This is a genomic window from Micromonospora sp. NPDC048868, from assembly GCF_043198195.1.
GTDB classification, from domain to species: domain Bacteria; phylum Actinomycetota; class Actinomycetes; order Mycobacteriales; family Micromonosporaceae; genus Micromonospora; species Micromonospora reichwaldensis.
The window spans coordinates 114,763-171,729 of record NZ_JBICUN010000016.1 but is presented as its reverse complement, the minus strand read 5'-3'; the positions used below and the strand labels follow the sequence as shown (position 1 = coordinate 171,729).

Below are 56,967 nucleotides of genomic sequence, written 5' to 3'. Positions count from 1 at the left end.
GGGGGGGGGGGGGGGCGGGGGGGGGGGGGGGGGGGGGGGGGGGGGGGGGGGGGGGGGGGGGGGGGGGGGGGGGGGGGGGCCCCCCGGGGGGGGGGGGGGGGGGCGGCCCCCCCCCCCCCCCCCCGCCCTCGTGCTGCTGCTTTCGGTCCTACTCGTCCGCGCCTGCGGCGGCGGTGCCACCGAGGTCGGCCGGGACGGCGTCCGGCACGGTCGCCGGCCGGTCCGCGCCCGTGAAGATGAGCTTGGACTTGTCGATGTCCTCCGGATCGCCCTCGCAGTCCACCACCACGATCTGACCCGGGATCAGCTCGTTGAAGAGGATCCGCTCGGACAGGTTGTCCTCGATGTCGCGCTGGATCGTGCGACGCAGCGGACGCGCACCGAGCACCGGGTCGAAGCCCTTCTTCGCCAGGTACTTCTTGGCGTTGTCGGTCAGCTCCAGACCCATGTCCTTGTTCCGCAGCTGGCCCTCGATGCGCTGGATCATGATGTCGACGATCGACAGGATCTCCAGCTGGCGCAGCTGGTGGAAGACGATGGTGTCGTCGATCCGGTTGAGGAACTCAGGCCGGAAGTGCTGCTTGAGCTCGTCGTTGACCTTCTGCTTCATCCGGTCGTAGTTGGACTCGGAGTCCTCCGACGCCTGGAAACCGAGCGAGACCGCCTTGGCGACGTCGCGGGTGCCCAGGTTGGTGGTCAGGATGATGACCGTGTTCTTGAAGTCCACGATCCGGCCCTGACCGTCGGTGAGCCGACCGTCCTCCAGGATCTGGAGCAGCGTGTTGAACACGTCCGGGTGGGCCTTCTCGATCTCGTCGAAGAGGACCACCGAGAACGGCCGACGCCGCACCTTCTCGGTCAGCTGGCCGCCCTCGTCGTAGCCGACGTAGCCGGGAGGGGCACCCACCAGCCGGGAGACCGTGTAGCGGTCGTGGAACTCGGACATGTCCAGCTGGATGAGGGCGTCCTCGCTGCCGAACAGGAACTCGGCGAGCGCCTTGGAGAGCTCGGTCTTACCGACACCGGACGGGCCGGCGAAGATGAACGAGCCCGACGGACGCTTCGGGTCCTTCAGGCCGGCCCGGGTGCGCCGGATCGCCTTCGAGACCGCCTTGACCGCGTCCTCCTGGCCGATGACGCGCTTGTGCAGCTCGTCCTCCATGCGCAGCAGGCGCGAGGTCTCCTCCTCGGTCAGCTTGTAGACCGGGATGCCGGTCCAGTTGCCGAGCACCTCGGCGATCTGCTCGTCGTCGACCTCGCTGACGACGTCCAGGTCACCGGCCTTCCACTCCTTCTCCCGCTGGGCCTTCTGGCCGAGGAGCTGCTTCTCCTTGTCGCGCAGCTGGGCGGCGCGCTCGAAGTCCTGCGCGTCGATCGCGGACTCCTTGTCGCGACGCACCTGGGCGATGCGCTCGTCGAAGTCGCGCAGGTCCGGCGGCGCGGTCATCCGGCGGATCCGCATCCGGGCGCCGGCCTCGTCGATCAGGTCGATCGCCTTGTCCGGCAGGAAGCGGTCGGAGATGTACCGGTCGGCCAGCGTCGCGGCGGCCACGAGGGCGGCGTCGGTGATGCTGACCCGGTGGTGCGCCTCGTAGCGGTCGCGCAGGCCCTTGAGGATCTCGATGGTGTGGGCCAGCGACGGCTCACCCACCTGGATCGGCTGGAAGCGGCGCTCGAGGGCGGCGTCCTTCTCCAGGTGCTTGCGGTATTCGTCGAGCGTGGTCGCGCCGATGGTCTGCAGCTCGCCACGGGCCAGCATCGGCTTGAGGATGCTCGCCGCGTCGATCGCGCCCTCGGCGGCACCCGCGCCGACCAGGGTGTGGATCTCGTCGATGAAGAGGATGATGTCGCCGCGGGTGCGGATCTCCTTGAGCACCTTCTTGAGGCGCTCCTCGAAGTCACCGCGGTAGCGGGAACCGGCGACCAGCGCACCGAGGTCGAGCGTGTAGAGCTGCTTGTCCTTCAGCGTCTCGGGCACCTCGCCCTTGATGATCTTCTGGGACAGCCCCTCCACCACGGCGGTCTTGCCGACGCCGGGCTCACCGATCAGGACCGGGTTGTTCTTGGTGCGGCGGGAGAGCACCTGCATGACCCGCTCGATTTCCTTCTCGCGCCCGATGACCGGGTCGAGCTTGCCCTCGCGGGCGGCCTGGGTCAGGTTGCGGCCGAACTGGTCCAGCACGAGGCTGGTGGACGGCGCGGCCTCGCCCGGCGTGGCGCCCGCCGCGGCCGGCTCCTTGCCCTGGTAGCCGGAGAGCAGCTGGATCACCTGCTGGCGGACCCGGTTGAGGTCGGCGCCGAGCTTGACCAGCACCTGGGCGGCGACGCCCTCGCCCTCGCGGATCAGGCCGAGCAGGATGTGCTCCGTGCCGATGTAGTTGTGGCCGAGCTGCAGCGCCTCGCGCAGCGACAGCTCCAGCACCTTCTTGGCCCGCGGCGTGAACGGGATGTGCCCGCTCGGCGCCTGCTGGCCCTGGCCGATGATCTCCTCGACCTGCTGCCGCACACCCTCCAGGGAGATGCCGAGGCTCTCCAGAGCCTTGGCGGCGACGCCCTCACCCTCGTGGATCAGGCCCAGCAGGATGTGTTCCGTACCGATGTAGTTGTGGTTGAGCATCCGGGCCTCTTCTTGGGCCAGGACGACAACCCGTCGCGCTCGGTCGGTGAACCGCTCGAACATGCCCTCGTGCTCCTCACGTGCCGTGCGCACTCGATCTTGATGGTCAAGAAGTCGTGGCGGGGCCGGTGCGCGGACGACCGGGACGGGCGTCCGTGCCTCCTTACTCTATCGCCGCGGACCGACTCCGCTGAGGTCGTGTGTCCCCGTCGGAAGCCGTGTACGCGTCGTTTTGCACAACCGTCCGCGCTCAGGGGGTGTTCCGGTACCCCTGCCTGTACGCGCAGAGCGAAATTCGACCCCGGTCGTGGACCCGTCGTGCGGGTCACGCCGGTGCCGACGCGGCCCGGATCCGGGCCGTCCGGGAGTCGTCCACAGGCTGTGGACAGACTCTCCACCGGCTGTGGACAACGACCGTCGGGACGGAATTCTTCCCGCTCGGACGCCCCCGCGGGCGGATACGGCGACGCCGGCCCGGAGCCACCCCGCGGATACGGCGACGCCGGCCCGGAGTCGTGCTCCGGCCCGGCGTCGGTGTCGCCCGTCGGCGGTCCCGGTCAGTGACCGGCCTTCGCGTGGTACTCGTCGACGATCTCCTGGGGGATCCGGCCCCGGTCGGAGATGTCCTTGCCGGCCTTCTTGGCCCAGGCGCGGATCGCCTTGTTCTGCTCCCGGTCGGCGGTGGCGCCACCCCGGCCGCGCGCGGCCCGGCCGCCGACGACGACGCCACCCCTGCCCACCTTGGTGCCGTGGGCGATGTACGAGGCGAATACGTCGCGCAATTTCTCGGCGTTGGAGCTAGACAGGTCGATCTCGTACTGAACGCCGTCGAGCGCGAACTTGACCGTCTCGTCAGCGTCCCCGCCGTCCAGGTCATCGACCAGCTTATGAATGATCTGCTTGGCCACGTCCCACATTCCTTTCGAGCAGGGTGCTCCTGCAAACTGTAAGCACAATAACCCGCGCGGCGCTTGCCGCGTCAATAGGATGCGGTAACGACCCGGTGGAGATGCGCGGCTACTCCGGGCGAACCAGGGGGAAGAGGATGGTTTCCCGAATTCCCAGGCCGGTGAGCGCCATCAAGAGCCGGTCGATTCCCATTCCCATACCCCCGGCCGGCGGCATTCCGTACTCCATCGCCCGGAGAAAGTCCTCGTCCAGCCGCATGGCCTCGTCGTCGCCGCGGGCGCCGAGCTGGGCCTGGGCCACCAGCCGCTCCCGCTGCACCACCGGGTCCACCAGCTCGGAGTACGCGGTCCCCAGCTCGAAACCGAGCACGTAGAGGTCCCACTTCTCGGCCAGCCCGGGCTCGCTGCGGTGCGCCCGGGTCAGCGGGCTCGTCTCCTCCGGGTAGTCGCGGACGAAGGTGGGCGCCTGGAGGCTCGGCACCACCAACTCCTCGAACAGTTCCTCCGCGAGCTTGCCCGGCCCCCACTTCGGGTCGACCGCCAAACCCACCTTGTCGGCGTACTCCACCAGCCGGGCGCGCTCGGTGCGCACCGTGACCTCCTCGCCGAGGGCCTCGGAAAGCACCCCGAAGAGGGTCACCGAGCGCCACTCGCCGCCGAGATCGAACTCCCGGCCGTCGGCGTGCGTCACGACGGTCGAGCCGCTGACGGCGATCGCCGCCTGCTGCACGAGATTCCGGGTCAGCTCGGCCATGGTGTCGTAGTCGCCGTACGCCTCGTATGCCTCGAGCATCGCGAACTCGGGCGAGTGCGAAGAGTCGACACCCTCATTACGGAAGTTGCGGTTGATCTCGAAGACCCGGTCGACGCCGCCGACGACGGCCCGCTTGAGAAACAGTTCCGGCGCGATTCGCAGATACAGATCGGTGCTGAGTGCATTGCTGTGGGTCACGAATGGCCGGGCCGCCGCGCCGCCGTGCAGCAGCTGGAGCATCGGGGTCTCCACCTCGATGAAGTCCCGGCCATGCAGCGAGTCGCGCAGGCTGCGCACGGTCGTGGCCCGGGTACGCACCATCTGGCGGGCCTGCGGCCGGACGATCAGGTCCACGTAGCGCTGCCGGACCCGGGCCTCCTCGCTGAGCGGCTTGTGCGCCACCGGCAGCGGGCGGAGCGCCTTCGCCGTCACCGCCCACTGCTCGACCAGCACGGACAGCTCCCCGCGCCGGCTGGTGATCACCTCGCCGGTCACCCCGACGAGGTCACCGAGGTCGACCAGGCGCTTCCAGTCGTTGAGCCGGTCGGGGCCGACCCGGTCGAGGGAGAGCATGGCCTGCAACTCCGTGCCGTCGCCGTCCCGGAGGGTGGCGAAGCAGAGCTTGCCCGTGTTGCGCACGAAGATCACCCGGCCGGTGACCGAGACCTGGTCCCCCGTGGCGGTGTCGGTGGGCAGCTCGGCGTACTTCTCGCGGATCTCGGCCAGCGTGCTGGTCCGGGGGAATCCGATGGGGTACGGCTCGACGCCCTCGGCGAGCATCCGGTCCCGCTTCTCCCGGCGGACCTTCATCTGCTCGGGAAGGTCGTCGGCGGGATCGACTGGCACGGGGTTCTGCTCGGTCACGGCACGCTTCCTCAGAAGGAGATTTCGGGCGGGGTCAGGCCCCGAGCGTACTCAAGGCCCCAGCGAGGCGTTACGGGATAACCCGCCCGCATGACCGGCCCCACTCGCGCCCTCCCCGGCGGCCGGGTTCAGACGTTGCGCTCGTAGACCATCCGCAGGCCGATCAGGGTGATCATCGGCTCGTGGTGGGTGATCGTGCGGCACTCGTTGATCACGAGCGAGGCCAGCCCGCCCGTGGCGATCACGGCGCTCACCTCGCCGATCTCCTCGATCATCCGCTCGACGATCCGGTCCACCTGCCCGGCGAAGCCGAAGTAGAGGCCGGACTGGAGGCACTCGACGGTGTTCTTGCCGATCACCGATCGGGGCTTTGTCGCCTCCACCTTGCGCAGCTGGGCGGCCCGGGCGGCGAGCGCGTCGAAGGAGATCTCGATGCCCGGGGCGAAGGCGCCGCCGAGGAACTCGCCCCGGCCGCTGATCACGTCGAAGTTGGTGGTGGTGCCGAAGTCCACCACGATCGACGGCCCGCCGTAGAGGGTGTACGCGGCCAGGGTGTTGACCACCCGGTCGGCGCCCACCTCCTTCGGGTTGTCGATGGCGAGCTGCACCCCGGTGCGCACCCCCGGCTCGACGATCACGCTCGGCAGGTCCGCGTAGTAGCGGGCGAGCATGTTGCGCAGCGAGCGCAGCGCGGCCGGGACCGTGGAGCAGGCCGCGACGCCGGTGATCTCGACGGCGTCGGCGGCGAGCAGGCCCCGGAACTTCAGGCCCAGCTCGTCGGCCGTCGCCCGCGCATCGGTCTTGATCCGCCAGGAGTGCACCAGCTTGTCGCCGTCGAAGGTCGCCAGCACGGTGTTGGTGTTTCCGATGTCGATGCAGAGCAGCACGCTCGCAGCCTAGACAACGCCCGGCCGCTGGTTCACGCGGTGCGCAGGTCCATGGCGATGTCGAGGATCGGCGAGGAGTGCGTCAGGGCCCCGACCGACAGGAAGTCGACGCCGGTCGCCGCGTACCGCGCCGCCACGTCGAGGGTCAGCCCGCCGGTCGCCTCCAGCTCCGCCCGGTCCCCCACCAGGGCGGCCACCTCGGTGAGCATCTCCGGGGTCATGTTGTCCAGCAGCAGGAAGTCCGCGCCGGCCTCGACCGCCTCCACCGCCTCGGCGACCGTGTCCACCTCGACCTGCACCGGCACGTCCGGGAAGGTCTCCCGGACCCGCCGGAAGGCCGCCGTGATGCCGCCGGCCGCGAACTTGTGGTTGTCCTTGATCATCGCGACGTCGTGCAGGCCCATCCGCTTGTTCGTGCCGCCGCCCGCGCGGACCGCGTACTTCTCCAGGGCGCGCAGGCCCGGGGTCGTCTTGCGGGTGTCCAGCACCATCGCCTTGGTGCCGGCCAGGGCGTCCGCCCAGGCCCGGGTGTGGGTGGCGACCCCGGACATCCGGCAGAGCAGGTTGAGCGCCGTGCGCTCGGCGGTGAGCAGCAGCCGGGTCGGGCCGGTCACCGTGGCCAGCACGTCGCCGCGCGCCACCCGCTCGCCGTCGCGGGCCACCACCGACACCTCGACCGTACGACCGGCGCCGGTCGCCTCGCCGACCAGCTCGAACACGGCAGCCGCCACGGCCAGCCCGGCCACCACGCCGTCGGCGCGGGCCACCAGGTCGGCCGTGTCGGTCTGCCCGGCCGGGATGGTGGCGACGCTGGTGACGTCCAGCAGGTCCGGGCCCAGGTCCTCGGCGAGCGCGGCCTCGACCGTCCGCCGCACCTGTGCCGGATCCAGGCCGGCGTCCCGCAGTGCCCGTTCCGTCGACTCCGTCATCGGGTTCCCTCCCACGCTTGCGTCAGCCGGCCCTGCGCCCCGACCGCGGCGACCAGGTGGCCGTGCCACCGCTCGTCGGCCGTCGGGAAGTCCTCCCGCCAGTGGCAGCCCCGGGTCTCCCGGCGGGCGTACGCGGCGGCGACCAGCGCCGACGCCACGGTGATCAGGTTCGTCGCCTCCCAGTCGGCCGTCCGGGGCCGGCCCCGGCCCTCGCCGAGCCCGGTCAGCACGCCGGCGGTCGCCGCGAGGGTCTCCGCCGAGCGGAGCACGCCCGCGCCCCGGGTCATCGCCCGTTGCAGCGTCGGCGTCGCCTCGGCCGGCACCACCCAGCCCTCGCCGCCCACCCAGGCGCCCGTCGCCGCCGGCTGGGCCTGCTCGGGCAGCCCGGCCGCGACGTCCTCGGCGATCCGCCGGGAGAAGACCAGCCCCTCCAGCAGCGAGTTGCTGGCCAGCCGGTTGGCGCCGTGCACGCCGGTGCAGGCGACCTCGCCGCACGCGTACAGCCCGGGGATGGAGGTGCGGCCGCGCAGGTCCGTGCGGACGCCGCCGGAGGCGTAGTGCGCGGCCGGAGCGACCGGGATCAGATCGGTCCCCGGGTCGACCCCGATGGCCAGGCAGGACGCGACGATGGTCGGGAAGCGCCGGGCCAGGAAGTCACCGCCCAGGTGCCGGGCGTCGAGGAACACGTGGTCCGCCCCGGTGGCCAGCAGGACCCGGTGGATGCCCTTGGCCACCACGTCCCGGGGCGCCAGCTCGGCCAGCTCGTGCTGCCCGACCATGAACCGCTTGCCGTCGCCGTCGACCAGGTGGGCGCCCTCGCCGCGCAACGCCTCGGAGACCAGCGGCTGCTGGGCGTGCCCGGCGCCGGGCACGCCGGCGCCGGCCGGGGTGATCAGCGCGGTCGGGTGGAACTGGACGAACTCCACGTCGGTCACCGCCGCGCCGGCCCGCATCGCGAGGGCCACCCCGTCCCCGGTCGACACGGCCGGGTTGGTGGTGGCCGCGTAGATCTGGCCCATCCCGCCGGTGGCCAGGACGACCGCCCGGGCCAGGATGGCGCCCACGCCGTCCTCGCTGCCCTCGCCGAGCACGTGCAGGGTGATGCCGCAGGCCGGGCCGAGCCCGTCGGGGCCGTCACCGGGGGCGCGCAGCAGGTCCAGCACCAGGGCGTGCTCCACCAGCCGGATCCAGGGGTCGCGGCGCACGGCGGCGTGCAGGGCGCGCTGCACCTCGGCCCCGGTGGCATCGCCGCCGGCGTGCACGATCCGGTCGGCCCGGTGCCCGCCCTCGCGCGTCAGCATCAGCGAGCCGTCCGGATTGCGGTCGAACTCCGCCCCGATCCGCATCAGCTCGCGCAGCCGGGTGGGGCCCTCCTCGACCAGCACCCGCACCGCCGCCGGGTCGCAGAGCCCGACGCCGGCGATCTCGGTGTCCGAGGCGTGCGCGGTCGGGGTGTCCTGCGGGTCGAGCACGGCGGCGATGCCGCCCTGCGCCCAGCGGGTCGACCCCTCGTCGATGTCGACCTTGGTGACCACGGTGACGTGCAGCCCCGCCTCGCGCAGGTGCAGCGCGGCGGTCAGGCCCGCCACCCCGGAACCGACCACGATCACGTCGGTGGTCTCCACCCAGCCGGGCGCGGGGGCGGCCAGCAGTCTGGGCAGCGCCGGCAGGTCGACGGTCGGAAGGTCCATACCCACAGTCAACCCGAAGGGTCCTCGCGGGGGGCGGCGGGGGCGGGACGAGTGGTTTGGGCCATGGGGTCCCGAGCCGGGCGGGCCGGCCGGCGGCGCCACGCGTGGGCCCGCCCTGCGTGGGCCGGCGCGCGCTACCGCGTCCGGACCGGGAGGGCCGCCGGGCCCGCGCCCCGCAGCGAGCCGGTCACCGTACGGTCGTCGAGCCAGAGGTAGCAGCGGACGCCCCGGTCGCCGACGCGCCACCGGCCCTGCCCCGGCGGACGGACCACCACCCCGCTGCGGAAGCGCAGGTCGGCGTCGTCGGGCACCCCCACGTAGCGGCCGAGCACCGAGCGGCAGCCGGCGTACAGCGGGGCCCAGTCGGCGGCCCGGGTCGGGTACGGGCGGTCGGGCGCCCGCCACACCCCGACGAACTCGGCGTCGTGCCGGGTGGCGCAGTCGACCGGGAGCAGCGTCCGCACCGACCCGCCCCGGGAGCGGGCCTGCTGGCAGCCCAGGCGGAGCGGGGACGGCCCGCGCAGCGCGTCCCGGAGGCTGCCGGTGCGGACCACCACCGTGCCGGCGGCCTCGACGGTGCTCACCTCGGTCAGGTCGCACCGGTACCAGCGGGCGCCCGTCGTCCAGCCCGCCCAGGACGGCACCGCCACCGCCAGCCGCAGCCGCCCCGCACGCCAGTCGGCGCCCACGTGACCGGTCGCCCGGGCGTCGCAGTCGGCGAAGGCGCCCCGCAGCTCGGCCGAGCCGCCCGGCGGCGGGGCGGGCCGCCCGGCCGGGAAGGTGCCCACGTGCACGGTCTCGACCCGGTGCGGCACGGCGCAGTCCACCGGCGCGTACGCCGCCAGGGTCACCACGTCGACGAAGTCGGCGACCTGGCACACCCCGGTGGCCGGGGTGAAGGGCCCGGCGGCGGGTGGGGCCGCCCAGTCGTCGACCAGGTCACCGTCCAGCCCGCCGGCATCGGCGCAGCCGGCCAGGAGCGCGGCCGTGGCGACGGCAGCGAGCAGGGTGGTCATCGCACGGCGCACAGCGGCCTCCCCCAGCCACCCGCGTCTATCGACGGGCAACCAGACTACCCAGGGATGACCTTCCGGTGACAGACCGCACGCACGCCCGCTTCCCGCCCCTCCAGGGTCCTGCGGTCACGAAGGGTACGAAAGCCCGCAGAATGCCGCCGGAGGGGGCGGGCGGAAGGCGGAAACGGTCGGGTCAGACGGCGGCGGCGAGGGGATTGGGGATCGGGGCGCCGGCGGTGCCGGGTGCGGCGGTCGTCGGGTCGGCGTTCAGCTCGACGACCCGGTTGTCGGCGTCGACGTGCACGACCCGCGGCCGGTAGGCGCGGGCCTCGGCGTCGTCCATCTGCCCGTACGAGATGAGGATGACCAGGTCTCCCGGGTGCACCAGGTGGGCGGCGGCGCCGTTGATGCCGATCACGCCGCTGCCCCGCTCGCCCGGGATCACGTACGTCTCCAGCCGCGCCCCGTTGGTGATGTCCACGATCGCCACCTGCTCGCCGGGGATCAGGTCGGCGGCGTCGAGCAGGTCCTCGTCGACGGTCACCGAGCCGACGTAGTGCAGGTCGGCCTGGGTCACCGTGGCCCGGTGGATCTTCGACTTGAGCATGGTGCGCAGCATCGGGATGCCTTTCGCGGAAGGTGGCGGGGGCGGGGTTCAGGAGCGGGGGGCGAGCCGGATCGCCGCGTTGTCGATCAACCGGGTGGCGCCCACCCAGGCGGCCACGAGCAGCCGCGCCGGTCCGGACACCGGCCCCGGTTCCAGGTCCGGGTCGGTGAGCACCAGGTAGTCGAGGCGCGCGCCGGGCGTACCGGCGCCGAAGGCCGCGTGCGCGGCGGCGAGCACCGCCCCCGCGTCACCGCCCCCGTCGGCGGCCGCGGCCCCGGCCCGCAGCGCCGCGGACAGGCTCAGCGCGGCCTCCCGCTCGGCCGGGGACAGGTAGCGGTTGCGGCTGGACAGGGCCAGCCCGTCCGGCTCCCGTACGGTCGGCACGCCGACCACCTCGACCGGCACGTCGAGGTCCCGGGCCATCCGCCGCACCAGGGTCAGCTGCTGGTAGTCCTTCTCGCCGAAGAACGTCAGGTCGGGGCGGGTGAGCTGGAGCAGCTTCAGCACCACGGTGAGCACACCGTGGAAGAACCCGGGGCGGCTCTGCCCCTCCAGGTCCTCCCCCAGCGGGCCCGGGTTCACCCGCACCCGGGGCTGGCCGTCCGGGTACATGTCGGCCACCGAGGGGGCGAAGACCACGTCCGCGCCCGCCCGCCGGCAGATCTCCAGGTCGGCGTCGAGGGTGCGCGGGTAGCGGTCGAAGTCCTCGTTCGGGCCGAACTGCAACGGGTTGACGAAGATCGTGACGAGCACGTGGTCGGCCTGCTCCCGGGCCGCCCGCAGCAGCGTCTCGTGCCCGGAGTGCAGCGCGCCCATGGTCATCACGACGCCGACGGTGCCCTTGAGCCCGTCGCGCGCCGCCGCCAGCTCGGCGCGGGTGTGCACCAGTTCCGTCACCTGTCCCCCTCCGTCCGCCGTCGGCCCGGTCATGCCGCCACCTCGCGCCGGTCGCCGGCGAGCACGCCGAGCAGCGACTCCGCGTCGACCGGCCGCAACCGGCCCGCGGCGATCGCCCGGTCGGCCGTACGCCGGGCCAGGGCCAGGTAGGGCGCCATCGACTCGGGGGCGGTCGCGGCGAGCCGGGCCAGGTGCCGCTCGACCGTGCCGGCGTCGCCCCGGGACACCGGCCCGGTCAGCGCGTCGTCGCCGAGGCGCAGCGCGTTCTCCAGGGCGGCCCGCAGCAGCGGGGCGAGCACCTTCTCCGGCTGGGCCACCCCGGCGTCGCGCAGCCGGTCGGCCGCCTCGTTGACCAGGGTCACCAGGTGGTTGGCGCCGTGCGCCAGCGCCGCGTGGTAGAGCGGCCGGTCCGCCTCGCCGACCCACTCCGGCACCCCGCCGAGGTCGGCGACCAGCCGGGCGGCCAGGGGGCGCAGCTCCGCCGGGGCGGTCACCCCGTACGAGATGCCGGCCAGCCGGGCCAGGTCGTCCGGCGTACCGGTGAAGGTCATCGCGGGGTGCAGGGCGAGCGGTCGGGCGCCCGCCGCGGCGGCGGGGGCGAGCACGGCCAGCCCGTGCGCGCCGGAGGTGTGCGCGACCACCTGGCCGGGGCGCAGCGCGCCGCCGTCGGCCAGGGCGGCGACCACCCCGGCGAGCGCGTCGTCGGGCACGGCGAGCAGCAGCAGGTCGGTGGCCGCCCGCGCCACGGCGGCGGCGGAGCGGCGGGGCGCGTCGGGAAGCAGCAGCGCGGCCCGGGCCCGGGAGGCGCCGGACCCGGCCGTGACGGCGACGACCCGGTGGCCGGCGGCGGCGAGTGCGGCGCCCAGCACGGTGCCGACCCGGCCGGAGCCGACGACGCCGACGGTGAGGAGACGGGGGGTTGCGGCCGGCGGTACGGCGGCCCCGTGGGGGGCGGCCGGGCGCGGGCGCGGGGGTGCACTCATGGGCGACGATCCAGTCCTCGAGAAGGGGTACCGGTCGATGGCAAGTATGCGCCGGGGTCACGGAACCGGGACAAGGATGTGTGAAAACGTTCACCGGCGGTACCGGCGGCACGCCCGGGGATGGCACGTCCGCTCCGGCCGGCTGACCGTAGGGTCGGGCCGGTGACGCACGCCGTACGGCCGGCCGGTGGCGGGCAGGACAGGCAGCTCGGGAGGAACGAACTGATGCCGGAGCGCTGGCGGGACGCGATGGAACGGTCCCTCTACGGGCCGGGCGGCTTCTTCGTCTCCGGGTCGGGCCCCGCCTGCCACTTCCGCACCAGCGTGCACGCCTCCCCTGCCTTCGCCGACGCGCTGCTGCGACTCGTCGAGCAGGTCGACGCCGCCCTCGGCCACCCCGCCGACCTCCGCGTGGTCGACGTGGGCGCGGGCCGGGGCGAACTGCTGCGCGCGCTCTCCGCCGCGCTGGGGGTTGCCGGGGAGCCCGCCCGCTCCGGGCGGTCAGGCTTGATCCCTCCGCGGACGGGCTCCCCGGCAACCCCGACTCCCCCGGCCGCCGCCCGGCCCTCGGCCTCGGCCGACCCGTCGGCCGCCGGTTCCGCGCCCTCCGCGTCGGTTCCACTCGCCTCCCGGGTACGACTCACCGCGGTCGAGAAGGCCCCCCGACCGGCCGACCTGCCCGACGGGATCGACTGGCTCGACGAGATCCCCGACGGGATCACCGGGCTGCTGGTGGCCACCGAGTGGCTGGACAACGTGCCGCTCGACGTGACGGTGCACACCGCCGAGGGCTGGCGTTACCTGCTGGTCGACCCGGCCACCGGCGCGGAGACCGTCGGTGACCCGGTCGACCCCGCCGACGCGGACTGGCTGGCCCGATGGTGGCCGGTGCCGGCAGCCGGAAGCGACGGGACCGATCCGACCGGGTCGGGCTGCCCGGAACCCCTGACAGCAGTCAGAGCCGAGATCGGCCGGACGCGCGACGAGGCATGGGCGGACGCCGTGAGCCACGTCGACCGGGGGCTGGCGTTGGCCGTGGACTACGGGCACCTGCGGGACGGCCGGCCCGTGGACGGGACGTTGACCGGGTACCGGGGCGGGCGGCAGGTGCCCCCGGTGCCGGACGGGAGCCGCGACGTCACCGCGCACGTCGCCGTCGACTCGGTCGCCTCCGCCGGCGCCCGGGTCGCGCGGTGCGCGTACGACCTGGGGTCGCAGCGGGAGGCGCTGCGGGCGCTCGGGGCCGACGGCGGCCGCCCTCCGCTCAGCCTGGCCGCCAGCGACCCGGCCGGGTACGTGCGGGCGCTCGCCGCCGCGTCGGCGGTGGCCGAGCTGACCGACCCGGCCGGGTTGGGCGGGCACTGGTGGCTGCGGCAACCGGTCGGCGTCGACCCCGCGCGGTTCATGGCACGATGACGTCCATGACCACGGACGCCGGCGACCTCCGCGAGCTGACCGTCGGCACCGGGGCCGGCGGCGATCAGCTCGGCACCGACATGGTGCTCAACATCGGGCCGCAGCACCCCTCCACGCACGGCGTGCTCCGGCTCAGGCTGGTGCTCGACGGCGAGCGGGTGGTGGCCTGCGAGCCGATCGTCGGCTACATGCACCGGGGCGCCGAGAAGCTCTTCGAGGTCCGCGACTACCGGCAGATCATCGTGCTGGCCAACCGGCACGACTGGCTCTCGGCCTTCTCCAACGAGCTGGGCGTCGTGCTCGCCGTCGAGCGGCTCATGGGCATGGAGGTGCCGGAGCGGGCCACCTGGCTGCGGATGGCCCTCGCGGAGCTGAACCGGGTGCTCAACCACCTGATGTTCCTCGGCTCCTACCCGCTGGAGATCGGCGCGATCACGCCGATGTTCTACGCGTTCCGCGAGCGGGAGACCATCCAGGCGGTCATGGAAGAGGTTTCCGGCGGCCGGATCCACTACATGTTCAACCGGGTCGGCGGGCTCAAGGAGGAGATCCCCGCCGGCTGGACCGGCCGGGCGCGGGCCGCCATCGCCGAGGTCCGCCGGCGGATGCCGGACCTGGACAACCTCATCCGGCGCAACGACATCTTCCTGGCCCGTACGGTCGGCGTCGGGGTGCTCTCCGCGGCGGACGCCGCCGCGTTCGGCGCGTCCGGGCCCGTCGCCCGGGCCTCCGGCCTCGACCTCGACCTGCGCCGCGACGAGCCCTACCTGGCCTACGACCAGCTGGACGTGCCGGTCGTGACGAAGACCGCCGGGGACTGCCACGCCCGCTTCGAGGTGCTGCTCGACCAGGTGTACGCCTCACTCGACCTCGCCGAGCAGTGCCTGGACCGGGTGGACCGGCTCACCGGGCCGGTCAACACCCGGCTGCCGAAAGTGCTCAAGGCCCCCGAGGGGCACACCTACGCCTGGACCGAGAACCCGCTCGGCATCAACGGCTACTACCTGGTCTCCCGGGGCGAGAAGACGCCGTGGCGGCTGAAGCTGCGCACCGCGTCGTACGCGAACGTGCAGGCGCTGGCCACCCTGCTCCCCGGCTGCCTGGTGCCGGACCTGATCGCCATCCTCGGCTCGATGTTCTTCGTGGTCGGCGACATCGACAAGTGACCCGGCCGCCCACGCCCGCCCGGTCCCGGCGGGCGGCGCGGCGGCTGCCGGTCGGGGCGGCCGGTCGAGGTCAGCGCCAGCGGTCGGCGTTGCGGGCTCCGCCCGGGCGGGGCTCGTCGTCCTGCGGCGGGTAGCCGTAGGGCTCCTCCTGCTGCCGCCGGCCGTACCGCTGCGGCTCGGGCTCCGCCCGGCGGGTGCGGTGCGCCTCGGGCTGACCGGCGTCGTGCCGCGCCTCGGGCTGTTGTCCCCGCTGACGGGGCGCACGCCACTCGTCGGGCACCGGCACGCCGCCGGCCGGCAGGGCCGGGGCGCCGTCCGGCTCCGGCCAGCCGCCGCGCCACCCGTCGTCCGCCCGGTCCGGACCCCGGCGCGGCTCGTCCCGCCGGACCGACGCCCAGCGGTCCGCGACCCGGTACTCGGTGCCGGTGGCGTCCGCGTGCACTTCGGCACGCCGCTCCCCGACCCGCAGCTCCCGGCCCCGGTCGTCGTCGCGCACGGCGGCCCACCGGTCCCCGGCGCGCAACTGCGACCAGTACTCCCCGCTCTCCGCCCCCGCCTCGTCCGGCGGGTACGCCCGGCCACGCCCGCGCGCTTCGGCCGGCGCGTCCCAGCCCGGTGCCCCCGCGACGCCCCGACCCGGTTCGTCCCGCTGCTGTCCGCGCTCGTCGTGCCGCCCCGGCCACTCCCGCTCGTCGCGCCCGCCGGACCGCTGCCGGCCGCCGGGCTCGGCGGACCACTCCCGCTCGCCGGGCTCGGCACGGTCGTCCGGCTCACCCGGCCACGGCCGCTCCTCCTCCTGCTCCGGCGACCAGCGTCCCGCGTACCCGCCGCCGTAGCGGGCCCCTCGCTCACCGGAGACGGGCGCGGCGCCGTCCACGATGGTGTGCCGGGTGGTGACGTGCACGGTCTCGGTGTGCCGCACCACCCCGAGCGAACGGGCCGAGGGCTGGCTCGTCGGCTCCGCAGGCCGGGCCGCCCCGTACACCCCGGCCGTTCCGCCGGCGGCCGGCCGGACCGGGCCGTACCCACCGGCCGCGCCCGCTGCCGGCCCGTCCGTGTCGTACCCGGCGGCCGGGCCGGGCACGGGCCGGGCGGCACGCGGAGTCGGCTGCGGCCTGCCGGCGGGCTCCTCGTCGTGCCGGTCCGCGCGTCCCCGGCGGGACGCCGCGTCGTCCTGATCCGGCACCTGCCTGCGGCCGGCGACCGCCTCGTCGACGGACGCCCGGGCCCGGCCGGCGCCGGCCGGGGCGTCGACGCCGGCCAGCGCGACGCTGCTCGCGTCCAGCCGCCGACGCAGCGCGGCGACCTCTTCCTGTGCCCGCTGGGCGTGATCGAGCGCCTGGTTGCCGCGTTGAGCGGCGGCCACGATCTCCCCGCGCAACTCGCGGCGGAGTTCCTCGATCTCGTCCAGCAGCTCGTCGGTGCGGGCCGGGCCCGCGCCGTCGGCGCGCAGCGCGATCGACAGGCCGATCAGGACGACGGCCAGGATGGCCAGCACGGCGGCGAACCGCAGCGGGCCGTTGCCGTCGGCGACGAGCAGGATCAACGCCGCCACCGGCGCCAGGGCGACACCGATCCAGAAGAGGACGGTGAGCAGTGACGGACTGCGCTTGTCGGCGGGGGCGACCGGGGCTGGCATGGGTCCGGAGCCTACCGAGAGCTGCCCCGCCCAGGAAAGGGTGAACGGGGCATCCGGCATCTTCGCCGCCGATCGCCCCGCCCGCCGTCGACCGGCCGACTGCGCCGCCCGCCCGTCGGCCCGTCGGCCGCCGGTGGCACGGGGCCACCGGCGGCCGGTCGGGCATCAGCCGACGGCCAGTGCGCCGTCCGAGGAGAACACCAGGCCCACGCTCGCGGCCCCGGTCTTCAGCGCGTTCTTGGTCTGCGGGCCGCCCTGGTCCAGCGAGCTGAACGAGCCGGCCTTGAAGTCGTAGACCTGGACGAGCCCCGCCTGGCACTTCGGCCGCTGCGGGCACTCCGGCGGCCCGGCCAGCACCGTGGCCTGGCCCGAGCACTTGGCGGCCAGCTCGGAGAGCGTGCTGACGCCGTACTTGTCGGCGAAAGCCTTCGTCACGGCGAAGGCGTTCTGGTCCTGCGCGGCGGCGGGCGTGCCGAAGACGAGGCCCGCCTTGTCGCCGGCCGCCTTGAGCGCCGCGACGGTCTTCTCCAGCTCCGGCGAGGACACCGGCTGGGCGTCCTTGCCGTTGGCCTTGGTGTTGAGGAACTCGGCCATGGTCGCCGCGTACTCCGGGACGACCTGGATCTCGCCCTTCTCCAGGGCCGGCTCGTAGAGCTCGCGGTTGCCGATCTGCTGCACCTTGGCGTCATAGCCGGCGGCCGTCAGGGCGATCTTGTAGAGCTCGGCCAGGATCTGGTTCTCCGTGAAGTTGGCCGCGCCGATCACGATCTTCCCGCCGGGCCCCTTGGCGATGCCCGCGGTGACGCCGTTGGCCGCCGCGAACTCCTCGGCCGCCTTCTGGGCCGTCTTGCGGTCCACGTCGACGGCCTTGTTCAGCTGGATCAGCTTCGGCGTGTCGAGCGCGGCCGAGACCTTGTCCAGCGCCGCGATCAACTGCGGGTTGGCCGCGTCGGCGTTGACCGCCGGAATGACGTTGTCGGTGTTCTGGAGCTTCTTGTCGTCGTCGAGGACGACGAGCTGGTCACCGGCGACCGGCGCGCAGCCGGCGCCCGAGGCCGCCTGCTCCGGGGCGTCCGTGCCGGAGGAGCCGGCGTCACCGCAGCCGGTCAGCAGCCCCGCCGCGGCGAGGGCTCCCACCGCACCGACGGCCAGGCGTGTACGAGCGCGCATCAGTGCCCGCCTTCCGTGTCCCGGCGCGACCCTGCCGGGCCGGCCGCGTGTCCGACGGGCGATCTCCGTCCGGCCGCCCGCTGTGTCCCACGGGCGACTCGCGTTGCGGCCGCCCGGTTTCCCACCCCAACATCTTCCACGCGGGACCGACAACCCGAGGCGAGGTTTGTCACCGGATCGTCACCGGAAGTCAGCCGCGCCGACCCGTCATCGGGATGTTCCGGTCCGTGGCGTCGAGGCGTTCCGGTTCGTGGCGTCCAGGCGTTCCGGTCCCGGGCGTCGATGGCCGGGTACGGCCACGCGACCCGCCCGGCGCGGGAGGCCGGGGGTGGGCGGACGACGCTCAGCCGCCAGCCACCGCCTGCGCCGCCCGGCGGCGCGCCCGACGGCGGCCCGCCCGCAGCGGACGCGGCGTGACCAGCCGCTCGACCAGGGCCAGCACCAGTTCCAGCAGCATGGCGAGCCCGGCCACCAGCACGCCGCCGGCGATGATCTGGCCGCCGCCGGCGGCGATGTCCAGGCCGAAGCCCGCCCGGATGATCTGGCCCAGGCCGCCGCCGTTGACGAAGGACGCCAGCGCGGCGGTCGCCACCACCTGCACCGCCGCCGTGCGGAACCCGGCCGCCAGGTAGGGCACCGCCAGCGGCAGCTCGACGCGGCGCAGCAACTGCCACCCCGAGAAGCCCATCCCGCGCGCCGCGTCCCGGGCCTCCGGATCGGCCTGCCGCACCCCCGTGTACGCGTTGGCCAGCAGCGGCGGCACGGCGAAGACGGCCAGCGCGACCACCACCGACGGCCGGCCGAAACCGAGGAAGGTCAGCGGCAGGATGGTGAGCAGGGCGAGCGTGGGGATGGCGAGCGACACGTTGGACACCAGCACCACCAGGCCGCCGCCCCGGCCGGTGTGCCCGAGCCAGAGCCCGATCGGCCAGGCGACCAGGCAGCCGAGCGCCACCGCCGCCGCCGACATCGACAGGTGCTCGCCGAGCCGTTCCAGGACGCCGCCCGGGTTCGTCCAGTTCAGCGGGTCGTTGAGCCAGACCAGCGCCGCCTCGACCGGATTCACCGCGCCAACCTTTCGTTCGCGACTGCGGGACTCCGCTGCGCTACGTTCCTCGCGTTCACCGGGCCCGCTTCAGCCACGGCGTCAGCAGCCGGCCCGCACCGGCCAGGACCAGGTCGAGCACCAGGGCGAGCAGGACGCAGAGCAGCGTCCCCGTCATGATCTGCGCCTTGTAGAAGTTGTTCTGGAAGCCGGCGAAGATGAGCTGCCCCAGGCCGCCGCGCCCGATCACCACGCCCACGGTCACCAGGGCCACCGTGGAGACGGTCGCCAGCCGCAGCCCGGTGAGGATGCCCGGCAGGGCCAGCGGCAACTCGACCCGGAACAGCCGGCCCCAGCGGCCGTACCCCATCCCCTCGGCCGCCTCGCGGACCTCGGGGGGCACCTGGTTGAGCCCGGCGACGGCGTTGCGGACGATCACCAGCAGCGCGTAGAGGACCACCACGCTGAGCGCCGTCGCCGCGCCGATGCCCAGGTAGGGGGCGACGAACGCGAAGAGCGCCAGCGACGGCACCGTGTAGAGCACCCCGGTGAGGGCCAGGACCGGCCCGGCGAGCGAGCGGTACCAGTAGGCGGCCACCGCCAGCGGCAGCGCGATCAGGGCGGCGATCAGCACCGCGCGAGCGGTCAGCGAGGTGTGCTCACGCACGGCGGCGAGGATCGTGTCAGAGTTGTCCCGCACGTACTGCCAGGAGAACCACGGGTTACCCGGGTCGGCCCGGTAGCTCAGGCGGAAGGACATGTGTGGACGTTACCCCGGAGGGCACCGCCCCCGCCGAACCGCGCGCGGCGTCGATCACGCTCGAGGGCATCCGCAAGCGCTACCCGGACGGCACCGAGGCCGTACGCGAGCTGAGCCTGGACATCAGGGCCGGCGAGCTGGCGGTGCTGATCGGACCGTCGGGCTGCGGCAAGTCCACGGTGCTCCGGATGGTCAACCGCCTCATCGAGCCGACCGGCGGCCGGATCCTGCTCGGCGGCGAGGACGTCACCCGGGTCGACCCGGTCCGGCTGCGCCGCCGGATCGGCTACGTGATCCAGAACGTCGGGCTCTTTCCGCACCAGACGGTAAGCGCCAACGTCGCCACCGTGCCCCGGCTGCTCGGCTGGCCCCGCCAGCGCACCCGCAGCCGGGTCGACGAGCTGCTGGAAATGGTCGGGCTCGATCCGGCCACGTTCGGCCGCCGCTACCCGCACGAGCTCTCGGGCGGTCAGCGGCAGCGGGTCGGGGTCGCCCGGGCCCTCGCCGCCGACCCGGTGGTGCTGCTGATGGACGAGCCGTTCTCGGCCGTCGACCCGATCGCCCGGACCCGGTTGCAGGAGGAGTTCCTCCGGTTGCAGGCCGAGGTGCGCAAGACCATCGTGCTGGTCACCCACGACCTGGACGAGGCGGTCCGGCTGGGCGACCGGATCGCGGTGCTCTCCGAGGGCGGGCGCCTGGAGCAGTTCGACACCCCGGCCGCCGTGCTCGGCGCGCCCGCCACGCCCTTCGTGCGGCAGTTCGTGGGCGCCGACCGGGGCATCCGCCGGCTGGCGGTCACCCCGGTCACCGGCGAGGCCGTCGAACCGCTGCCGGAGACCGGGGTGGCCGAGCTGCCGACGATCCCGCTCGGCGGCTCGGCGTACGACGCGCTGGGGGTGCTGCTGACCTCGGCCGCGGACCGGGTCGTGGTGACCGACGGGGACCGGCCCGTCGGCGTGCTCAGCCGGGCGCGGCTGCTCGAACTGGGCGCGCCCGAGCGGTGAGGCAACAGCCCGGTCAGGCGCGCCCGCCGAGGCTGGCCGCGCCGATGATCCACCCGGACAGGAAGCCGTAGGTCGCGCCGGCGCCGCCGGCCTGGATCGCCGTGAGCAGCGACGGTTCCGGGCCGAGGAAGGCGGCGATCAGGGAGGCGAAGCCGCCGGCCAGGACGTACGCGGCCCAGCCGGAGAAGAACTGCGTCCCCGACCCCTGCACCCTGGCCACCTGCGAGGTGGGCAGCAGGTAGAGGAAGAGCGCCGCGAGGATGACCAGCAGGACGGCCCGCAGGTTCGCCACGAGCAGGTTGCCGGTCGCCCCGTCGCCGTTGAAGAGCCACGCCGGCCAGGAGAGCAGTTGCAGGTACCAGCCGCCGGCGGAGTTCGGGTCGGTGCCGGCGGCCCAGCCGACGTACGCCGGGCTGCCGCAGACCGCGACCAGGAGGAGCGCCGCGAGCGCGCCCGTGCCCGCCGCCGTCCCGTAGCGACCGCCGGTGCGTGACGGGTTGGTGAGCGCCATGATCGGCTCAGTTCCCGGCGGACCGCGGGGGGCAAACCTGCCCGGGGCCGGCGGTCGCCGTCACTGTCGCGGGTGCTTCATCAGGTAGTCGATGAACGCGGCCCGCAGCAGTGGCGCCGACTCCTCGTAGCCGTGCCCGGTCAGCTCCCGCCACAGCGCCGCAGCCTCGTCGATCGTCGGCCCGACCGAGTTGGGCGCGCCGTCGAGGACGGCGGCCTCGTCCGCGTTCGGCAGGTGCCGCAGCACGGACCAGAAGAAGCGCACGTCGTGGCGCTCCCGGGCGACCGCGAACGCCCGCTCCCGCAGCTCCTCGGTGGACAGCGCGTCGAGTCCCTCGAACGACGGGCCGGCGGAGGACGATGGTGTGTCGGTCATGCCGCCGAGCCTAACCGGCGAGATCACTCCCGGCCCGGTGGACGCGGCGCCGGCTCACCGCTCGTCGGCGTCCCACCGGCGCGGGCCGCTCTCCCAGCCGGGATCGCTCCACGGGTCCACCGGGCTCTCGGGGGACCGCCTCGGCACGGCGGGCGGCCAGTCGCCGACCGGGTCCGCCGGGGGCGCCGTCCAGCCCGCGCCGATCCGGCCGTCCCCGGCGGGGACCGGTTCCGCCGCCGCGCCGGTCGCCGGCCGCCCGTACGCCTCGACCAGCCGGGTGGCCAGCAGCCCGACGCCGAGCGCCGCCGCGCCGACCGCCCACCGGCTCACCGTCCAGCCCCGCGCCTGCGCGTACGCGGAGAAGACCGTGACCAGGCAGACCGCCAGCAGGGTGCCGAAGACGCCGCCCCGCCGGCCGTAGGCGCTGGTGCCGGCGAGCAGCGCCAGGCCGACCGCGAGCACCGTCCAGTCCAGCCCCGGGTCCGGCGCGACCGGGGCGGTGTCCCGGCTGGCCGTCAGCATGCCGGCCAGCGCGGCCAGGACCGTGGAGCCGACGAGCGCGCCGGAGGTGACGACCGCCGCCACCGCGCCCCGGCGGCGGGCGGGATCCACGACCGGGCGGAACCGGCCGACCACCCGGCGGACGGCCCGCACCGAGCCGAACAGACCGCCGAGCACCGCGACGGCCGCGAACCCGACGAAGAGGTGCAGGGCACCGCGCTCCGGGTCGTAGTCGCCCTGCGGCAGGACCGCCGCGGAGCGCTGCTGGATGTACACGACCACCCCGGCGGCGGCGGCCAGGGACGCGGCCCAGCCGGGCACGTGCAGCACCACCACGACCAGCGCCAGGGCGAGCCCGCCCAGCGCGGCGACCAGCAGGGCCGGGCCGGCGGCGGCGCTGACGCCCCGGTCGCCCTGCTCGGCGACGTGCAGCGCGGCGGCCACCGCCACGGGGCCGACGGCCAGGTTCACGGCGGCCGTACGCAGGGTCAGCCCGGCGGCCAGCGCCAGCAACCCGAGCACGACCGCGTCGAGGAGCAGGGAACTCAGCCCGTCGCCCCGCAGCGCGGCCGGTTCCTCCCGCCAGAGCAGGTACGCCAGGACGACCGACGCGGCCAGGAGCAGCAGCTCCCAGACCACGTGCACCGCGAACCGGTCGCGGCCGGGCTCACCGTGCGCCGGATCGTCGAAGACATTCTCCAGGACGGAGGCGGGGATGCCGGACGAGGGCTCGGGGGACGGCTCACGCCCCGGTTCGTCGTACCGCATGACGCCGCCTCCCACGTGGCCGCCGTCCAGCCAGGTCCGACGCGCGGGCGGACCGGGGCGGCGTTGCTCTCCGGTCGCAGGCACCGTACCCGCGCGGGAGGCCGGGCGTAACCCCCCGGGATCAGCGTGGGCCGGGGCGGCCCTCCCGGCCGCCGGGCTCGCGGTCCTCGTCGTCCTCCTGCTCGGGAACCCGGCAGGAGCGCTCCAGCCAGAGCGCCGCCCCCGTCAGCGCCAACCCGGCGAGCAGGCCGGCTCCGGCGATCGGTCGGTCGCCCATCGCGGCGTCGGTGCGCTCCACGAAGAGCCAGCCGGTCAGCCCGGCGTAGAACCCGGTGAAGATGGCACCGGCCAGCGCGGAGGCCTTGGCGAGCACCACGAACCGGGCCACCAGCAGCGGATTGACCGGCTCGCGGCCCGGCCGGCGCTCGATGCGCCCCCGGGTGTTCACGGCGGCGTACGCCTCCAGCACGGCCAGCGCGGCGAGCGTGACCACCGGCAGCCAGGGCAGCTCCGGCAGGTAGTCGTAGTAGAGGGTGCTGATCAGCAACCAGGCCACCGCGGCGGCGCCGAGGGCGGCCACCACCAGGGTGGAGATCCGGGTGGGGCCCATCCGGGACCGCTCGGGGCCCGTCCCGCCCGGTCGCGGGGACTGCGCCTGCGTCATGCCGGCCGGCTCCACTGGGTCATGCCGTCGACTCTATCGCCAGATCCGGCCGGGGGCGCAGATCCAGCGCGTCGTCGGCCACCGGAGAAGTGTTGAGCAGGTCGGTCAGCCAGCCGTGCCCGGGCAGCCGCCCGTACGGCTGGAGGTCGATCCACGGCCGCAGCACGAAGGCCCGCAGGTGGGCCCGGGGGTGCGGCAGAGTCAGCTCCGGGTCGTCGCTGAGCACCGGCTCGTCGCCGTCGGCCCACACGGCGATGACGTCCACGTCCAGGGTGCGCGGCCCGAAGCGCCGCTGCGGGTCGCGGGTGCGCCCGGCGGCGCGCTCCGCCGCCCGGGCGCGCTCCAGCCAGTCGTACGGGGTGGCGGCCGGGTCCTCGGCGAGCAGCGCGGCGTTCAGGTACGCGGGCTGGTCGGCGTCCCCCCACGGTGGAGTCTCGTAGACGCCGGAGACCAGGAGCACGCTGTCGCCGAACGTCGAGACGGCGGAGCGCAGGTGGGCGAGCCGGTCGCCGAGGTTGCTGCCCAGCGAGAGCAGGGCGCGGGTCACCGGTCCTGCCGCCGCGTCATCGTGACGGCCACGTCGGTGAAGGCGTGCGGGACGGGCGCCTCCGGCTTGTGCACGGTGACCGTGGCGGCCTCGACCCGGGGATCGGCCAGGCAGACGGCCAGCAGCCGGTCGGCGAGCGTCTCGATCAGGTTGACCGGCTCGCCGGTCACCACCGCGACCAGCCGCTCCGCCAGTTCGCCGTAGTGGACGGTGTCGCCCACCTCGTCGGAGCGGGCCGCCGGGGCCAGGTCCATCTCCAGGACGGCGTCCACCACGAAGTCCTGGCCCTGGGCGCGCTCGAAGTCGTACACCCCGTGCCGGCCGTGCGCCCGCAGGCCGGTCAGCTGGATCCGGTCGGTCATCGGTCTCCTCCGTGGTCGGCGGTGCGGTCCGCCCGGCCGGCGCCGGCGTGGGCCGCCCGGGCCCCACCGGTGGCGGCGGGCGCCAGGCGGGGCGCGCCCGTGGCCTGCCAGACGGCGAGGGCGTCCACGGTGGCCCGGACGTCGTGCACGCGTACGCCCCAGGCGCCGGCCGCCACCGCGAGCAGGCTGGTGGCGACGGTGGCCACGTCGCGGGCGTCCGTGGGGCGGAGGGTGCCGTCGGGCCCGGCCAGCAGCCGGCCCAGGTACGACTTGCGGCTGGACGCGAAGAGCAGCGGGAAGCCGAGGTCCAGCAGCTCGGACAGGCGGGTGCTCAGTTCCCAGTTGTGCGCGGCCGTCTTGGCGAAGCCGAGCCCCGGGTCGACGACGATGCGGTCGGCGCCGACCCCGGCCCGCAGCGCCTCGTCGACGCGGCGGCCCAGCTCGGCGCGTACGTCGGCGACCACGTCGGCGTAGCGGGCCAGCTCACCCATCTCCCGGGAGTGGCCCCGCCAGTGCATGAGCACCCATGGGCAGCCGGCGTCGCGGACCACCCGGGCCATGTCGGGGTCGGCGAGGCCGCCGGAGACGTCGTTGACCACGGCCGCGCCGGCGGCGAGGGCCGCCTCGGCGACCCGTGCGCGGGTGGTGTCGATGCTGACCGGCACGCCGGCGGCGGTCAGCTCACGGATCACGGGCACCACCCGGGCCGTCTCGGTCTCCGCGTCGACCCGGTCGGAGCCCGGCCGGGTGGACTCGCCGCCGACGTCCACCAGGTGGGCGCCGTCGGCCCGCAGCCGCACGCCGTGTCCGACGGCGGCGTCGAGGTCGGCGTACCGTCCGCCGTCGGAGAAGGAGTCGGGCGTGACGTTGAGGACGCCCATCACCACCGGGTCCGAGGCCCGTACCAGATCGGTCACGGCTAGACGGTACCGGTCGGCCGGAGCGCCCCGGGCGGACCGGGTCGAGGGCGGTGACATGCGCATTCGAACGGGTGTACGATCGGTCGTCCCGGTCGGATCGGGCAGACTCTTCGCGGCTTGTCGCAAACAGTGGGTGCCCGTACGCTTTGGAACTGCCCGGCATCGAGATGGCGAAGCCTGGAGGGAGGGCCGAAGCGGGAGAATCCGCCCAAAGCCCACCACCCTCCGTGGTGGGTAACGAACGCAGGGTCGCCGACGCTGCGCACAGGGAGCACCGTTCCCGCCAGGCATGTCTACTGCACCACCGCGGCGCCGCCGGCCGCGACTTGGGGAGGTTCCAGTGATCGCCATCGAGCTGATGGAGACGGCGACGTCCGCCGCCGCCCACACGCTCTCCGCCCTGGCGTCGACTCCACTCGCCGAGCCTGCGCCCAAGGGCATCGACACCGAGGGTGTCGTCACGTTCTTCGCCAGCAAGATCGCTCCGATCCTGCTGGCCGTGCTGGGCGTCATCTTCATCGGGCGCGCCAGCCGGGGTGAGATCTCCAAGGTCCTCACCAGCTCGGCGATCGCGATCGTCGGGCTCGCCTTCATCGCCGGAGCCGCCACACTCTTCTTCATCGGCGACTACCTGATCGACCTGATCTTCGAATAGGCGCGGGCACGAGATGCGGCTGCGCACCGACGACGACATCTACCGGGCTCGCCTGGTCTACCTCGGGCCGCCCGGCTACACCCTTCCCGTCCACCTGCCGTACGCCCAGTACGGGCTGTTCATGCTGCTCGTTCCCCTCTACATGTTCATCCACTGGCTGTTCACGTTGCAGGTCGAGCTCTTCCCCGCCTGGGAGATCGCGCTCGCCATCGTGAGCACCTCGTTCATCTTCCGGTACGTCGATCCGGACCGGCCCGCGCGCATGGTGATCCGCACCGCGCTGACCGACTGGCGACGGACCCGGGAGCCGGCCGCGGAGCAGCGGGACCCCCGCCTGGTCGGCAGTCGGATCAGGATCCGGGAGGAACTGGCATGACCGGTCGCACCCCGACCAGGCAGTCGAACGACGCGGATGAGGCGGTCGCATGAATCGCAGTTCCACGCCGGGTTCCCCGGCAGGGCGTCCAGCCGCCCCGCACGGTAACCGTGCGCGGTCGTTCAACTACCCTGATGATCCCGAGACGGACGAGGTCACCCTCGACCCGGCCCTGGTGACGACACCCGGGCACGGTGGCGTGGGCGTCTTCCAGGCCCCCCGTCCGGCGCCACGTCGGACGCCGCCGCCGGCCGAGCCGCAACCCGCCGACAGCGCCGACATCGACTCGCCCTTCCTCGACCTGTTCGGCGGTACGCGCCCCGGCGCGACCCGGCCGACGGCGCCCCCGCAGCGGGCCGGCGGGCGGGAGCAACCCGCCATCGGCCAGCAGCCGCCCGCCGCCGCGCCGGCGGCGCTCCCGCCGGCTCCCGCCCCCCTTCCGCCGCCCCCACGCGCGGGTCACGGGGCCGACGCCCACCGGACCGGTCACCCGGCCGACGCGGCTCCCCGGACCGGCCAGCCGGCCCACCGGACGGCCCCGGGGGTGACGGCCGCCGACCAGCCCCCGGCCGACGCGTACGAGCCGCCCGCCCGACCGGTCCGGTCCCGGGTGCCGCACCAGTCCGGGGACCGGCTGCCCACGCTCCGCCCACCGGCGGAGGCGGAGGACGTGCCGGCCGTCGCGGCGGCGCCGCCGGCGTCCCACCCGGCGCCCCGCCAGCACGCGGCACCGCTCGACCCGCCCGCGCCGGACCCGGCGTCCGAGCCGACGTCCCGCCGCACCGGGGAGCGCCCGCCGGAGCGGGCCGGCCGCGAGGTGGCGCCGCCGCGCCAGCGCTCCGCCGGCCGGCGCGGCCAGCCCGTCAAGCCCACCAAGCCCACCCGGGTCAAGCCACCGAAGATCAAGTTCGGCGACCGGGACCCGGCGGTCGAGCTGGCCATCACCGAGATCGCCGGCCACCTGACCTTCACCCCCAACACCGTCACCGCCTGGTACTGGCTGCCCGAGGTGCGCTGGGCGTTCCGCCCCGATGCGGAACGGGAGGCGCTGCTCTCGGCGATCTCCGAGCAGTACGCCGGCCTGGCCGGCTTCCGCCTGCACCTGCGGCGCACCACGCGCCCCTTCCCGGCCGACGAGTGGGCCCGCACCATCGACGCGCACACCGCCGCGCCGCTGCCCGACGTGCCCGGCACCGCCGGCTGGGGCGACCACCTCGTGGCCGCGCAACGGCACCTGCTCTCGGTCAACCACGCCGAGGGGCAGACCTACCTCGGCGTCACCTTCGCCCGGCGCGCCCTCGGCGACTCGCTCACCGAGCGGCTGCTGCGCACCTTCGGCCGGGGCGTCGCCGAGGGCGAGCGCCGCAAGCTCGGCCGCACCGTCGAGCAGTTCGACGAGGTGCTGGGCGCGTTCGGCATGCGCGGCCGGCGGGTCACGGCACAGGAACTGGAATGGCTGCTCTACCGCTCGGTGGCGCTCTGCATGGCGCCGCCCGGTCAGCTCTCCCCGCTCACCGACGGGCAGTGGGAACGCGGCGACCTGCTCGCCCTCACCGAGCAGGTCGAGCGCTACCGCACCCCGTACGGCTCGACCGTCAAGCTGGTCAACCGGATGACCGGCGAGGAACGACACGTCGCCGTGCTCGCGGTCGGCCGGATGGAGCCCCTGGAGATCCCCGAGCGGCACGAGCCCTGGCTGCACTTCCACGAGCGGCTGCCATGGCCGATGGAGCTCTCCACCCGCGTCGACATCCTCGGCTCCGGCGACTCCTTCCGTAACCTGGAGCACCGGCTCCGGATGATCCGCTCCCAGCAGCTCGACTACGCGGAGCACGGCATCGACGCCCCGCCCGAGCTGGAGCGGCTGGCCAAGCGCGCCCTGGTCATCGGCGACGAGATGACCACCGGGCTGCCGGTCGACTCCGCCCGCGCGCACGGCTGGCACCGGATCGCCGTCGGCGGCCGCAACCGCGAGGAGTGCCTGGAGCGGGCCCGCCGGCTGATCCAGCTCTACTCCCGCGAGCTGCGGATCTCGCTGCAACACCCGAAGAACCAGGACTGGCTGGCCCGCGAGTTCATCCCCGGCGAGCCGATCGCCAACACCGGCTACGTCCGGCGGATGCCCGTCAACCTGCTCGCCGCCGCGCTCCCCCAGGCCGCCTCCACCGTCGGCGACCGGCGCGGCGACCTCATCGGGCGCACCGCCGGCACCTGCCGCCGGCCGGTCTTCCTCGACCTGCACTTCCCGATGGAAGTACGCGAACGCTCCGGGCTCGCCGTCTTCGTCGCCGAACCGGGCGGCGGCAAGTCCACCCTGCTCGGCGCGCTCGGCTACCTCGCGGCCCGACGCGGCGTCCAGGTGACGCTGCTCGACCCGTCCGGCCCGCTCGCCCGGCTCTGCGCCATGCCGGAGCTCCGGCCGTACGCGCGGGTGCTGAACCTGACCGGCTCCGAGCACGGCACCCTGGCCCCGTACTCGCTCATCCCGACGCCGCTGCGCAGCGAGTTCGGCACCGGGGCCTCAGGCGACCGGGAGTTCGAGATCGCGGTCTCCAACGCCCGCGCCGAGCGGCGGATGCTGGTGCAGGACATCTGCATGATGCTGGTGCCCCCACAGGTCGCCCGGGAGGCGTCCACCGCCACCCTCTTCCGGCACGCCGTACGCCAGGTGCCGGCGGAGGAGACCTCCACCCTGGACGACGTGGTCGCCTGCCTCAGCCAGCTCGACGACGACGCCGGCAAGGAACTGGCCAACCTGCTGCTCGACACCGCCGAGATGCCGCTGGCCATGCTCTTCTTCGGCCGCCCCCCGGAGGGGCTGCTCGGCGCGGACGCCGCCCTCACCGTGATCACCATGGCCGGGCTGCGACTGCCCGACCTGAAGATCGAGCGGGAGTACTGGTCCGCCGAGGAGGCGCTGGCCCTGCCGATGCTGCACACCGCACACCGGCTCGCCGTACGCCGCTGCTACGGCGGCTCGATGTCGTCGCGGAAGCTCGTCGGCCTGGACGAGGCGCACTTCATGGAGGGATGGCGCTCCGGACGGTCGTTCCTGGTCCGGCTCGCGCGCGACTCCCGCAAGTGGAACCTCGCCGCGCTGGTCGCCTCGCAGAACCCGCGGGACATCCTCGGCCTCGACGTGCAGAACCTGGTCTCGACAGTCTTCGTCGGCCGGATCGCCGAGGACGCGGAGATCGCCTCCGAAGCGCTCCGCCTGCTGCGGGTGCCGGTCAACGACGGCTACGAGGCCACCCTGGCCTCCCTCTCCACCGCCGACGCCACCAGTTCGAGCCGGCTCGGCTTCCGGGAATTCGTCATGCGGGACGTCGACGGCCGGGTGCAGAAGGTCCGGGTCGACGTCTCGTACGTCGACGGGCTGCTGGACCACCTCGACACCACCCCCGCCGCGATCGCCGCGGCGGCCGGAGTGCTGCCGGCCATCCTGCCGAACATGGAGGCGTGACATGGCGCGGGCCCGGGCACGTTTGGCGGCGTTCCTGCTCGCGCTCGGCGTACTCGCCGGGGCCACGATCGGCTGGCCGGCCGTCGGCGCCATGGCGGCCGCCCCCGCACCGCTGACCGCCCAGGCGAAGGCCGAGCTCTGCACCACGCCGGAGTGGCAGGCCGACTTCCGCGCCTGCGTCGCCAAACTGAAGGACGTGTCAGCAGCCCGGGCAGAGTGTCTTGAGCCACCAACGCCTGGCGCTCCCGATGCAGGTCTGGCCGGCTGGTTTGCCAGCTCGCCGCCCGAAGCAACTGCCGGCGTCACCGGCAGATACAGCCTCTATGGATACGCCGGGTACAGCTACACGACGTACGACATCGGTTGCGCCTCCACAGTCCTCCACCCGGATTACAAGTTCACGACCACTGTCGCAAACGGCGAATTCATGATTGCCACTGCGGTGATCGGCGCTTCCAACGCCCTGCGCGAACGCGCCTGGGATCCGCGCTCGATGTGGGGCTGGGCCGATCCGCTGGTGGACCAGGCGACCAAGGCCGTCTACCAGAAGGTGTTCAGTGTCTTCGGCATCGTCACCCTGTGCGTGGTCGGCCTGTACCTGCTCTGGCGCTCCCGCCAGTCGGACATGAGCAACGCGATGACCACGGCGGGCTGGGCCCTGCTGGTGATGGTGGCGGTGACCGCCCTGGCCGCCTGGCCAGTCAAGTCGGCCAACATCGCCGACGGCACCCTCGTCACCACCCTGGGCGTGGTCCACGACGCCGTGGGACCACAGATGAAGGAGCCTGGTCCCGGCCGGTGCATCGATCCCAACCCGGAACGGTGCAAGGACAACCGTAAGCCCGCCGTCCGAGCCAGCGACACCGCTACCGAGTCCATGCTGTACCGGAATTGGCTACGGGGGGTCCTTGGGTCAGCGGACAGCGAGACCGCTAAGAAATACGGTCAGGCCCTGTACGACGCCCGGTCGTTGACCTGGGGCGAGGCGCAGTCGATCCGCGCCAATCCGGCGACACGTCAAGCCACCATCGAGGCGAAGCAGCAGCAGTGGATGAAGGTTGCTGAGCAGATCAAGGAGGAAGACCCGGAGGCGTACGAGTACCTCCAGGGCGTCCGGGACATGGACCGGGTGGGCGCCGGATTCATCGCCGTACTGGCCGCGGTTCTCTTCGCGATGTTCGACCTGACCGCCTCGCTGCTCGTGCTGCTGGGCTTCCTGATCTTCCGCTGGGCGGTGATCGCCGCGCCGATCCTGGGCACGGTAGGCCTGATGCGCCCGGCCAGCGCCGGGTTGCGACGGTTGGCGAATGCGGTGGTCGCCGCCGTCTTCAACATCGCCATCTTCGGCACCGGCGCCGCCATCTATCTCTTCGCGGTCGACCTCATCATGAGCACACCGACCCTGCCTGGCTGGCTCCAAGTGGTGCTGGTCTGGCTCTGCGGGGTGGTCGGCTGGCTGCTGCTGCGTCCCTACCGACGGATCACCCAGCTCGGTGGCAAGGACAGCAGCGAGGCGGTCAGCTCGGCCGGCTCGTGGCACCGGCGATTCTTCCGGGACATGCGCACCGCCGCCCGGCTCGACGTCGCTGAACCCGGCGGCACGGCCGAGCCGGCGCTGGGCCGGCGTCGGGCCGTCGTGGCGGAGCGATCCACCCTCCGGCCCGAGGCCCGGCGGGAGGATCCGGCGCATGCCGCCACCCGCGGCGGGCCTACCGGCAACCCCGGTGGGAAGGAGCGGCAGCGGCCCGACGGCCGCGAGTCGGCCGCCGAGAAAGGGACGCCCTCCGAGGAGAGGGAGCCCTCCCGCCCGGCCGCCCCTCGACCCCGGCGGCGGCAGCCGGCCACCTGGACGGAGCCGGACGTGCCGGACGAGAACCCCGCGTTCGTCATCTACCGTCCCGGGTCTAAGGAACGCGAGCCTGACCGGCCCACTCCCCGGATCCGCTCAGAGGCGCGGTGAGCGCGGTGCGGCGGGCGATCGAATTCCTGGTGACCCGGGTCCTCCGGTCCCGGTTCGGCGTCGCGATCGGCATCGCCGTACTCGTGTTCGGGATCATCGGTGCGGCGCGGCTGGTCTCCGGGCCCGGTGACCCCACCTCCGGGCTCAGCAACCGCCCCAGCCAACCGATCACCACGGTCGACCCGACCGCCGGCGACGACGGGGCCTTCTCCACGGGCGCTCCCCCCTCCCCCGTCACCCGCCCCGGCAAACTGACGCCGGAGCAGACCGCCGAACGCTTCGTCGCCGCCTGGCTCGGCAAGCCGGGCAACACGGCGGAGCAGTGGCAGGAGGGCCTACGTCCCCTCTCCACCCCGGTGCTGACCGACAAGTTGGCCGGCGCCGACCCGTCCGGGGTGCCGACCGGTCAGGTCGACGGCGACGTCACTCTCCGGCCCCGGGCCGAGAACTTCGTCGAGGTGCTGGTTCCGCTCGACACGGGTCAGCTCCGCCTCGAACTGGTGGCGCCCGACGGGCGGTGGCTGGTTGATGCCGTGGACTGGGAGCAGAAATGAGCGACGGGACGCGACCGCGCGGTCGACAGCTCCGACTCGGCGCACTGGCCGCCGCGTTGACGGCAACGCTCGCCCTGCTCTGCTGCACCGGCGGTGCGGGGGCCTTCTTCCTCACGGAACTGGGCGGCGAGGCGGGCAGCGGTATGACGTTCGCCAGTCAGGACTGTAAGGAGGAATCCCAGGTAAACGTAGTGGGCGACATGCCTCGGATATCCCAGTACGGCGAGCGTCAGCTCCGCAATGCCGCGAGGATCATCAAGGTGGGGCAGGAGATGAAGGTGCCGCCCCGCGGGTGGGTAATCGCTGTGGCGACCGCCATGCAGGAATCCAGACTTCTCAACCTGGCTAACCGGACCGTCGCCGAGTCCGGGAATCTGCCGAACGAAGGAATTGGCGCCGACCACGACTCGGTCGGTCTCTTTCAGCAGCGAGCCGGCTGGGGCACCGTGGCACAGCGGATGACGCCTGAATACGCCTCCCGGAAGTTCTACGAGAAGCTGGTCAAGGTGCAGGGCTGGGAGACGATGCCGCTCACCCGGGCCGCGCAGGCCGTGCAGATCAGCGCCTTTCCGGACGCGTACGCCAAACACGAGGACGTGGCCAGCCAGATCGTCAACGCGCTGGCCGGCGGAGCTGCCCGGATCGCGCTGATCGACGGTAGGAAGGCCTGCGACCGCGCCGCCGGAGGACAGATCGCTGCCTCCGGCTGGACGGCTCCCATCCCCGGCGGCGTCGGCTCGGGCTTCCGCACCGCGAGCCGGCCCCGACACAACGGGGTCGACATCGCCGCGCCGAAGGGCACCGATATCCGGGTAGCGGCCACCGGACGCGTCCTGATCTCCCGGTGCGACCCGGACAAGAGCGGCCGGCGCACCTGTAACGTCGACGGCTGGCCGAACAAGGGCGGCTGTGGCTGGTTCGTCGACGTCCTGCATGCCGGTGGATTCATCACCCGCTACTGCCACATGGTCAGCAAGCCCCGAGTCAAGGTCGGCCAACTCGTCGAGGCCGGTACGGTCATCGGCGAGGTGGGCAGCAGCGGCAACTCCTCCGGCCCGCACCTGCACTTCGAGGTGCACGAGGATGAGGACCGGAGCAGCCGCGGCGCCATCGATCCGGTGCCTTTCATGCGCTCACGTGGCGCGCCGCTCAAGGGCGCGGGATGAGACGCTCGCCGTCATGAGCGACCCGCTTCCCGACCCGTTCGCCGACCATCCGGACTGGGCGCCCCGACCGCCCCGCCCGATCGAGATCGTGCCGGCCACCGGGCGCGTCGAGCTCCGCGGGCAGCGCGTGCTGGTCGGCCTGCCCGGACTCGGCTGGCGCGGTGACCTCCGCGCCGACGACCGGGTGGTGCAGGGCAGCCGGACCTACGTGCCGGTCATCCCCGAACACGAGTGGTACCGGGCGGAGTCCGACCAGGTGGAGGTCTTCGCGCCGCTGGTCCCGGTCGAGCGGGTGTGGGTGGAGACGGTGGGAGCCCGGCGACCGGACGCGTCGGCGGGTCGCGAGACGGGCGTCCGCCTGGTCTCGCTGGACGCCCCGCCGCACCGCGCCCCGACCCCGGTCTTCGAGTCGCACGCCGTCACGGGTCGCCGGGTGGTGCACGTGGTGGATTCCGTCGAACACCGGGACCTGCGAGCCGTCACCGAGACCTACTCCGGCGCGGAAGGCGACATCTGCGTCCGGGTTGCGCCGGAGGTGGAGTGGTACCGCTGGGCCTGGCGGGGCCAGTCACCCACCACACTGGAGGTTCCTGTGCACCTGCTTTGGATTGAGTGAGGACTCACCTCTCCGGCGCTCCGGCGCAGACCCGCCACCCGTCTCTGTCCTGCGCCTCGAAGCGCCAAGGGTCGGTCAGGCTCTGTTGCACCCCGTCTACGGTGGCGCTACGACGAATGACGGCCGTTACCGTGGCCGCTGATGAGCCGTTCATGGCCACTACAATGTTCTCGATATTGATCGAGAAGCTTGTACCGAGTTCCCGTTCGCGTCGCTCGACCTGGGTCCGCAGATCCTCGATCGGCTGTAGTGGGCCGGTGCAGGTGAAGAGTCGCGCTCGGTTCTGGTCACGCGAAACAAGCGCGGCCTGCAAGTAACTGACGACAGCAACGTCCGGCGACCCGCGATCGGGGGCGGCGGCCCTGTTGTAGAGCACGAATCCGGCGGCCACTCCGCCGAGGCAGAGTGCCGCGACGACGCTCGCGACCACGGTGACCACGGTGCGCAGCCGCCGCCGTGGCCGCTCCGGCACCGGGGCCGGCGAGGGCGGTGCCAAGTGGTCGGAGGGGGGCCGTTGCGCCGGTACGCGGGAGACCTGGGAACCGGCGGGGGGCTGCACTGATTCCACCCTCTGAGGCTAGCGGCTGGACGCGGTAGACCCAATGCCCCAGATCCAGCGGATCGTGACGCACCACTCCCCATCGGTGAGATCCACGACATCCCCGGCGCAGTGCCGCCGCGCATCCCGGACGAGTCGGCCCGACTGGGTTACGGTCTCTGCGCGGGGAGGGGTTGTCGACCTCGGGCGGAGGGGGTGGACGCGGTGGCCGGTCCGAAGGCACGCACCAACCGCGCCGCCGCACTGCACCGGCGGGCTGCCGCCACTGCCACCGCCGCCGCGAGCGTCCTTGACGACACCCGGCCCGTTCCCGCCGACCAGCGCCGCCAGTACGAACTCGCCGACCGCCTCCGTTCGGCGGCGGCGGTGCTGGCTCCCGGCTGGGCGGGCGCTCCCCTGGAGATGGTGGCACCGGCCACACCAGCCGGTGAGGGGCCGCCTCCCTTCGTCCGGATCGGTACGGCGGCGCCGCTGGACGACGCCCGGTTCCCCGCGTTGGTGCCGTTGCTCGGCACGGGTCACCTCTCGGTGGACGTGGACGCCCGGGATCCCCGGGTGGCGGGGCTGCTGCGGGGCGTACTGCTGCGGCTGTTGGCGGCGACCCCGGCCGGGGCGCTGCTGGTCCGCGCGGTGGACGCCACCGGCTCGGCCCTCGCGCCGTTCGCGCCGCTCGCGGACGCGGGCCTGCTACCGCCCCCGGCGGTGGACGTGGCCGGGCTGCGGGCCGTGCTCACCGAGGCGGAGCAGTGGGTGGCGCCGGGGGCGAGCGGGCGACGCCGGCACGACCGGACGCTGCTGCTGGTGATCGCCGCGCTGCCCGAGTCGACCGGCCCCACCGACCTGGCCCGGATCGAGGCCCTGGCCGAGCCGGGCCGGTCCGCAGGGCTGCACCTCCTGGTGGCGGGCTGGCCCCCGGCGGGCGACCGGGAGCCGCTGCCGCGGGCGACGACGTTGGCGGTCCGGACCGCGTACGCGCTGCTGGGTGATCCGCCGGGCGGTTCGTTCGCCGGCCCGGGCGCCGAGCCGCCGGGCGGGCTGAACTCGCCTGTCTTCATCGAGGCGGATCCGCCGGCCGAACTCGTCGACGCGGTCTGCCACCGGCTGGCCGCGCAGGTGGAGGCGGGTTCCCGGCTGGCGCTGACCGACCTGCTGCCGGCGGCCGACGAGGAGCTGTGGACGGCGAGCGGGGTGGGCGGGCTGACCACGACCGTCGGGGACGCCGGTGGCCGTCCCGTGTCGCTCGGCTTCACGGAGCTGACGCCGCACTGGCTGATCAGCGGCCGCTCGGGGACGGGTCGCTCCACGTTCCTCACCACCGCGCTGCTCGGCCTGACCGCCAGGTACGGCCCCGACGAGCTGGCTCTCTACCTGGCGGATCTCGCCGACGCCGAGTCCTTCGTGGAGTTCCTCCAGACCGAGCGGGACCGGTCGTGGATCCCGCAGGTGCGGGCCGCCGCGATGGCCGCCGACCGGGAGTACGTGCTGAGCCTGCTGGACGAGCTCGTGGCGGAGGTGCGCCGGCGCGAGGAGGCGGGCGCCCGGGCCGGCGGGCAGCGCTTCGCCGAGCTGCGACAGCACCGGGCCATGCCCCGGATCGTGTGTGTGCTCGACAATCTCCCGTTGCTCTTCGCCGAGCGGGACCGGCTGGCCGCCGACGCCGCCGCCCGGCTGGACGCGCTGGCCCGCACCGGGCGCGCGTACGGGGTGCACCTGGTGCTGGCCGGCGAGGGCGACCTGGGGTTGGGCTCGCGTACGGACCGGGATTCGGTGCTGGGGCAGTTCCCGGTGCGGGTGGCGCTGCCCGGTGGGGGCGCCGTGCTGGAGCCGACGAACGACTCTGCCGCCGGGCTGCCGGTGGGCAGCGCGGTGGTGAACACCGCCGGCGGGCTCGGCGGGCCCCGGGGCGCGATCCGGGGGCACGAGCGGATGGTCCGGTTCCCGGATCCGCAGGACCACCCCGACACGGTGGAGGCGCTGCGGCAGCGGCTCTGGTCGGCCCGCCCGGAGGGGGCCACCCCGCCGGTGGTCTTCGCCGGCTACGCCCGCCCGCTGCTGCGCAACGATCCCCGGCACCGGGCCGCGCTCGCCGGGCAGGCGCCCGGTCCCGCCGCCCTGCTGGGCCGGGCGGTGGACGTGCCCCGGAGCACCGTCGCGGTGTCGCTCGGGCCGGCCCCGGGGCGGAACCTGGCCGTGCTCGGTCCCGGCCCGGAGGCGGCCCGGCTGCTGGTCACCGCGGCGCGCAGCGTGGCGGTGCACCACGCGCCGGGGGCCGCCCGCTTCGTGCTCGCCGCGCCGGACGAGGAGTGCCGGCCGGTGGCCGAGGCGTTGGCGACCGAGCTGGCCGGGCGGCATCCGGTGGACATGGTGGACCTGGCCGGCCTGCTCGCCGCCGTGGACGACGCCGTGCCGGCCTACCTGGTGGTCTTCGGGCTGGACGTGCCGACCCCGGAGCAGCTGCCCCCGGAGCGGCTGCGCGCGCTGCTGCGGGAGGGGCCGCCCGCCGGCCGGCACCTGCTGGGCCGCTGGCGGACGGTGCCGTCGTTCGCGGCGCTGCTCGAACCCGAGGGCGAGGTGGACAAGCTCGCCGCCGTGGCCGTGGTGGACCTGCCGGGTGCGCAGCTGACGTCGGTCTTCGGGCGGCAGGTGCAGTGGCGGCCCCGCCCCGGCCGGGCGGTGCTCTGGGACGGTCCCGGCGAGCAGGGCACCGTGCTGGTCCCGTTCGGCGAGGAGGGGGAGCCCGGATGACCCGAGGCGGGGCAGGGACCACGACGGGGCACGCCGCGCCGGGGCGGCAGCGTTCCGGCGCCGACCCGACGTCGGAACGCGCCGACACTGCCGGGCAGGCGGAGAACGTCGGGGGCGTCGACCCGGTGCGGGCCGCGTGGACCGAGTACCTCGCCGCCGCCCGCCAGCTCGACGGGGTACGCCGCGACGCGGCCACCGCCGCCGGCGAGCAGGCCCGGTCGGTGCAGGCCGCCCGCGAGGAGCTGACCGCCGTACGCACCCGGCTGGCGTCGCAGGAGGCCCGGCTGCACGAGCGGGGCGTACCCCCGATCTCGCTGGTCCCGACGCCGCCGGAGCTGACCGAGGCGACCCGGGCGATGGCGGGCGGGCCGGCGGCGGTGCTGGCCGCTCTGCGCACCGCCCGGGGCCGGGCGGACGCCGCGGACGCGACGCTCGCCGCGCGTGGGCTGCCCCGCCTGGCCGCCTGGCCGCCGCACCTGCGGAACCTGCTGGTGTACGGGCCGCTGGCGCTGCTGGTGCCGGCGATCCAGCTGGTGTTGTTCGTGGCGACCGGCACCGGGGCGGCGAGCGTGGCCGCGCTGGTCTGCGGGCTGCCGATGCCGGCGGTTGCGTTCGTGGCGGGCTGGATCGGCGTCGGGCGGCTCTTTCCGCCGCCGGCGGGCGGCCGGGTGGAGCGCACGGCCCGGCTCGGCGCCCTGGTGTGCCTGGTCCCGGCGGTGCTGGTCAGCGCGGGCCTGTTGCTCGCGATGCTGGCCGGCTGAGCGGCGCCCCACCTCCCGGGCCCGCACCTCCCAGGCCCCCGCGTCACCGACCGCGCCTCCCAGGTACCCGTCTGCCAGGCCCACGTCGGCGGGCTGACGCGCGACGGCCGGCCGACCCGGGTGTGGGTTTCGGCCGGCCGGTCTGTCGCGGTCAGCGGGGGATGATCAGCGCCATCGCCTCGGCGCGCGACTTGGCGTCACGCTGGAGGGTGCCCCGTACGGCCGAGGTGATGGTCTTGGCACCCGACTTCTGGATGCCGCGCATCGCCATGCACATGTGCTCGCATTCGAGCACCACCACCACGCCGCGCGGCGCGAGCCGCTCCATCAGCAGGTCGGCGATCTGCGAGGTGAGCCGCTCCTGGACCTGCGGCCGGCGGGCGAAGACCTCGACCAGCCGGGCCAGCTTCGACAGGCCGGTGATCCGGCCGTCCGGCCCCGGGATGTAGCCGATGTGGGCGCTGCCCCGGAACGGCAGCAGGTGGTGCTCGCACAGGCTCATCACGTCGATGTCCCGGACGAGCACCAGCTCCTCGTGGTTGGCCTCGAAGGTGGTGCTGAGCACCTGGGCCGGGTCGACCCGGAGGCCGGCGAAGAGTTCGGCGTACGCCCGGGCGACCCGGGCCGGCGTCTGCTGGAGCCCGTCGCGGTCCGGGTCCTCCCCGACGGCGATGAGGATCTCGCGGACGGCCTTCTCGATCCGCCCGAGGTCCATGGTCTCCTCGACGGGCCGACCGGTGAGCTTGCCGCTGATCAGGCGCGCGGCGACGTAGTCGAGGGTGTCGTCGCCGTCCGGCTCGGTCGCGGAGACGGCCAGTCCCCGGTGCTCCCGGGAACTGGCCGTCGGGTCCGTGCTCAGTGCGTACCGTCCGAGTTGTTGGAGTTGTTCGAGGTGCCGCCACCCACCGTCGCCTGGGCGCCGTCGGCCTGGGCCTGCACCTTGAGCGCGTCCTTCTCCGCCGGCGTGAGCACGGGCGGCTCGGTGGAGGGCTGGCGCTTGCCGAAGCCGTTGTACGGCGCCATCGGCGGCCGCTTGGCCACCCGGGCGCAGATCCGGGCCATGTCGGCGGTGGAGAGGGTCTCCTTCTCCATCAGCTCCAGCACGATGTTGTCCAGGACGTCCCGGTATTCCACCAGGATCTCCCAGGCCTCGTCGTGGGCCAGCTCGATCAGCGCCCGCATCTCGCCGTCGATCTCGGCGGCGACGACGTCGGAGTAGTCCCGCTCGTGGCCCATGTTGCGGCCGAGGAACGGCTCGTCGCCGCTGGTGCCGTACTTGATCGCGCCGAGCTTGGAGCTCATGCCGTACTGCGTGATCATCGCGCGGGCCAGCTGGGTGGCCTTCTCGATGTCGTTGCCGGCACCGGTGGTCGGCTCGTGGAAGACCAGCTCCTCGGCGGCCCGGCCACCCAGCGCGTACGCCAGGGTGTCGACCATCTCGGCGCGGGTCTGGGTGTACTTGTCCTCGGTGGGCAGGACCAGGGTGTGGCCCAGTGACCGACCGCGGGACAGGATCGTCACCTTGTGCACCGGTGCGGCGTGCGGCAGCGCCCAGGCGACCAGCGCGTGCCCACCCTCGTGGTACGCGGTGATCTTCTTCTCCTGGTCGCTCATCACCCGGGTCCGGCGCTGCGGACCGGCGATCACCCGGTCGATCGACTCCTCCAGGGAGTCGTTGCTGATCGCCCGCTGGTCCTTGCGCGCGGTGAGCAGCGCGGACTCGTTGATCACGTTGGCCAGGTCGGCACCGCTGAAGCCCGGGGTGCGCCGGGCCACCGCGTCGAGGTCGACGTCGGGGGTGAACGGCTTGCCCTTGGCGTGCACCCGCAGGATCGCCTTGCGGCCCTCCATGTCGGGGGCGTCCACCGGGATCTGCCGGTCGAAGCGGCCCGGGCGCAGCAGCGCCGGGTCGAGGATGTCCGGCCGGTTGGTGGCGGCGATCAGGATGACCCCGCCCTTGGTGTCGAAGCCGTCCATCTCGACGAGCAGCTGGTTGAGGGTCTGCTCGCGCTCGTCGTGACCGCCGCCCATGCCGGCGCCGCGGTGGCGGCCGACGGCGTCGATCTCGTCGACGAAGACGATGGCCGGGGCGTTCGCCTTGGCCTGCTCGAAGAGGTCGCGGACCCGGCTGGCGCCGACACCGACGAACATCTCCACGAAGTCCGAGCCGGAGATCGAGTAGAAGGGCACCCCGGCCTCGCCGGCGACGGCGCGGGCCAGCAGCGTCTTACCGGTGCCGGGCGGGCCGAAGAGCAGGACGCCCTTCGGGATCTTGGCGCCCAGGGCCTGGTACTTCGCCGGGTTCTGCAGGAAGTCCTTGATCTCGTGCAGCTCCTCGACGGCCTCCTCGGCGCCGGCCACGTCCGCGAACGTGGTCTTCGGCGTGTCCTTGGTGATCATCTTCGCCTTGGACTTGCCGAAGTTGAGCACCCGGGAGCCGCCGCCCTGCATCTGCGACATGAAGAAGAGCAGCAGGAGCACCAGCAGGGCGATCGGGAGCAGGTTGACCAGCAGGCTCACCCAGATGCTGTCGGACGACACCTCGACGTTGGCCGGGCCGGTGACCCGGTTGTTCGCCTTGGCCTCGAGGACCTCGTTCCAGACCTCGTCGCCGACCTCGTAGGGGAACTGCGCCTCGATCCGGTCGGTGTCGGTGTCACCGAACTTGGCCTTGTCCTTCAGGTCGAGCCGGAGCGTCTGCTCCTTGTCCTGGAAGACGACCTTGTCGATGCCGCCCTTGTTGAGCTGGTCGAGCGCAATGGAAGTGTCCACCCGGTGGTAGCTGGGACCAGCGGTGAACAGTTGACTGAGCACAACGGCGCCGAGGATGACCAGGATGATCCAGACCACCGGTCGGCGGAAGAAACGCGTACGTTCCATGCTGTTGTCGAGCGCCGAGGCGCCCGCATCCTCCTGATCGACGTCCTGACCGTCTGATGGTGTCGCCGCCCTGTGGCGGCGGCCGTAGCCGCCGTGCGGGCCGGCTCGACCCCGAGGCACGGAACTGCCGCGCCGCGGTCATTCGACGGTACACCGTGCACGCGAGGAGTGAGCTTGCGAGCCCCGCAGTCGCGCACAAAGGGAACAGCTGTGCGCGCACCGAGCGAGCTTGCGAACCCCGCGATCGCGCACGATCCGATCATCGTGCGCGCGTGGAGCGCGCTTGCGAGCCCAACAATTACGCGTAGGGCGAACCGGGTCCAGCCGGCGTGACGGGAGCTCCGCGCCCGGCCTCCCGTCCGCCCGGTCCCGCGGTTCGAGGGGTCGGGCGTGGAGGGTGCCTCCACGCCACCGGCCTCTACCGTAGTCCGAATCGCTGAGAGCCCGCTGAACGTCCGCTCGACCGGTGCCGATGGACCGGGCCCGGCGAGGGCTCAGGTCCGGGCGTACACCTCGGGCTTGAGGACCCCGACGTAGGGCAGCTCGCGGTAGCGCTCGCCGAAGTCGAGGCCGTAGCCGACGACGAACTCGGTCGGGATGTCGAAGCCGACGTACTTCACCGGCACCGGCACCTTGACCGCGTCCGGCTTGCGGAACAGCGCGACGACCTCGACGCTCGCGGCCGAGCGGGACTCCAGGTAGCGCAGCAGCCAGGACAGGGTCAGGCCGGAGTCGACGATGTCCTCGACCACGACCACGTGCCGGCCGGCGATGTCCCGGTCGAGGTCCTTGAGGATGCGGACCACCCCGGAGGAGGTGGTGCCCTGGCCGTAGGAGGAGATGGCCATGAAGTCCAGTTCGGCGGGCGGCCCGCTGCGACCCAGCGCCCGGGCGAAGTCGGCCATGAACATCACCGCGCCCTTCAGGACGCAGACCAGCAGGAGCCCGTCATCGACGTCGGCGTAGTCCGCCGAGACCTGCTTGGCGAGTTCCGCGGTCTTCTCGCGGATCTGCGCCTCGGAGATGATCACGTGGTCGATGTCGGCGTCGTACCAGGAGCCGTCAGCCATGGCTCCTAGCCTGCCGTACGCCGGATGGCCTCCGTCGGCGGGGCCGCCCCTTCTGGGCGCGGTCCCACCCCGGATGAATCCTGACGAAGGCCGCGAACCACCTCAGCAGGCACGCGACCGCCAGCGGCGACCGTCGTCGGACGGCTTCCAGTCGGCCGAGTCCCGGCTGTCGGCGGTGAGGCCGGCGGCCGAGGCCAGGGCGAGGAGGACGAAGAAGAAGAGGAAGAGCAGGATCTCCATGGCGGCGCTCGCTTTCGCATGGTTGCTGTCGTTTTCGCCGCCGGTGCGCACCGGACTGGAACCAGTCTCCGCCGGCCACCGCCACCCGGACAGTGGCAGGAATGCCACTCCCCCTCGATTTCCTGCCAACCGTGCGGTTACCCTCGTCACATGCTCAGATCGGTCGCCGTCCTCGCCCTGGACCAGGTCGCCACGTTCGAGCTCGGGGTCCTCGCCGAGGTCTTCGGGACCGACCGCACCGCCGACGGGTTCCCCGACCACCGCTTCCACGTGTGCAGCCCCGACGGGGCCCCGGTCCGCACCTCGTCGGGCTTCCACCTGACCCCGCACGCCGACCTCGGCCCGATGGAGGAGGCCGACCTGGTCGCCGTCCCGGCCCATCACGGCACCGTCGTGCCCGGCACGGTGCTCGCCGCGCTGCGCCGCGCCGCCGACCGGGGGGCGTACGTGTTCAGTGTCTGCTCCGGCGCGTTCGTGCTGGGCGAGGCCGGCCTGCTCGACGGCCGGGAGTGCACCACCCACTGGCGGTACGTCGACGAGCTGCAACGCCGCCACCCGACCGCCAGGGTCCGCTGCAACTCGCTCTACGTGCAGGACGGCCGGCTGCTCACCAGCGCCGGCACGGCCGCCGGCATCGACGCCTGCCTGCACCTGATCCGCCAGGAGCACGGCTCGGCGACGGCCACCCGGCTGGCCCGCCGGATGGTGGTGCCCCCGCACCGCGACGGCGGGCAGGCGCAGTACATCGAGGCGCCCATCCCCGAGACCCCGGAGGCGCCGACGCTGGAGCCGGTGCTGGAATGGCTGATGGGGCACCTGGACCGTCCGGTCACCGTCGACGAGCTGGCCGCGCGGGCGGAGATGTCGCCGCGCACGTTCGCCCGGCGGTTCCGCGCCGAGACCGGCACCACGCCGCACGACTGGCTGACCAACCAGCGGGTGCTGCTGGCCCGGCGGCTGCTGGAGGAGACCGGGCTCAGCGTCGAGGCCGTCGCCGACCGGGCCGGCTTCGGCGACTCGGCGACGCTGCGGCACCACTTCGCCCGCCGGGTCGGCGCCACCCCGCACACCTACCGGACCACGTTCCGCGAACGCGTGGAGGCCTGAGCCCCGGCCCCACGACGTCGGACCGCGGCACCGGGAGCGGGGCCGACGGCACGCCCGGGGCTCCGGTCACCAGCCGAGCATCCCCCCGCCCACGCGGGGCTCCGAGCCGACCGCGTAGCCGCCGTCGGGCAGCCGCCAGATCGCCTGCCCGTGCCCGAAGACCCCCGGCTCCTCCGCGACGGCGATCTCGTGCCCCCGGGCCCGCAACTCGTCGACCGCGGCCCGCCCCTCGGCGGTGGCGACCAGCTCCGACTCGACCAGCACCGACCGGCCGGCGTGCCAGTACCAGCGCGGCGCGTCCAGCGCGGCCTGCGGGTCGAGCCCGCCGTCCAGGGTCGCCGAGACCAGCTGCACGTGCCCCTGCGGTTGCATGTGCCCGCCCATCACCCCGAACGGGCCCACCGGCCGCCCGTCCCGGGTCAGGAAGCCGGGAATGATCGTGTGGTAGGGCCGCTTCGCCGGCCCCACCACGTTGGGGTGGGCGGGGTCGAGGCGGAACCCGAGCCCCCGGTTCTGCAGGGCGAAGCCGTGCCCGGGCAGCACCACGCGGGAGCCGAACGCCAGGTAGGTCGACTGGATCAGGCTGACCATCATGCCGCCGGCGTCGGCGGTGCAGAGATAGACCGTGCCGCCGCGCTCCGGGTCGCCGGCCGTCGGCTCCCCGGCCCGCTCGGTGATCAGCGCGCGGCGGGCCGCCGCGTACGCCGGCGAGAGCAGCGCCTCCGTCGGCACCGGCACCCGCTCCGGGTCGGCGAGGTGGGCGTGCGCGTCGGCGAAGCCGAGCTTCATCGCCTCGATCTGCCGGTGCAGCCGCTCGGCGAGCGGCAGCCCGGCGAGGTCGCCCCCGTCGAGGATGTGCAGCGCCAGCAGCGCCGCCAGGCCCTGCCCGTTGGGCGGCAGCTCCCAGACCTCGTGGCCCCGGTAGCGGGCGGACACGGGAGTCACCCACGTCGAGGCGTGCCGGGCCAGGTCGTCGCCGGTGAGCAGGCCGCCGGTGCGGGCCGCGTGCCTGGCCAGCGCCTCCGCGATCCCGCCCCGGTAGAAGTCCTCCGCCCCGGTGTCGGCGATCAGTCGCAGGGTCCGCGCCGCGTCCGGGTTGCGCCAGCGCTCCCCGCCCCGGGGCGCCCGGCCGCCGGCCGCGAACACGCGGTCGAACTCGGCGAACTCCGCGCCGGTCGGGCCGGGCGCGGCGAGCGCGCGCGACCAGATCCCCGACACGCCGGGTGAGACCGGGTGGCCGTGCTCGGCGTAGCCGATCGCGTCGGCGAAGAGATCCGCGAAGGGCAGCGAGCCGAACCGGTCGTGCAGGTCGCGCCAGCCGGCCGGGGCGCCGGGGACGGTCACCGGCAGCCAGCCCCGGGCGGGCATCGCCGGCCCGGCCCGCTGCGCGCCGCCCAGGGCGTCGACCGGGGCCGCGCCGGACCCCCCGGTCGCGGCCAGCACCAGCTCGCGGGTCAGGGCCGCCGGGGACCGGCCGGAGGCGTTGAGGCCGTGCAGCCGCTCGCCGTCCCAGACGATCGCGAACAGGTCGCCGCCGATGTCGTTGGACGGGGGCTGCACCACGGTCAGGGTGATCGCGGTGGCGAGGGCCGCGTCGACGGCGTTGCCGCCGCGTCGCAGCACGGCCAGGCCGGCCGCCGCGGCCAGCGGCTGGCTCGTCGCCACCGCGCCGTGCGGCGCGAAGAGCGGCTGTCGGGGGTACGCCATGCGCCATGTCTACCGCCTCCCGGCGGATCCCGCGGCCCCGGAACCGGGCCCCGGGCCGACGGACCGGCGCCACGCCGACGGACCGGCCCCCGGGCCGACGGCCGGCGCCGGGTTGACGGCCGGCGCCGGGTCGACGGAGTCACCGTCCGACGGAGCGGATCAGCGGGGGCCGATGGCGGCGAGCCGGCCGTCGCGGCGCAGCACCCGCAGCCCGCCCGGCAGGTGCGCCGCCCCCTGCCCCCGCCAGCCGGTGACCAGGGTGTCCAGCGCGGTCACGTGCCGGTGCGACAGGGCGGCGGGCGGGACGCCCAACTCCCGCGCCCAGGCGTGCAGCACCCGGCCGCGTACCGCCGGCGTGAGCTCGGCCAGCGCCCGCACCGCGAGCCCGCCGTCGGGATGGCGGACGTCGGCCAGCGCGGCGTCGGCCAGGTCGTCGAGGACGGCGTTGTCCGCCGCCACCAGCCGGGCGGTCCGGGCCAGGTTGTCCAGCACCCCCGGCCCGAGCGCGCGGACCAGGGCGGGCAGCAGGTCGGCCCGGACCCGGGCCCGGGCGTACGACGGGTCGGCGTTGTGCGGGTCCTCCCAGGGGTTCAGCCCGAGCACCGCGCACGCCGTGCGGGTCTGCTCCCGGCCGACCTCCAGCAGCGGGCGCAGCAGCGGCACCCCGTCGAGGTCCCGCCGGGCGGGCATCCCGGCCAGCCCGCGCGGGCCTGCGCCCCGGGCGAGCGCGAGCAGCACGGTCTCCGCCTGGTCGTCGCGGGTGTGCCCGGTGAGCAGGGCCGTCGCCCCGAGCCGGCCGGCCACCTCGGCGAGCGCCAGGTAGCGCGCCTCCCGGGCCGCCGCCTCGGGCCCGCCCGGGCGCCCGGCCACCTCCACCCGCACCGACTCGACCGGGGCCAGCCCGACCTCGCGGGCCCAGGTCACCACCGCCGCGGCCCGCTGCGCCGAGCCTTCCTGGAGGCCGTGGTCGACCGTCACCAGGCCGGCGGCGCGACCCAGCCGGGGCGCCACGAACGCGGTGGCGGCGGCCAGCGCGAGCGAGTCCGCGCCGCCCGAGCAGGCGACCAGCACCGGCCCTCCGGGCGGCAGGTCGGCCAGCGCCCGGCGGACCGCGACCCGGATCGCGGCCACCGGCGGGGCGAGCGCGGCCACGGGCGTACGGTCAGCCGGCGGTCGGGGTCGGGCCGACCGGCCCGTGCACCCGTGCCACCCAGGCGTCCGGGTCTCCCAGCTCCTCCAGCCGGGGCAGGGTGAGCGGCGAGTCGAAGATCTTGTTGAAGCCCGCCATGCCGACCCGGTCCACGACGCCGTGCACGAACTTGCGGCCCTCGGCGTACTGGCGCATCTTGACCTCGATGCCGAGCAGCCGGCGGATGGCCTTCTCCAGCGGGTTGCCGGCCTCCCGGCGCCGGTTGAACGCCGCCCGGATCCGATCCACGCTCGGGACGACCTGCGGGCCGACGCCGTCCATGACGAACTCGGCGTGCCCCTCCAGCAGGGTCATCAGCGCGGTGAGCCGGTCCAGCACGGCCCGCTGCCCCGGGGTCTGGACGATGTCCAGCACGCTGGTGCGGCTCTCCGGGTCCTTCACCGCGTCCGAGAGCGTGGCGACGCCCCGGCGCAGCCGCTCCAGCAGGTGCTCGCCGCCGCTGGACGACGCGTCCACGAAGGCCTGCACCTCGCTGAGGAAGTACGCCCGCATCCACGGCACGGCGGTGAACTGGGTGCGGTGGGTCACCTCGTGCAGGGAGACCCAGAGCCGGAAGTCGCGCGGGTCGGCCCCGAGCTTGCGCTCCACCTCGACGATGTTCGGCGCGACCAGCAGCAACTGCCCCGGGTCGGCGGAGAAGACCTCGTACTGGCCGAGGACCCGGCCGGAGAGGTAGGCCAGCACGGTGCCGGCCTGCACGCCGGTGACCCGGGAGCCGATCGCCTCGGTCAGCGCGCCCGGCTGCTTGTCCTTGGTGAGCCGGCCGACCAGGGGGGTGATCACCTCGCGCAGCCCGGCGATGTTGGTCGCCGCCCAGTCCCGCCGGTCCACCACCCGCACGGGCGGGTGCGACACCTGCGAGCGGAGGCCCGTGTAGTCAGCGACGTGCCCCGCCGCCTCGTCGGTCAACCGCCGCAGGTCACTGACCACGTCGGTGGCCTCGGTGTACGAAACCCGGGGGCCCGACTTGCTCAGCGCCCCCGCGGTCGCGGCGGCCAGATCCCAGTCCACGAACTGCGCCATGCACCCCACCGTACCCGCGCCGCGACACCCTGGCCCGGGCTCGCGCCCGGCGATCGACGCCCGTCCCGCCCGACGCGGTCCCCGTCCGGCCCCGGCACTACGTGACGCCGGTCCCGCTCAGGCCGGCACGCGTCGCCCGTCCCGCCAGGCGGCGGTCAGCGGCAGCCGCAGCCGGCCAGGGCGGCGCCGATCTGGTCCAGCGCCCCCCGGGCGGCCGTCAGCCCGTCGGGCGGCACCGCGTCGGTGAGCACGGCGAAGGTGAGCAGCCGCCCGTCGGCAGTGCTGACCAGGCCGGCGACGGCGTGCACCTTGGTCAACGTCCCGGTCTTGGCCCGGACCACCCCGGCACCGGCCTTCGTCGCCGCCGTCTCGTAGCGGTCGGCGAGGGTGCCGGACCAGTCGGCGACGGGCAGGCCGCCGAAGATCGCGGCCAGCTCGGAGCGGCTGCCGTTGCCGGCGAGCGCGATCAGGTCGGTGAGCAGCGAGGGGCTGATCCGGTTGCTGCGCGACAGGCCACTGCCGTCGGCGAGGGTGAGTTCGTCGGCCGGCAGGCCGAGCTCCCCGGCCACGGCGTCCATCGCCGCCCCGGCGCCAGCGAACGAGGCGGGCTGGTTGCGGGCCAACGCGACCTGCCGGGCCAGCGCCTCGGCGACGATGTTGTCGCTGTCGCTGATCATGATGTCGACCAGCCGTACCATCGGCAGCGACTCCACCCTGCCCAGCTCCGCGCCGGGTCCCTGGGCGGCTGCGGGGGTGGTGCCCGCGTCGGCGGCGGGGGTGGAGCCGGCGGGGGCGGTGCCGCGGGCGACCGCGCCGGCCGGCACGCCCAGCAGCCTGGCGAAGGCCCTGCCGGCCGCGAGGTCGGGCTGGGACACCCGCTCGGCCCAGTGGTTGCCGGCCGCCTCGTCCTTCTTCGCGCGGCTCACGTCGCTGCGGGCCCCGTCGGTCATCAGCGCCGTGATCGCCCCGCCGTAGCCGCCGGTGGGGATGTCGTCGTCCCAGCCCGGTTCGAAGAGCGGACCGGAGTAGAGCGACGAGTCGACCGTCACCTTCGTCGGCTTCGTGCCGCCGAGGGCGTCGCGCACCTGACCGGCGAGGTCGTCCAGCCGGGCCGCGCCCGGATAGAAGCCGTTCTTGTCGACCGCCAGCGTGGGGTCCCCGCCGCCGACGATCACCACCTCGCCCGGGGTCGCGCCGGCCACCGCCCGGGTCGGGATGCGGTACGCCGGACCGCGCGCGGCGAGCACCGTGACGCCGGTGACCAGCTTGGTCACCGAGGCGGGCACCGTGCCGTCGTCCTCGCCCCGGCCGAAGAGCGGCTGGCCGGTGGTCACGTCGGCCACCGAGACGTGGACCCGGTCGCCGAGGGCGGGCACGCCGACGAGCGGGGCGAGCGCGGCGCGTACGCCCTCGGGGGTGGGCATCGGGGCGTTCGCGTCCGCGCCGGCCAGCACCGCCACGGGCGCTGGTTCCGCCGCCGCCTCGGCGGCCCCCCGGTCGGCGGGCTCGGTGCCCAGCCAGTTCGCCACCGGTCCCGGACGGACCACGGCGATCCCGACGGCGGCCAGCACCAGCACGAGCACCGCGGCCAGCACGACGGGCAGGGTCCGGCGGCGGGAGGCCGGCGCGGGCGACGCGGCGGGGTCGCCCGGGCCGCCGGGGCCAGATGGACCGCCGAGGCCGGCCGGGGCGCCCGGAGCCGTCGGACCGTCAGGACCGGTCGCGGCGTCGGCACCGGCCGGGGCGTCGTCGCCCGGGGGCGGAACAGGCGTCAGGGCAGGGTCGCCCGGGGACGCGGGCGGGTGGGGAAGGTAGGCGTCTGGCACCGGGAACCGCCCGGTCGCCTCGCCGGAAGCAGATCCTCCGGTACCCCGTCCAGCGTCGGCATCCGGACGGTAGTGTGAATCTTCCCTCCCCACGGCCCCCTCCTCGCCCCGCGAAAATCTGCTTGGGTGACACTACTTCGGTCCGAACACTATGCGGCGGCCGGAGCCCGCGGGTGGGCATTCACCCGTGCGGGAGCGGCGTGCCGCTGGTTTCCGTTGGCCAGCGTGGGCAAACGAGGGAGCGTGCAGATGGATTTCGACGTGACGGTTGAGATCCCCAAGGGTCACCGCAACAAGTACGAGGTCGACCACGCGACCGGCCGGATCCGGCTGGACCGCACCCTCTTCACCTCCACGCAGTACCCGGCCGACTACGGCTTCATCGAGGGGACACTGGGCGAGGACGGCGACCCGCTGGACGCGCTCGTGCTGGTCCCCGAGCCCACCTTCCCGGGCTGCCTGATCCGGTGCCGCACCATCGGCATGTTCCGGATGACGGACGAGAAGGGCGGCGACGACAAGGTCCTCTGCGTGCCCTACGAGGACCCGCGCCAGGAGCACCTGCGCGACATCCACCACCTCGGCGAGTTCGACCGGCTGGAGATCCAGCACTTCTTCGAGGTCTACAAGGACCTGGAGCCCGGCAAGTCGGTCGAGGGCGCCACGTGGGTGGGGCGGATCGAGGCCGAGGCGGAGATCGTGGCGTCGTACCAGCGCGCCCGGGACGCCGAGGCGCGCGGCGAGTCCACGCACTGACCCGGCACTGACCACCGAACGGGCCCGGGGGCCGCTCAGCCGAGCAGCCCCCGGGCCCGTTCGTACAGGTCGAGCACCGCGCAGGCGACGGGCACCAACGACACCACCAGGGCGGTGTCGGTCAAATCCGCGATCCGGCCGACGTACGGGGAGACCGGGCGGCGGGCGTACGTGGTGCCGGCGACCACCGCCACGAGGGCCAGCGCCAGCCCGCCCACGACCAGCGCGAGCCGGCCGGTCGGGCCGAAGCGGTCGACGAGCACGGCGCCCAGCACGGCGTACCCGGCGAGGCCGGCGGCGACGGTCGGCACCCGGTGGCGCAGGGACACGAACAGCCGGGAGCGGAGCAGCAGCACGGCCGCGGCCACCGCCACCAGCAACCGGCCGGCCGTCCCGCCGGAGAGGCCCAGCACCACCGCGGCGGCGACCGCCAGCACGGCGTGCCCGAGCAGCATCCCCGTGAGCATCTCCTCGGTGCGGGCCACCGCCGCGTAGACCCGGTCCCGGTCCGGCAGGTCGCGGACCCGGTCGGCGTCGCCCGGCTCGCCGGTGGGCAGGGTGATCGGGGGCAGCGGCACCTTCCCGAGCCGGATGGCCAGCAGCGGCACCGCCCCCACGGCGAAGACCAGCACGCAGAGCAGGATGGCCGCCGTGCCGGCCGGGCTGAGCAGCAGTCCGCCGAGGGCCGCCAGGGCGCCCACGAACCCGGCGGTGGCGCCCGCCACGAAGACCCGCAGCCGGGTGGCGACGCCGACCAGCCCGAGCACCGACACCAGCAGCAGCGCCACCGACCCGGCGAGCAGCTCGGGCGCGCCGACCCAGCGCAGCCCCGGGACCGGCCCGACCGGATCGCCGGAGCTGACCGCCAGGGCGCCGGCCGCCGCCGCGTAGGGCAGGGCGTAGCCGCCCAGGGTCGCGCCGGCAGGCCCGTCCGCGTGGGCACGGGACGCCACCACCCCGGCGAGGGTGAGCAGGAGCGCCACCACGGCGGCGGCCGGCCAGGCCGACCCGTACGCCGGACCGCCGGCCGTCACGGCGAGCAGCCCGACGGCCAGCGGCACGGCGGCCCCGGCGAGGGCGGCGGCCCGGGTGGCGGCGGGTGACCACGCCCCGCCGCGCCGCCGGGCGCCGTCGGCGATCGCCTCGACCACGTCGTCGTACTCCAGCTCGGGCCACTGCGCGCGGGCCGGCACCAGGTGCAGCACCTCGCCGTCGCGGACCCCCTGCGGCAGCAGGGCCTGGGCGGTGGTCAGCACCGCGCCGTCGGTGCGCCGCAGCACCCAGCCGCCGTGCCGCTCGCCGTCGTCGGCGAGCCCCTCGCCGGCGTGCCGCAGCACCTCGGGCAGCAGCTCGGCCAGGGGCACCTGCTCGGGCAGTGCGACGTCGACCCGCCGCTGGGGGGCGCTGATGGTGACCCGGGCCAGCCCGATCGTCATCGACTGATCTCCATGTTCGGCGGGGTTGGTGGCTGCGCGGACGACAGGACTTTACCTACCATGAGCCAGGCTCGGGTTACCGAGCGCTGTCAGGAGGTCGAGTGTCCACTGTCGTCATCAAGCGGCCGCCCCGCCGACCGGCGCCGGAGATCCCGGTGGGTGAGCTGCCGGTGGACGCGCCGCCGGAGATCCCCGCCGTCGCTGGCGGGCGCTGGCAGCAGCTGCTCATGGTGCTGCCCATGCTCGGCGGCACCGTGGCGATGGCGATGATGTTCGGCCGCGGCGGGGGCGCCTACTCGTACGTGGTCGGCGGGATGTTCGGGCTCTCCTCGCTGGCCATGCTGGTGACCTCGTGGGGCAGCGCCTCCGGCACGCCGAAGAAGTCGGAGATGATGGCCGCCCGGCGGGACTACCTGCGGCACCTGACCGTGCTGCGGCGCCGGGTCCGGCAGACCGCCGGGCAGCAGCGCGCCGGGCTCTACTACCGGCACCCGGATCCCGGCCGGCTCTGGTCGACCGTCGACAGCCACCGGGTCTGGGAACGCCGCCCCACCGACCCGGACTTCGCGGTGGTCCGGGTCGCCGTCGGCCCGCAGACCCTCGCCACCCCGCTGGTTCCCCCGGTCACCCGCCCGCTGGAGGAGCTGGAACCGATGACCGCCGGCTCGCTGCGCCGGTTCCTGGACGCGTACTCCGTGGTGCCCGACCTGCCGGTGGCGCTCTCGCTGCGCAGCTTCGCCCGCGTCTTCGTACGGGCCGCCGGCCCGGCCGACGACGGCGACGGACCCGCCGCCCAGGCGCTGGCCCGGGCGGTGCTCGCCCAGCTCGCGGTCTTCCACGCCCCGGACGAGCTGCTCGTCGCCGTCTGCGCCGGGCCGGAGCGGCGGGCCGCCTGGGAGTGGGTCAAGTGGCTGCCGCACGCCCACCACCCCACCCGCACCGACGCGCTCGGCCCGGTCCGGCTGGTCACCAGCGCCGGGGCCGAGCTGGAGGGGCTGCTGGACGAGGTGCTGGCCAGCCGGTCCCGGTTCAGCCCCGCCGGCCCGGCCACCGACGGCCCGCACGTGGTGGTGGTGCTCGACGGGGGCGACCTGACCGGCGCCACCGACCTGACCGGCGACGGCGGCATCGACGCGGTCACGATCATCGACCTGGACACCCCGCCGCCGCGCCTGCTGGACCGGTTCGCGCTGCTGCTGGAGCTGCGCGGGGGCCGGCTGCACTCCCACTCCGCCGACGGGCACGCCGAGGTCGGTACGGCGGACCGGCTGGACCTCGTCGACGCGGAGGCCGTCGCCCGGCGGCTGGCCCCGCTGCGGCTGGCCACGGCGGCACGCGGCCCCGACGCCCCGCCGGGCGCGGAGCTGGGCCTGCCCGAGCTGCTCGGCCTCGGCGACCCGGAGAGCTTCACCGCCGAGCAGGGGTGGGCGCCCCGGTCCGCCCGGGAGCGGCTGCGGGTGCCGATCGGGGTGGGCACCGACGGCGGCGCCATCGAGCTGGACCTGAAGGAGTCGGCGCAGGACGGGATGGGGCCGCACGGCCTGCTGATCGGGGCGACCGGCTCCGGCAAGTCCGAGCTGCTGCGCACGCTGGTGCTCGGGCTGGCCGCCACGCACAGCTCGGAGCAGCTCAACTTCGTACTGATCGACTTCAAGGGCGGCGCGACCTTCGCCTCGTTCGACCGGCTGCCGCACACCGCCGCGGTGATCACCAACCTGGCCGACGCGCTGCCGCTTGTCGACCGGATGGTCGACGCCATCAACGGCGAGCTGGTCCGCCGCCAGGAGCTGCTGCGCCGGGCCGGCAACTTCGCGAGCCTGCGCGACTACGAGCGGGCGCGCGCCGCCGGCACCCCGCTCGCCCCGCTGCCGTCGCTACTGCTGATCTGCGACGAGTTCTCCGAGCTGCTCTCGGCCAAGCCCGACTTCATCGACCTGTTCGTGCAGATCGGCCGGCTGGGCCGGTCGCTCGGCGTGCACCTGCTGCTGGCCTCGCAGCGGCTGGAGGAGGGCCGGCTGCGCGGCCTCGACACCCACCTGTCGTACCGGATCGGGCTGCGGACCTTCTCGGCGCTGGAGTCCCGCACGGTGCTCGGGGTGCCGGACGCGCACGAGCTGCCCCGCTCCCCCGGCCACGGCTACCTGCGCTTCGGCACCGAGCCGCTGGTGCGGTTCAAGGCCGCGTACGTCTCGGGGGCGCTGCGCCGGCGCGGTGCGGCACCCGGCGCGGGCGGCACCGGGGCACCGCGCCTGCTCGCCTTCTCCACCCACCTGGTGCCCAAGCCGGAGCCGGTCGGGCCGCCCGCCCTGCCCGCGACGGCCGACGAGGGCGGCACGGAGAGCCTGCTGGAGCTGATGGTCGACCGGCTCGCCGGGCAGGGGCCGCCCGCCCACCAGGTCTGGCTGCCCCCGCTCGGCCGGGCGCCCGCGCTGGACGAGCTGCTCGGACCGGTCGGCGTGGACCCGGCGCGCGGTCTCACCTTCGGCAACCCGGAGCTGCACGGCGCGCTCCAGGTGCCGGTCGCGGTCGTCGACAGGCCCTTCGAGCAGCGCCGCGACGCGCTCTGGCTGGCGCTGGACGGCGCCGCCGGCCACGTCGCGGTGGTCGGCGGCCCGCAGAGCGGCAAGTCGACCGCGCTGCGCACGCTGATCTGCGCCCTGGCGCTCACCCACACCCCGACCGAGGTGCAGGTCTACTGCCTCGACTTCGGGGGCGGCGGGCTGGCCGCGCTGCGCGACCTGCCGCACGTCGGCGGGGTCACCGGCCGCGCCGACCCGACGGCCGTCCGGCGTACGGTCGGCGAGATCGCGACCCTGCTTGTCGACCGGGAACAGCGCTTCGCCGAGCTGGGCGTGGAGTCGATGGCCGCCTGGCGGCAGCGCCGGGCCGCGCTCGCGGGCACCGGCCAGCCCGGGGCCGACCCGTTCGGCGACGTGTTCCTGGTGGTGGACGGCTGGGCCACGCTGCGCGGCGAGTACGACGACCTGGAGCCCCTGATCACCGACCTGGCCACCCGGGGGCTGTCGTACGGGGTGCACGTGGTGGCGACGGCGGTGCGTTGGCTGGACTTCCGGCCGGCGATCCGGGACCTCTTCGGTTCCCGGCTGGAGCTGCGCCTCGGCGACCCGGCCGACTCGCTGGTGGCCCGCCGGGCGGCGGCGAACGTGCCGGAGAAGACCCCCGGCCGGGGCGTCACGGCGGAGAGCCTGCACTTCCTCACCGCGCTGCCGCAGCTCGCCGCCTCGGGCGGGGACACCACGGATCTGGTCAAGCAGTCCGCCGGGGGCTGGGCCGGCCCGGTCGCGCCCCCGGTGCGGCTGCTCCCGCCGGTGCTCCCGTACGTCGAACTGGACCTGGCCGCGGCCACCGGGCTGGGCATCCCGGTGGGGATCGCCGAGGCGGACCTGCGCCCGGTGGTGCTGGACTTCGCCACCGAGCCGCACTTCGTGGTCTTCGGCGACGCCGAGTGCGGCAAGTCGTCGTTCCTGCGCGCGCTGGCCACCTCGATCATGACCCGGTTCACCCCGGAGCAGGCCCGGGTCATCCTGGTCGACTACCGCCGCAGCCTGGTGGACCTGACCGAGTCGGCGTCGCCGCACCTGATCGGCTACGGCTCCGCCGCGGCGCACACCACCGACCTGGTCGAGTCCGCCGCCGGCTACATGGCGGGGCGGGCGCCCGGGCCCGACGTCACGCCCGCGCAGCTGCGGCAGCGGTCGTGGTGGTCCGGGCCGGAGCTGTTCGTGCTGGTCGACGACTACGACCTGGTCGCCGGCGGGCCGTCCAACCCGCTGCGCGCCCTGGAGGAGCACCTGCCGCACGCCCGGGACGTCGGGCTGCACCTGGTGCTCGCCCGCCGGTCGGGCGGTGCCGGCCGGGCCCAGTACGAGCCGCTCGTTCAGCGCCTGCGCGAACTGTCCACCTCGGGGCTGGTGATGGCGGGCAGCCCGGAGGAGGGGGCGCTGGTCGGCCCGGTCCGGCCCGGTCCGCTGCCCCCGGGGCGCGGCCGGCTGGTCACCCGGCGCGAGGGCGTACGCCTCGTCCAGTTGGCCCATCTGCCGCCGCCGTGACCGGTGTCCCGGGAACGCCCCGCAAGGCGGCGAGGAACCGGTAATCTCCGATCGTCATGTTTGCGTCGCGATGAATGCCTGAGGATGTGACGACCGTGCGGCACAGCTGTCCGCCAGCGGCTCGGCGGATCGCCGGACGTACGTTGCTCGGTCTGGCGGCCGCTGTCGTGTCGGTCGCGGGTCCGGTCACGGCGGCCGACGCCGCCCCTCCGCAGCCCGCCGCCCGGCCGGTCCTCGACCCGCCGGCCGTCGTCGTCCCGGTGGCGCTCGCGGCGCCCGACAGCAAGAACCGCCCCGACCAGGTCCGCGACGAGCAGTGGCAGCTCGACGTGTTGCAGGCGAAGACCGCGTGGCGCAGCTCGACCGGGCGGGGGGTCACCGTGGCGGTGATCGACTCCGGCGTGGACGCCGCCCATCCCGACCTGGCCGGCCAGGTGCTGCCCGGCCTCGACCTGGTCGCGCCCCGGGGTGCCGCCGGCGACCCCGATCCGGTCGGCCACGGCACCACCGTGGCCGGGCTGATCGCCGGCCGCAACGACGACGCGCGGGGGGCCGTCGGCCTGGCGCCGGACGCCCGGATCCTCCCGGTGCGCGTCCTCGACGCCGAGAACCGCTACGACGACGCCCTGATCGTCGCGAAGGGCGTGCGCTGGGCCGTCGACAACGGCGCCCGCGTGATCAACCTGTCGCTCGGCGGCAGCGGCGACAGCCCCGCCCTGGCGGCGGCGCTCGACTACGCCTTCGCCCGGGACGTCGTCGTGGTCGCCTGCACCGGCAACCTGGGCAACTCGTCCAACGCGAAGGTCTGGTACCCGGCCCGCGAGCCGGGCGTCATCGCGGTCGCCGGGTCGGAGCGCGACAGCGACAACCTCTGGTCCGGTTCGATCACCGGGCGGGCCACCGTGCTCACCGCCCCCGCGACCGGCCTGGTCGGGGCCCGGCCGGGCGGCTACTGGCGGGTGCAGGGCACCAGCTTCGCGGCGCCGCTGGTCGCCGCCACCGCCGCGCTGGTGCGGGCCCGCTACCCGGAGATGTCCGCCGGCGACGTCGTCAACCGGCTGCTCGCCACCGCCCGCGACATCGGCCCCACCGGCCGGGACGACCGTTTCGGGTACGGCATGGTCGACCCGGTCGCCGCGCTCGACGCCGAGGTGAGTCCCGTGGGCCGCAACCCGCTGGACGACGAGTCCTCGCCGGGCGTGGTCGGGTTCGGCCCGGCCCCGGGGGCGGCGCAGCCCGACGTCGCGGGGGTCGGCGGCGACCCGCGCGGCTTCACGGTGCCGCGCCAGCAGTCCCGCTGGGCGGCGCAGCCGGCGGGCGCGCAGGAGGAGACCACGCCGGAGCAGCTGTGGACCGGGGCCGCGTTCTTCGTCGCGCTGCTGACCGGGGCGGCGTTGATGGTGCGCCGGTTCCGCCAGTGGACCCCGCTGGCCTCGCCCCGGCGCACCACCGGGCCGTGGCGTCGCCCGCCGGCGCCCTGAACGGCCGGTCCGGTCGTCGTCGCCCTGCCGGGAGGAGCCACCGTCGCCCCGCGCGGGCAGACCGGCACCGGGTGGACGCCCCCGAACGGGTCTGAGCGGGCCGCGTCCCGGGTAGGGCCACTGTCATGAGCCCGTCCGGCCCACGTACCCTCGCCGCCCCGCCGTGCTCCTCGTGGCGGGGCCGCCGCCTGCACCCGGACCACGCCCGGGGCCTGCGGCTGACCCTCGCCGCGGCTGCCGCGTTCCTGGTCGCAGTGCCGTTCACGCTGCTGGCCGCCCTGGTCCTGGGAGACTGGTCCCCGCTG

The 56,967-nt window shown here is 74.5% G+C and carries 48 protein-coding genes (1 of these 48 only partly in view); 17 read left to right on the top strand and 31 right to left on the bottom strand.

Going from position 1 to position 56,967, the window contains the following annotated elements; translation table 11 throughout:
• Window positions 1-148: 148 nt before the first annotated feature.
• The 10 genes from ACGFNF_RS23315 to ACGFNF_RS23270 all read right to left on the bottom strand — a co-directional run bounded on the left by ACGFNF_RS23315 (window position 149) and on the right by ACGFNF_RS23270 (window position 12,153).
• On the bottom strand, window positions 149-2,680 hold the full coding sequence (locus ACGFNF_RS23315; RefSeq protein WP_151456722.1) for an ATP-dependent Clp protease ATP-binding subunit: 2,532 nt from the start codon (window positions 2,678-2,680) through the stop codon (window positions 149-151).
• 494 nt (window positions 2,681-3,174) lie between these two features.
• On the bottom strand, window positions 3,175-3,525 hold the full coding sequence (locus ACGFNF_RS23310; protein WP_165947879.1) for an Lsr2 family protein: 351 nt from the start codon (window positions 3,523-3,525) through the stop codon (window positions 3,175-3,177).
• A gap of 109 nt (window positions 3,526-3,634) precedes the next feature.
• Complete coding sequence (gene lysS, locus ACGFNF_RS23305) at window positions 3,635-5,143, bottom strand: lysine--tRNA ligase (RefSeq protein ID WP_393170582.1); 1,509 nt, start codon at window positions 5,141-5,143, stop codon at window positions 3,635-3,637.
• A 128-nt stretch (window positions 5,144-5,271) separates the two neighbouring features.
• A complete protein-coding gene (locus tag ACGFNF_RS23300; RefSeq protein ID WP_132238666.1) occupies window positions 5,272-6,030 on the bottom strand; it encodes a type III pantothenate kinase in 759 nt (252 codons plus the stop codon).
• A gap of 32 nt (window positions 6,031-6,062) precedes the next feature.
• On the bottom strand, window positions 6,063-6,959 hold the full coding sequence (nadC, locus tag ACGFNF_RS23295; RefSeq protein WP_327029830.1) for a carboxylating nicotinate-nucleotide diphosphorylase: 897 nt from the start codon (window positions 6,957-6,959) through the stop codon (window positions 6,063-6,065).
• Window positions 6,956-8,650 (bottom strand): L-aspartate oxidase, encoded by a 1,695-nt coding sequence (locus ACGFNF_RS23290; RefSeq protein ID WP_357580800.1) that lies wholly within the window; start codon window positions 8,648-8,650, stop codon window positions 6,956-6,958. Before ACGFNF_RS23290 ends, nadC begins: the two co-directional genes overlap by 4 nt.
• Before the next feature lie 134 nt (window positions 8,651-8,784).
• Window positions 8,785-9,666, bottom strand: coding sequence for a septum formation family protein (locus ACGFNF_RS23285; RefSeq protein WP_357580802.1), 882 nt, complete (start codon window positions 9,664-9,666; stop codon window positions 8,785-8,787).
• A gap of 193 nt (window positions 9,667-9,859) precedes the next feature.
• The gene (gene panD / locus ACGFNF_RS23280; RefSeq protein ID WP_327029832.1) at window positions 9,860-10,285 is read right to left on the bottom strand and encodes an aspartate 1-decarboxylase; all 426 of its coding nucleotides are present in this window, start codon (window positions 10,283-10,285) and stop codon (window positions 9,860-9,862) included.
• A gap of 36 nt (window positions 10,286-10,321) precedes the next feature.
• Window positions 10,322-11,170 (bottom strand): pantoate--beta-alanine ligase, encoded by an 849-nt coding sequence (gene panC, locus ACGFNF_RS23275; RefSeq protein ID WP_357580803.1) that lies wholly within the window; start codon window positions 11,168-11,170, stop codon window positions 10,322-10,324.
• A 29-nt stretch (window positions 11,171-11,199) separates the two neighbouring features.
• Window positions 11,200-12,153, bottom strand: a complete 954-nt coding sequence (locus ACGFNF_RS23270) for a Rossmann-like and DUF2520 domain-containing protein (protein ID WP_357580801.1) — start codon at window positions 12,151-12,153, stop codon at window positions 11,200-11,202.
• A gap of 225 nt (window positions 12,154-12,378) precedes the next feature.
• On the opposite strand from ACGFNF_RS23270, the gene ACGFNF_RS23265 reads away from it, so the two are divergent.
• Both ACGFNF_RS23265 and ACGFNF_RS23260 read left to right on the top strand, forming a co-directional pair.
• Window positions 12,379-13,569 carry an SAM-dependent methyltransferase gene (locus ACGFNF_RS23265; protein ID WP_393170585.1) on the top strand — a complete coding sequence of 397 codons (1,191 nt, stop codon included), beginning with the start codon at window positions 12,379-12,381 and terminating at the stop codon, window positions 13,567-13,569.
• Window positions 13,566-14,735 (top strand): NADH-quinone oxidoreductase subunit D, encoded by a 1,170-nt coding sequence (locus ACGFNF_RS23260; RefSeq protein WP_192581633.1) that lies wholly within the window; start codon window positions 13,566-13,568, stop codon window positions 14,733-14,735. The genes ACGFNF_RS23265 and ACGFNF_RS23260 overlap by 4 nt, the downstream gene beginning before the upstream one ends.
• Window positions 14,736-14,805: 70 nt before the next feature.
• Here the strand turns inward: ACGFNF_RS23260 and ACGFNF_RS23255 are convergent, their stop codons facing one another.
• The 4 genes from ACGFNF_RS23255 to ACGFNF_RS23240 form a co-directional block, all read right to left on the bottom strand.
• A complete protein-coding gene (locus ACGFNF_RS23255) occupies window positions 14,806-16,374 on the bottom strand; it encodes a hypothetical protein (protein ID WP_393170578.1) in 1,569 nt (522 codons plus the stop codon).
• Between the two features lie 165 nt (window positions 16,375-16,539).
• Window positions 16,540-17,544 carry a glycine betaine ABC transporter substrate-binding protein gene (locus tag ACGFNF_RS23250; protein WP_393170576.1) on the bottom strand — a complete coding sequence of 335 codons (1,005 nt, stop codon included), beginning with the start codon at window positions 17,542-17,544 and terminating at the stop codon, window positions 16,540-16,542.
• Window positions 17,545-17,887: 343 nt separating this feature from the next.
• On the bottom strand, window positions 17,888-18,610 hold the full coding sequence (locus ACGFNF_RS23245; protein WP_393170574.1) for an ABC transporter permease: 723 nt from the start codon (window positions 18,608-18,610) through the stop codon (window positions 17,888-17,890).
• Window positions 18,611-18,665: 55 nt separating this feature from the next.
• Window positions 18,666-19,349 carry an ABC transporter permease gene (locus tag ACGFNF_RS23240; protein ID WP_357577918.1) on the bottom strand — a complete coding sequence of 228 codons (684 nt, stop codon included), beginning with the start codon at window positions 19,347-19,349 and terminating at the stop codon, window positions 18,666-18,668.
• 2 nt (window positions 19,350-19,351) lie between these two features.
• Between ACGFNF_RS23240 and ACGFNF_RS23235 the strand changes: the two genes are divergently transcribed.
• The gene (locus ACGFNF_RS23235; protein ID WP_393170571.1) at window positions 19,352-20,353 is read left to right on the top strand and encodes an ABC transporter ATP-binding protein; all 1,002 of its coding nucleotides are present in this window, start codon (window positions 19,352-19,354) and stop codon (window positions 20,351-20,353) included.
• A 13-nt stretch (window positions 20,354-20,366) separates the two neighbouring features.
• Here ACGFNF_RS23235 and ACGFNF_RS23230 read toward each other — a convergent pair whose 3' ends face one another.
• The 7 genes from ACGFNF_RS23230 to folP form a co-directional block, all read right to left on the bottom strand.
• Entirely contained in the window at window positions 20,367-20,864 is a 498-nt protein-coding gene (locus ACGFNF_RS23230; RefSeq protein ID WP_311413186.1) for a hypothetical protein, read from the bottom strand.
• Window positions 20,865-20,924: 60 nt separating this feature from the next.
• Entirely contained in the window at window positions 20,925-21,239 is a 315-nt protein-coding gene (locus ACGFNF_RS23225; protein ID WP_393170569.1) for a hypothetical protein, read from the bottom strand.
• A 54-nt stretch (window positions 21,240-21,293) separates the two neighbouring features.
• Window positions 21,294-22,508, bottom strand: a complete 1,215-nt coding sequence (locus ACGFNF_RS23220; RefSeq protein WP_393170567.1) for an ABC transporter permease — start codon at window positions 22,506-22,508, stop codon at window positions 21,294-21,296.
• 121 nt (window positions 22,509-22,629) lie between these two features.
• Window positions 22,630-23,172 (bottom strand): DUF3180 domain-containing protein, encoded by a 543-nt coding sequence (locus tag ACGFNF_RS23215; protein WP_132238636.1) that lies wholly within the window; start codon window positions 23,170-23,172, stop codon window positions 22,630-22,632.
• A gap of 19 nt (window positions 23,173-23,191) precedes the next feature.
• Window positions 23,192-23,719, bottom strand: coding sequence for a 2-amino-4-hydroxy-6-hydroxymethyldihydropteridine diphosphokinase (folK, locus tag ACGFNF_RS23210; protein ID WP_393170565.1), 528 nt, complete (start codon window positions 23,717-23,719; stop codon window positions 23,192-23,194).
• Window positions 23,716-24,081, bottom strand: coding sequence for a dihydroneopterin aldolase (gene folB, locus ACGFNF_RS23205; protein WP_357577921.1), 366 nt, complete (start codon window positions 24,079-24,081; stop codon window positions 23,716-23,718). The genes folK and folB overlap by 4 nt, the downstream gene beginning before the upstream one ends.
• Window positions 24,078-24,998 carry a dihydropteroate synthase gene (folP, locus tag ACGFNF_RS23200; RefSeq protein WP_393170563.1) on the bottom strand — a complete coding sequence of 307 codons (921 nt, stop codon included), beginning with the start codon at window positions 24,996-24,998 and terminating at the stop codon, window positions 24,078-24,080. Before folP ends, folB begins: the two co-directional genes overlap by 4 nt.
• Window positions 24,999-25,341: 343 nt before the next feature.
• Between folP and ACGFNF_RS23195 the strand changes: the two genes are divergently transcribed.
• Genes ACGFNF_RS23195 through ACGFNF_RS23165 form a run of 7 tightly spaced genes read left to right on the top strand, consistent with a single transcriptional unit; the run spans window position 25,342 to window position 33,791 of the window.
• Window positions 25,342-25,656, top strand: coding sequence for a hypothetical protein (locus tag ACGFNF_RS23195; protein WP_121401588.1), 315 nt, complete (start codon window positions 25,342-25,344; stop codon window positions 25,654-25,656).
• A 13-nt stretch (window positions 25,657-25,669) separates the two neighbouring features.
• On the top strand, window positions 25,670-26,032 hold the full coding sequence (locus tag ACGFNF_RS23190) for a hypothetical protein (protein ID WP_089003089.1): 363 nt from the start codon (window positions 25,670-25,672) through the stop codon (window positions 26,030-26,032).
• 49 nt (window positions 26,033-26,081) lie between these two features.
• Window positions 26,082-29,495 (top strand): ATP-binding protein, encoded by a 3,414-nt coding sequence (locus tag ACGFNF_RS23185; RefSeq protein ID WP_393170561.1) that lies wholly within the window; start codon window positions 26,082-26,084, stop codon window positions 29,493-29,495.
• Between the two features lies 1 nt (window position 29,496).
• Complete coding sequence (locus ACGFNF_RS23180; protein WP_357577924.1) at window positions 29,497-31,455, top strand: MFS transporter; 1,959 nt, start codon at window positions 29,497-29,499, stop codon at window positions 31,453-31,455.
• The gene (locus ACGFNF_RS23175) at window positions 31,452-32,009 is read left to right on the top strand and encodes a hypothetical protein (protein WP_357577925.1); all 558 of its coding nucleotides are present in this window, start codon (window positions 31,452-31,454) and stop codon (window positions 32,007-32,009) included. Before ACGFNF_RS23180 ends, ACGFNF_RS23175 begins: the two co-directional genes overlap by 4 nt.
• Window positions 32,006-33,175, top strand: coding sequence for a M23 family metallopeptidase (locus ACGFNF_RS23170; RefSeq protein ID WP_357577926.1), 1,170 nt, complete (start codon window positions 32,006-32,008; stop codon window positions 33,173-33,175). The genes ACGFNF_RS23175 and ACGFNF_RS23170 overlap by 4 nt, the downstream gene beginning before the upstream one ends.
• 13 nt (window positions 33,176-33,188) lie before the next feature.
• Window positions 33,189-33,791: a hypothetical protein gene (locus ACGFNF_RS23165; RefSeq protein WP_357577927.1), complete on the top strand. Its 603-nt coding sequence runs from the start codon at window positions 33,189-33,191 to the stop codon at window positions 33,789-33,791.
• A 4-nt stretch (window positions 33,792-33,795) separates the two neighbouring features.
• Here the strand turns inward: ACGFNF_RS23165 and ACGFNF_RS23160 are convergent, their stop codons facing one another.
• Complete coding sequence (locus ACGFNF_RS23160; protein WP_393170558.1) at window positions 33,796-34,221, bottom strand: hypothetical protein; 426 nt, start codon at window positions 34,219-34,221, stop codon at window positions 33,796-33,798.
• A 324-nt stretch (window positions 34,222-34,545) separates the two neighbouring features.
• Here ACGFNF_RS23160 and ACGFNF_RS23155 point away from each other — a divergent pair, with 324 nt between their 5' ends.
• Together ACGFNF_RS23155 and ACGFNF_RS23150 are read left to right on the top strand one after the other, a co-directional pair.
• Window positions 34,546-37,095: an FtsK/SpoIIIE domain-containing protein gene (locus tag ACGFNF_RS23155; RefSeq protein ID WP_357577929.1), complete on the top strand. Its 2,550-nt coding sequence runs from the start codon at window positions 34,546-34,548 to the stop codon at window positions 37,093-37,095.
• Window positions 37,092-37,856: a hypothetical protein gene (locus ACGFNF_RS23150; RefSeq protein ID WP_357577930.1), complete on the top strand. Its 765-nt coding sequence runs from the start codon at window positions 37,092-37,094 to the stop codon at window positions 37,854-37,856. Before ACGFNF_RS23155 ends, ACGFNF_RS23150 begins: the two co-directional genes overlap by 4 nt.
• 151 nt (window positions 37,857-38,007) lie before the next feature.
• On the opposite strand, the gene folE is transcribed toward ACGFNF_RS23150, so the two are convergent.
• From folE to ACGFNF_RS23130, 4 genes are all read right to left on the bottom strand, one after another.
• Window positions 38,008-38,673, bottom strand: coding sequence for a GTP cyclohydrolase I FolE (gene folE, locus ACGFNF_RS23145; RefSeq protein ID WP_121401600.1), 666 nt, complete (start codon window positions 38,671-38,673; stop codon window positions 38,008-38,010).
• 38 nt (window positions 38,674-38,711) lie between these two features.
• Entirely contained in the window at window positions 38,712-40,736 is a 2,025-nt protein-coding gene (gene ftsH, locus ACGFNF_RS23140) for an ATP-dependent zinc metalloprotease FtsH (RefSeq protein ID WP_132238612.1), read from the bottom strand.
• Between the two features lie 494 nt (window positions 40,737-41,230).
• A complete protein-coding gene (hpt, locus tag ACGFNF_RS23135) occupies window positions 41,231-41,806 on the bottom strand; it encodes a hypoxanthine phosphoribosyltransferase (protein ID WP_151455493.1) in 576 nt (191 codons plus the stop codon).
• A 102-nt stretch (window positions 41,807-41,908) separates the two neighbouring features.
• Window positions 41,909-42,046 (bottom strand): hypothetical protein, encoded by a 138-nt coding sequence (locus tag ACGFNF_RS23130; RefSeq protein ID WP_192581456.1) that lies wholly within the window; start codon window positions 42,044-42,046, stop codon window positions 41,909-41,911.
• Window positions 42,047-42,196: 150 nt separating this feature from the next.
• Between ACGFNF_RS23130 and ACGFNF_RS23125 the strand changes: the two genes are divergently transcribed.
• Window positions 42,197-43,153 carry a GlxA family transcriptional regulator gene (locus ACGFNF_RS23125; RefSeq protein ID WP_393170554.1) on the top strand — a complete coding sequence of 319 codons (957 nt, stop codon included), beginning with the start codon at window positions 42,197-42,199 and terminating at the stop codon, window positions 43,151-43,153.
• A gap of 66 nt (window positions 43,154-43,219) precedes the next feature.
• Here ACGFNF_RS23125 and ACGFNF_RS23120 read toward each other — a convergent pair whose 3' ends face one another.
• From ACGFNF_RS23120 to dacB, 4 genes are all read right to left on the bottom strand, one after another.
• On the bottom strand, window positions 43,220-44,860 hold the full coding sequence (locus ACGFNF_RS23120; protein ID WP_393170552.1) for a gamma-glutamyltransferase family protein: 1,641 nt from the start codon (window positions 44,858-44,860) through the stop codon (window positions 43,220-43,222).
• Between the two features lie 159 nt (window positions 44,861-45,019).
• Window positions 45,020-46,012 carry a tRNA lysidine(34) synthetase TilS gene (tilS, locus tag ACGFNF_RS23115; RefSeq protein ID WP_393170550.1) on the bottom strand — a complete coding sequence of 331 codons (993 nt, stop codon included), beginning with the start codon at window positions 46,010-46,012 and terminating at the stop codon, window positions 45,020-45,022.
• 10 nt (window positions 46,013-46,022) lie between these two features.
• Window positions 46,023-47,093: a zinc-dependent metalloprotease gene (locus ACGFNF_RS23110; protein WP_393170548.1), complete on the bottom strand. Its 1,071-nt coding sequence runs from the start codon at window positions 47,091-47,093 to the stop codon at window positions 46,023-46,025.
• 155 nt (window positions 47,094-47,248) lie between these two features.
• Window positions 47,249-48,688 carry a D-alanyl-D-alanine carboxypeptidase/D-alanyl-D-alanine-endopeptidase gene (gene dacB / locus ACGFNF_RS23105; RefSeq protein ID WP_393170546.1) on the bottom strand — a complete coding sequence of 480 codons (1,440 nt, stop codon included), beginning with the start codon at window positions 48,686-48,688 and terminating at the stop codon, window positions 47,249-47,251.
• 480 nt (window positions 48,689-49,168) lie between these two features.
• Here dacB and ACGFNF_RS23100 point away from each other — a divergent pair, with 480 nt between their 5' ends.
• On the top strand, window positions 49,169-49,675 hold the full coding sequence (locus ACGFNF_RS23100) for an inorganic diphosphatase (RefSeq protein ID WP_151455811.1): 507 nt from the start codon (window positions 49,169-49,171) through the stop codon (window positions 49,673-49,675).
• 35 nt (window positions 49,676-49,710) lie between these two features.
• On the opposite strand, the gene eccD is transcribed toward ACGFNF_RS23100, so the two are convergent.
• The gene (gene eccD / locus ACGFNF_RS23095) at window positions 49,711-51,111 is read right to left on the bottom strand and encodes a type VII secretion integral membrane protein EccD (protein WP_393170543.1); all 1,401 of its coding nucleotides are present in this window, start codon (window positions 51,109-51,111) and stop codon (window positions 49,711-49,713) included.
• A gap of 101 nt (window positions 51,112-51,212) precedes the next feature.
• Between eccD and eccCa the strand changes: the two genes are divergently transcribed.
• The 3 genes from eccCa to ACGFNF_RS23080 all read left to right on the top strand — a co-directional run.
• Window positions 51,213-55,181 carry a type VII secretion protein EccCa gene (gene eccCa, locus ACGFNF_RS23090; RefSeq protein ID WP_393170541.1) on the top strand — a complete coding sequence of 1,323 codons (3,969 nt, stop codon included), beginning with the start codon at window positions 51,213-51,215 and terminating at the stop codon, window positions 55,179-55,181.
• 143 nt (window positions 55,182-55,324) lie between these two features.
• Window positions 55,325-56,662 carry a type VII secretion-associated serine protease mycosin gene (gene mycP / locus ACGFNF_RS23085; protein WP_393170539.1) on the top strand — a complete coding sequence of 446 codons (1,338 nt, stop codon included), beginning with the start codon at window positions 55,325-55,327 and terminating at the stop codon, window positions 56,660-56,662.
• Window positions 56,663-56,787: 125 nt separating this feature from the next.
• On the top strand, window positions 56,788-56,967 hold the beginning of the coding sequence (locus tag ACGFNF_RS23080) for a phosphatase PAP2 family protein (protein ID WP_393170537.1). 591 nt of this gene lie beyond the right edge of the window; the window shows 180 of its 771 coding nt (coding positions 1-180); the start codon lies at window positions 56,788-56,790; its stop codon lies off the right edge, out of view.

Excerpts from the sequence above, each read along its gene's own strand:
- ACGFNF_RS23315 (WP_151456722.1), bottom strand. The coding sequence starts at position 2,680 with ATGTTCGAGCGGTTCACCGACCGAGCGCGACGGGTTGTCGTCCTGGCC.
- nadC (WP_327029830.1), bottom strand. The coding sequence starts at position 6,959 with ATGACGGAGTCGACGGAACGGGCACTGCGGGACGCCGGCCTGGATCCG.
- ACGFNF_RS23290 (WP_357580800.1), bottom strand. The coding sequence starts at position 8,650 with ATGGACCTTCCGACCGTCGACCTGCCGGCGCTGCCCAGACTGCTGGCC.
- ACGFNF_RS23285 (WP_357580802.1), bottom strand. The coding sequence starts at position 9,666 with ATGACCACCCTGCTCGCTGCCGTCGCCACGGCCGCGCTCCTGGCCGGC.
- panD (WP_327029832.1), bottom strand. The coding sequence starts at position 10,285 with ATGCTGCGCACCATGCTCAAGTCGAAGATCCACCGGGCCACGGTGACC.
- ACGFNF_RS23270 (WP_357580801.1), bottom strand. The coding sequence starts at position 12,153 with ATGAGTGCACCCCCGCGCCCGCGCCCGGCCGCCCCCCACGGGGCCGCC.
- ACGFNF_RS23265 (WP_393170585.1), top strand. The coding sequence starts at position 12,379 with ATGCCGGAGCGCTGGCGGGACGCGATGGAACGGTCCCTCTACGGGCCG.
- ACGFNF_RS23260 (WP_192581633.1), top strand. The coding sequence starts at position 13,566 with ATGACGTCCATGACCACGGACGCCGGCGACCTCCGCGAGCTGACCGTC.
- ACGFNF_RS23255 (WP_393170578.1), bottom strand. The coding sequence starts at position 16,374 with ATGCCAGCCCCGGTCGCCCCCGCCGACAAGCGCAGTCCGTCACTGCTC.
- ACGFNF_RS23250 (WP_393170576.1), bottom strand. The coding sequence starts at position 17,544 with ATGCGCGCTCGTACACGCCTGGCCGTCGGTGCGGTGGGAGCCCTCGCC.
- ACGFNF_RS23240 (WP_357577918.1), bottom strand. The coding sequence starts at position 19,349 with ATGTCCTTCCGCCTGAGCTACCGGGCCGACCCGGGTAACCCGTGGTTC.
- ACGFNF_RS23230 (WP_311413186.1), bottom strand. The coding sequence starts at position 20,864 with ATGGCGCTCACCAACCCGTCACGCACCGGCGGTCGCTACGGGACGGCG.
- ACGFNF_RS23225 (WP_393170569.1), bottom strand. The coding sequence starts at position 21,239 with ATGACCGACACACCATCGTCCTCCGCCGGCCCGTCGTTCGAGGGACTC.
- ACGFNF_RS23220 (WP_393170567.1), bottom strand. The coding sequence starts at position 22,508 with ATGCGGTACGACGAACCGGGGCGTGAGCCGTCCCCCGAGCCCTCGTCC.
- ACGFNF_RS23215 (WP_132238636.1), bottom strand. The coding sequence starts at position 23,172 with ATGACGCAGGCGCAGTCCCCGCGACCGGGCGGGACGGGCCCCGAGCGG.
- folB (WP_357577921.1), bottom strand. The coding sequence starts at position 24,081 with ATGACCGACCGGATCCAGCTGACCGGCCTGCGGGCGCACGGCCGGCAC.
- ACGFNF_RS23190 (WP_089003089.1), top strand. The coding sequence starts at position 25,670 with ATGCGGCTGCGCACCGACGACGACATCTACCGGGCTCGCCTGGTCTAC.
- ACGFNF_RS23185 (WP_393170561.1), top strand. The coding sequence starts at position 26,082 with ATGAATCGCAGTTCCACGCCGGGTTCCCCGGCAGGGCGTCCAGCCGCC.
- ACGFNF_RS23180 (WP_357577924.1), top strand. The coding sequence starts at position 29,497 with ATGGCGCGGGCCCGGGCACGTTTGGCGGCGTTCCTGCTCGCGCTCGGC.
- ACGFNF_RS23170 (WP_357577926.1), top strand. The coding sequence starts at position 32,006 with ATGAGCGACGGGACGCGACCGCGCGGTCGACAGCTCCGACTCGGCGCA.
- ACGFNF_RS23165 (WP_357577927.1), top strand. The coding sequence starts at position 33,189 with ATGAGCGACCCGCTTCCCGACCCGTTCGCCGACCATCCGGACTGGGCG.
- ACGFNF_RS23150 (WP_357577930.1), top strand. The coding sequence starts at position 37,092 with ATGACCCGAGGCGGGGCAGGGACCACGACGGGGCACGCCGCGCCGGGG.
- ftsH (WP_132238612.1), bottom strand. The coding sequence starts at position 40,736 with ATGGAACGTACGCGTTTCTTCCGCCGACCGGTGGTCTGGATCATCCTG.
- hpt (WP_151455493.1), bottom strand. The coding sequence starts at position 41,806 with ATGGCTGACGGCTCCTGGTACGACGCCGACATCGACCACGTGATCATC.
- ACGFNF_RS23130 (WP_192581456.1), bottom strand. The coding sequence starts at position 42,046 with ATGGAGATCCTGCTCTTCCTCTTCTTCTTCGTCCTCCTCGCCCTGGCC.
- ACGFNF_RS23125 (WP_393170554.1), top strand. The coding sequence starts at position 42,197 with ATGCTCAGATCGGTCGCCGTCCTCGCCCTGGACCAGGTCGCCACGTTC.
- ACGFNF_RS23120 (WP_393170552.1), bottom strand. The coding sequence starts at position 44,860 with ATGGCGTACCCCCGACAGCCGCTCTTCGCGCCGCACGGCGCGGTGGCG.
- ACGFNF_RS23110 (WP_393170548.1), bottom strand. The coding sequence starts at position 47,093 with ATGGCGCAGTTCGTGGACTGGGATCTGGCCGCCGCGACCGCGGGGGCG.
- ACGFNF_RS23100 (WP_151455811.1), top strand. The coding sequence starts at position 49,169 with ATGGATTTCGACGTGACGGTTGAGATCCCCAAGGGTCACCGCAACAAG.
- eccD (WP_393170543.1), bottom strand. The coding sequence starts at position 51,111 with ATGACGATCGGGCTGGCCCGGGTCACCATCAGCGCCCCCCAGCGGCGG.